The sequence below is a fragment of the Flavobacterium notoginsengisoli genome (assembly GCF_014207905.1).
GTDB lineage: Bacteria > Bacteroidota > Bacteroidia > Flavobacteriales > Flavobacteriaceae > Flavobacterium > Flavobacterium notoginsengisoli_A.
Map to the genome: position 1 here is coordinate 346,030 of NZ_JACHLB010000005.1, position 57,671 is coordinate 403,700.

Here is a 57,671-nt window from a genome sequence, read left to right on the forward strand (position 1 = left end):
AGGGTCAAATGCTGTTACATTTATTTCAACAGAAAATAATAAAGTACTAAAGACAATCTACGTTGGGCGTTCCCCACACGAACCAACATTTACACCCGATAGCAAATATGTTTGGGTATCGGTAAGGGGCGAAGGATACATTAGTGTGATTGACGTAGATAAAATGGAAGAAGTAAGAAAAGTACCCGTAGCCGATGGACCAGGTATGGTAGCCTTTTCGCCAGACGGAAAATTTGCTTATGTGTGTTCCAGCTTTACACCAGAGCTTGATGTAGTGAGTACTAGTAGTTATAAGGTTATTAAGCGAGTCAAAATTGCAAGTCCCTTTTCCCCTAATATTTTTACCAGCCCCGATGGAAAATGGGTAGCGCTTACATTAAAAGACATTGGTGCGGTAGTAGTAGTAAATACCAAAACACTAGAAGTTGTAAAACAGATGAACACAGGTGGTATTACCAATCACGTTACATTCAGCAATTTGGGCAATCTGCAAAGGATGTTTGTAACAGTAGGTGCAGAAAATAAAGTGAGAGTATTTGACGTAGCCAAAAATTTTATGGAAACAGATACGATAAATGTAGGAGCATTACCTCATGGACTTTGGCCTTCTGCCGATGGAAAAGTACTGTATGTAGGATTGGAGTACGGTGATGAAGTACAGGCAATTGATTTGGTAAATCTAAAAGTAATCAGCACCATAAAAATTGGGCAAAGTCCACAGGCGTTGGTATATGCAGATGACGCTGTTGTAGATTATACAAAAAGTTTGGAAAATTTAAGTCCTTTGAATGACAGTGTATCTACACAAATTATAAGCCTGAATAGTATCAAAGGAAATGCAGCTCATGGCAATCTTGCTGTTCGCCCTATTGGCGTTACAGACTTGATAGAACAAATTTATACCAATTTAATACCTGGTAAGACCTATACATTGGCATTTTCAAAATCAGCCGTAGCACCCTTTACAAATGACTATGAAGTAAATACTTTCATTGCTAACGCACAAGGAAAATATAGCGGACAATCTATTGGTTTAATAAAAAGTGTAAACAACACATCAGCAAAGGATTACAAACATTTAATATTGATTGACAATGATACAAAGGACGTTGTGTTATTAGATAATCTTTAATTCATAGTGAGACTCTACATTACATCAAAATAAACACTACCGCCAACAGTTAAGGTTTCGTTGGGCTCGTAGAGCCAACGATGAAACCTCAGTTGAACGGAACCGTTTACCAGCCACCTAATTATGGTTTTTTCGTTAAAAGTTTTGGAGATAATTTTGAGGATTTTAATCCTCTTTTTTGTTTTTGGCAATGCGAAGTCTTTTTTACCGCATTTACCTAATTTTTGGGCATAAAAACCCTTACCCATCTCGTTAATTAACCAGACAGGGGAACGTATTTTGGCTAGCACCTATGTACCATGCCGGCGGGCCACGGTTATCAAATACTACAATAGGATGCAGATTGCCTATTTTGCAACAAGTGCATTTAGGTAGAAATATTTTCTTGCCTGCCTTTTCAATTAATTTTACCCCTAGGTTCTTCTGCAGCAGCTTCAGCTTGGAGCACTTCCAAGTACTGCTCAAAAAACCAAAATGACGGATTTTCACAAAACCCTTTGGCAAAATATGCAAGGCAAACCTGCGGATAAACTCGCCATGGCTCAATTGCATCGTTTTCTTTTGGCCATCTTGGCGATAATCTTTGTAGCTGAATACCACATTTTGATCGTCAATACTTCTTATCCGATGATTGCTTATCGCTATTTTATGGCTATACCTACCTAAATACTCCACCACCGATTTTGAACTACCAAAGGGTCGTTTGGCAAATACAACCCAAGCTTGTTTCCATAATCCTGCACGTACCTTTTGGTATTCTATGGGCATTTTTTGCTTCAGCTTTTCGCAAAACTTAGCCCTAAAAACTTTAGACAGCGCCTTAACCGAAAACAGAAACTTACCATCTTTTCGGCTATTTTGCCATTTGCCAGCTTCGTTTATACCACCACCAGGAACTATGCAGTGCAAATGTGGGTGCAAACTCAGGTTTTGCCCCCAAGTATGCAACAAAGCTATCATACCTAATTGTAGAGCGTTGTTTTTACCAAAGGCACTAAGCGTTGCCCAGGCAGTTTCAAACAAAATACCGTAAACCATTTTCGGTTGGTGCATGCACTGCGTATTTATCGCCTCTGGCAGCGTAAAAACTACATGAAAATAAGGAACCGGCAAAAGTTCTTCTTCTCTTTTTGCGATCCAATCTTCGCGGTTTTTACCTTGGCATTTCGGGCAGTGCCGATTACGACAAGAGTTGTAGCTAATGCTGATGTTTCCGCAGTTATCACATGCATCAATATGGCCACCCAAGGCTGCCGTTCTACAGTTTTTAATCGCCGATAAAGTCCGTAATTGCCATGTGTTTAACTCAAGTTCATTAATGCTGGTACCAAGTCTCTCCAGTACGTCGGCTATTTCATGCCGACTTCGCTCAATGCAGGCTACACGGGTCTGCTGCAAGTGGCAAAAAGGGTATCCAACGGACTAAAAACTTTATGGTGTTGCAACTGAGCAATATGCAGATATTCCATCGTGGTCTCAATGTTCTGGTGCCCCAACAGTTCTTTTACGGATACAATATCAAGCCCATCTTCTAACAGATGCGTAGCAAAAGTATGCCTAAGCGTGTGCACATGAACTTCTTTGAGTATGCCAGCTTGTTTACTGCTCTGTTTGATGACCCACTGCACCCCTCGCTGTGAGTAACGGCTATCAAAATCACCACCAGCACGGCCAGATTGGGGCTGACCGTTAAAAATCCAGTCTTGGGGCTTTTCACTTTCGATGTACTTTTTTAAACCCCTAATCAAATGTTCAGATAGCGGGACATAGCGGTCTTTTTTGCCTTTGCCTTGTACTACCTTGAGTTGCTTGCGGTCGAAATCAAGATCCTGCAACCGTACATTGCGAGCCTCTAAACAGCGTAGCCCACAACCATAAAGCAAACCAATTAAAACTTTGTGCTTTAGTAGTTTGCATGCCTGCAACATGCTCCAAACTTCTTGCTTGCTTAATACAACAGGCAACTTCTTTTCGTGCCTAATTTCGGGCAGACGGAGATAATCATAAGCTAGGCCTTCGCCCTTGAGCAAAAAACGAAGCCCGTAAACGGTGTGCTTAAAGTAAGTCTGTGAGTGACTTTTGAACTTCTTTTGAAGATAAAATAGGTAATCGTGCACCTGTTCTGGATCCAGATCGGTAGGAACTTTACCATAATAAAGTGAAATACCAGCTACATGCCTAGCGTAGTTCTCAAAAGTACTTTGGCTTCGGCCTAGTATTGAAATTCTACGCTCGAAACGAGCCATTAATTCTGAAAAACCAGGTACATCCCGATTGGCCTGATTGATGAGCTTGTTTGCACGTAAATCTTCTAATTGCTTTTTTTTGTTGCCATAAGATATTTTTTATACCTTGTAAGGTAATAAAAAAGAAAGGTAAGGTCATTGACAGCTACCGAAGGTTTAGTTCAACAAGGGTTTTGCGTCAGGCGGGCTGAAGTGCAAAATTCAACAGCAGTTTTTCAATTGAACATTAGTAATAAATTCAGCTTTTGTGCTTCGAAATCCCGCCCGAACGCAAAGCCCCAAAACGATGTGAACGCAATCCCTTCGGTCTTGCGTTCACATCGAGCTCCTGCTGCGCAGGTGATGTTCACTGCCCTTCGGGACAGCGCACATCACCTGCTTGGACGCATTCCGAAAAGGAGTGAAAAACTCCTTTCGGAACGACGACCAAGCAGGAGCTCGTTACCTGCAAGCTGAAAAAAAAATCGAGATGTCAATAGAAAACATACCTGAAAGCTACTTTAAGAATAAAAAAGAGAACCCAGATTTATTTGTCTATGATTTTAAAATGACAAATGACGTTGTTAAAAGTAAAGTCAATTTAGGAATGAATATGTTCAGCTTTTTACAAGTTGGAAAAAAGCAAGTACATTTTGCTGGAACGACAGTTGCTGTAAACAAAGACCAATCTTTATTGCTAAAAAAAGGAAATTGGCTTTGGACGGAGTTATTAGATACAAAAACGATATATTATTGTAAACTATTCTTTTTTTCAGAAAAAAAGCTAAAAGAATTTTTAGAAAAACACACAGAAAACAATCAAACAGTAAAAGAAGAATCGCCTTATTTTATAATCAGAAACGACGACTATATTTCGTCATACATAAATTCATTATCAACAATTAGTCAAGCACCAATAGTTTTTGCGGAAAATTTACTTTCAGTAAAATTTGAGGAATTGATGCTCTATCTTTTACAGAAATATGGGAAAAACTTTGAAACACATCTCCATTCTTTAATAATTAAGGAAACTTCACCATTTAAAAAAATTGTAGAAAGTAAAATTCATTCTAACCTTAAATTGGAAGAAATCGCATTTTTATGCAATATGAGTTTATCTACTTTTAAACGTCATTTCATTAAAGAATACAAAGTGTCGCCTGGAAAATGGCTTCAAGACAAATGACTTCAAAAGGCAAAAGAAACTTTAGAACAAGGAAATTTAAAACCTTCAGATATTTATTTAGATTTTGGTTATAATAACCTTTCAAATTTTAGTGTAGCCTATAAAAATAAATTCGGTTTTAGCCCAAATCAGACTTCTAATTAAAATTTCATTTACAAGTTTGACCTTTTTTCATAAGTCATTAACCTGTTTTAGTAACTTAATAAGATGACTCTCGCAGTATATTTGCATCAAATAACAATACTAAAACAAAAAAAATGAATATTACATTAGCACAAGCTGAAAAAGCAATCGTAGCAGCAAAACAAAAATCTACAGCAATTGATACAAAAATGAACATTGCGGTTGTAGATGCAGGAGCAAATTTAGTGGCATTTGGTCGTATGGACGGTGCTTGGTTAGGCTCACTTGACATCTCTATCAAAAAAGCAAAAACAGCTCGTTACTTTGATATGAATACTGGAATAATTGGAGAGTTATCTCAACCAGGACAACCATTATTTAACATCGAACATTCAAATAATGGATTGATTACTTTTCCAGGTGGTGTACCAATTAAAAACGCATCAGGCGAAATTATTGGAGCTATAGGAGTAAGTGGAAGTTCAGTTGAAAATGACCACGCAGTAGCAGAAGCTGGAGCATCAGCAATTTAATAACCAGTTTATTAATGCAAAGAGGATAATTAAAACTAATTATCCTCTTTTTTTTATCAAATAATTATGAAAAAATATGTAGCCGAATTCATTGGAACGTTTGCTTTAGTTTTTTATGGAACAGGAGCAATTATTGTAAACGAGCAATCCAATGGAAGTTTAGGTTTAATCGGAATCGCTTTAACTTTTGGAATAATAGTTAGTGCTATGATTTATATTTTCGGAAATATTTCTGGAACGCACATAAATCCAGCTGTAACTATAGCATTGGTAGTAGGTAAATTAACATCACTAAAAGACGCTTCGTTTTATATTTTCGCTCAACTTTTGGGAGCTTTATTCGCAAGTATCTTATTAAAATTTACGTTCCCTGAAAACCTAACATTAGGTGCTACAATTCCTTCTAGCGAATTAATACAATCATTTATTTTAGAATTTGTGCTGACTTTCTTTTTAATGCTTACAATTTTGGGAGTAACATCAAAAAAAGAATTTTCCAATATAGCAGGACTTATAATTGGAATAGTAGTTACTGGAATTATCCTTTTTGCAGGGCCAATTTCTGGTGGTTCATTTAATCCTGCGAGAAGTTTAGCACCTGCAATTGTATCTGGAAACTTTACAGCACTTTGGATTTATATAACAGCACCAACATTAGGAGCGATAATAGCAATGTTTATTTGGAAAGGACTTAATAAAACAGAATAAAGCCTGCAGGTAACAGTTAAAGTTTCGTTGCGTGCGCAGCACGAACAATGAAACTCGTGTTGAACGGAACCGCTGGCATTCCGCAACTATGGGTTTTTCGAAAAGATTTTAAAGAGAATTTCAAGAGGCTACCAAGCCTCTTTTTTTTTGGAAGTAGTTTTTGCTTGATTTTATAGTGTTTTCCATCACTTTTGGGCATAAAATCCCTTACCCGTAAAGCTATATTTTACAGGTCTTGTGGTTTTGGCTGCCGCCAAGATACCAGGCAGGCGGACCACGCTGGTCAAAAAGGGCTATCCGGTGTAAATTTCCCGTTTTACAACACAGACATTTGGGTAAAAAAGGCCTTTTTTCTGCTTTATTTATTACTTTTTGTTGCAATTTTTGCTGTAAAAGTTTTAGTTTTTGCCGTTTCCAAGTACTGCTCAAAAAACCATAATGACGGATTTTCACAAAACGCTTTGGCAAAATATGCAATGAAAACCGACGTATAAACTCTTGATGGGTAAGGATCATCTGTTTTTTAATTCCATTTTGGCGGTAATCCTTGTAATCAAAAGTCACGTTTTGACTGTCAATGTTTTTGATTCTGCGGTTGCTGATGGCTATTTTATGGGTGTACCTGCCCAAATATTCCACCACCGATGCAGGACTTCCAAAAGGTTTTTTGGCAAATACTACCCACGGTTTTCGCCATAATTCTTGCCGAATTTGTTCGTATTTTATGGGTTCTTTGGCTTTGAGTTTCTCACAATATTTAGCCCTAAAAACTTTTGACAAGGCTTTTACAGGAAACAGAAATTTGCCGTCGCCTCGGCTGTTTTGCCATTGTCTCTCTTTAGCAATTCCACCGCCCGGAACAATGCAATGCAGGTGGGGATGCAGGCTCAATTGCTGTCCCCAAGTATGCAAGACAGCAATCATTCCAGATTGGATACCTTTGTTTTTGCCAAAGGTTTTCAAGGTTTCCCAAGCCGCTTCAAAAAGCAAACCATACACCAATCTTGGATCATGAATCGCCAACGAATTTAGACTATCCGGCAAGGTAAAAACCACATGGAAATAGGGTACTGGCAAAAGTTCCGTGCTTCTGGCAGCTATCCAGTCCTCCCGCTTGTTGCCCTGGCACTTGGGACAATGCCGGTTGCGGCAGGAGTTGTAACTGATAGTGAGACTGCCACAGCCATCGCAAGCATCAATATGGCCGCCCAATGCTGCCGTGCGGCATTTTTTGATGGCTGATAATGTGCGCAATTGCCAGGTGTTTAATCCTATATTTTCTACCTTTTTACCGAGTTTTTCTAGCACATGCGCTACTTCGAACTGCATTTTTCAAACAAAGTATCGAGCGGACTAAAGACTTTTTGGGTGTCGAGTTGAGCGATGTGCAAATACTCCATCGTGGTTTCGATATTCTGGTGTCCCAAAAGGTCTTTGAGGGTCATGATATCCATGCCGTCTTCGAGCAGATGGGTGGCATAACTGTGGCGAAGCGTGTGGGTGTGCACTTCCTTTTTTACGCCTGCTGCTTTAGCGACTTGCCGCACTGCCCATTGCACGCCCCGCTGGCTGTATTTGCTGTCAAAATCTCCTCCAGCGCGTTCAACAGGCTTTCCATTGAACAAATAATCCTGAGGTTTTTCCCCTTGCATGTATTTTTTGAGTCCTCGAATTAAATGAACCGACAGCGGGACATACCGGTCTTTTTTTCCTTTACCTTGAACTACCTTGAGCTGTTTGCGATCAAAATCCAAGTCTTGCAATCGTACGCTGCGGGCTTCCATACAGCGGAGCCCACAGCCATAAAGCAGTCCGATGAGGATTTTGTGCTTGAGCAATTTGGCACTCTGGAGCATCGCCCAGACTTCTTCTTTACTCAAGACAACGGGCAGTTTTTTCTCGTGTCTGATAGCAGGCAAACGAAGAAATTGATAAGGCAGGCCTTCTGATTTTAGCAAAAACCGAAGCCCGTAAACACAGTGTTTAAAATAAGTTTGGGAGGGAGTTTTGGACTTTTTCTGAAGGTAAAAAAGGTAGTCGTGGACTTGCTCAGGATCAAGCTCGGTAGGGATTTTGCCAAAATACAACGAAATCGAAGCCACATGGCGGGAGTAATTATGGAACGTACTTTGGCTTCTGCCCAAAACAGAAACCGTACGCTCAAAACGGACTAATAGTTCCGAAAATCCCGGAACTTCTCTTTTGGCCTGGTTGAGAATTTTATTTTCTCTTAATTGCTCAACATTCTTTTTTTTGCAGTCATATCTTACAGAATTTAATTATATTCGTAAGGTACAAAATATCGATAAGTGCTACCGAAGGTTTAGTTCAACAGCCGTTTTGCGCTATTGCGAGAAAAGTGCAAAATTGACGTTTATCTTTCGCAAGAAGTTGTATTTTAGCAGAAAATACGCAATTCCGAAGCTCGCAACAGACGCAAAGCGGCGAAACGTTACTAAATTTTTACCAACTTCAATCATTTTGGTATGTAATATATTCTTTTGTATATTTGTTTTGAGCGAACGGAAACACGTTGAAAAGCAAAGTAATAAGCACCGTTACCAAATCGTTACCTGACTTCTTTGATTATCCCTATAAAAGCTTAGTATTCAACCGATACGGCTTTTTCCTGAAAACTTTAAAATAAAAAAGTTCACAAAGCTATATGAATAAAACTTTGCGAACTTTGCGTAAATCTTAGCGTGCTTTGCGGTAAAACCTAAAACCTAAAACTTGAAACTTGAAACAAAAATCTATTTAACTCCTCCGTTAAATTCGTTGATAATATTTACAGCTTCATTAAGATATGGATTGGTTTTAAGATTGTCCATTTGATACTGATTAATCGTCTTATCTGTCGGATAAGCTCCTAATAAAAACTGATTAATACTAGAATTGTAAATATCTAATGGATTGTTTTCATCATTAAAAGTGTTGATTTCTGTCCAAAGAGCATCAAAAGTTTTTTTCTGTTTAAAAATAGCGTCCAGTGTCATCGGAAGTTCTGATTTTGGAGTATTTAGAAGCTGATCAATTTTAAGATTAATTTTCTTGATGTTGTTAAAGAAATAATTATCAGAAAGTCTTGCTGTACTGTTTTTAGCGATTTTGTCAATCAAATTACGTTTTACGTATGTTTTGTACTTCAAGAAAGGTTCGATGCTATCATTTTTCATGGCAGTTGGAAAATCTCCTTCTTTTTGATAAATATCTTCGTAAAATTCAGGCAAAACAACATCTGGTTTTACACCAACATATTGATGGCTTTTTCCGGTAATTCTATAAAATTTATTAATAGTGATTTTTAAGAAATCTGTATTTTTTTGTTCGTCAAGCGGAAGAATAGTTTGCATTGTAGCCTTTCCAAGCGTCGTACTTCCTAATAATAAAGCGCGGTTATAATCTTGCATAGTAGAAGCAAAAAATTCGCTTGCAGAAGCCGTATTGCTATTCACCAAAACAACAATCGGTCCTCGGTAAATAACACCTCTAATTGGATCGTTAATTACTGCCTTATCTTTTTTATTGTCAACTACAATAGAAATTGGCCCCGAATCTACAAACATTCCCGCCAATTTTATAGCTTCTTCCATTGAACCGCCACCGTTATCAATTAAATCGATAACAAGCCCTTTCATGTTGTCTCTTTCCAGCTTTATAACTTCTCGGGCAACATCATCTGCGCAACCTTTTTGGCTATTTCCATCCAAGTCTGCATAAAAACTTGGAATTTTGATGTATCCAATTTTACTTTCTTTTCCTATCATAAAACTGAAAACCGAATTTTCTTCGTCTTTCATTACTTGTTTTTCGATATAAACATCAAAGCTTTTTCCTGAATTACGTTTCAAAGTCAGTGTAATATGCTTATTTGTTTCTGATAAAATCATCGTTGAAATTGATTCTAACGAAGCACACGAAACCTGTAGAGTCTCTTTTTGATTAGAAATAGAAATAATCTGATCGCCTTTTTTTACCAGTCCAGTTTGATATGCCGGACCTTTCGGGTCAACTTCGTCAATGATAATTTCATTTTTTTCATTCAAATTAACCGTCATTCCCAGAGATAAATGTTCTTTAGACAAAGAAGCCATAAAACTGTTCTTAGAGTCGTCACTAAAATAGGCTGTATGCGGATCAAAATACGTGCAGAAGAAATTATACAATTTTTCCTCCTGCTTTGTATTGCTGTCTAGTAAAGTGGTAAAACGGCATATTTCATTGGTTAGAATCTTATTTTTAGAAATTTCTTCAATAGATTTAAAATTGGTTTTCAAAGAATCTAAATTGTCACTCATTTCGGCAATATCATCTAATATCTGATAACGTAATTTTTTGATCCAGACTTTTTCGATGTCTTCCTTTTTCAGATAAAAAGCAAAAGATTTTTTATAAAAACGAATGGTGTCTTTTTTAGCATAATCAATCGGTTGAGTCTGAATTTTTTCTAGAACTTTTTTAGTTCGTAAAAGTCCATTTACATAAGTTGTTTTAATGTCAGAAAGAAAGCTGCAGTCATTCTTTAGAATTAAATTATCTAAATTATAACGATATTTTTGTGCCATATCGTCGTATTCACTTTTTAGAAAAATGTTACGCGAAGGATCTAACTCGTTAATGAGATTATCAAAAACGAAAACAGATAAGCTGTCGTCAACAGGTTTTGGCCTAAAATGTTCCGTTTGGACAAGTGCATTTATTTTGTTCAATATTTCACAAGTTTCTGCACTGTTCTGACCAAAAATGAAAGTTGAAGTCAGCAAAAAAAGGAGTAGTGAAATCTTTTTCATAAACGGAAATTCAATGTTTACCATTAAAGTTACACTAATTTTTTTAGAAAATAACGTCTTTTTCTTTAAATATCGACAACCAAAAGTTTTTTCCGTTGAAATGACAAATATTTAAAATGGCTTACAAATAAAAAAGCATTACTTTTTACAGTAATGCTTTATTTGAAAATATATAAGTTGAAAAATTATTTTTTATAAAAAGGTAATTTTACCACTTTAGCAGCAACATCATTTTTTCTGATTCTGATGAAGATATCACTATCAACCGCGCTATTTGCAACAGTTACATATCCTAAACCAATACCTTTGTTCATAGAAGGCGACATAGTTCCAGAAGTTACAATTCCGATAACATTTCCGTCAGCATCAACAATTTCATAATCATGTCTTGGCACTGCGCGTTCCTGCATTTCAAAAGCAACTAATTTTCTGGTAACTCCAGCTTCTTTTTGTTTTTTAAGAGCTTCGGAATTCGTAAAATCTTTAGTAAATTTCGTAATCCATCCTAAACCAGCTTCAAGCGGAGAAGTAGTATCGTTAATGTCATTTCCGTACAAACAGAATCCCATTTCAAGACGTAAAGTATCGCGGGCAGCAAGACCAATTGGCTTAATTCCGAAAGCTGCTCCAGCTTCAAAAACTTTATTCCAAATTGCTTCAGCATCAGCATTTTTGCAGTAAATTTCAAAACCTCCAGAACCTGTATATCCAGTAGCAGAGATAATTACATCATTAAAACCAGCAAAATCGCCTACTTCAAAATGGTAATAAGTAATCGCAGACAAATCAACAGAAGTTAAAGACTGCATAGCTTCAACCGCTTTTGGTCCTTGAATTGCTAAAAGAGAATAATCCTCAGAAAGATTCTTCATTTCAACTCCCAAATCATTATGAGAAGAAATCCAGTTCCAGTCTTTATCAATATTAGAAGCATTTACAACTAGTAAATACTCTTCTTCTTTCATTTTATAAATAATCAAATCGTCAACAATTCCGCCTTCGTTATTTGGAAGACAAGAATATTGCGCTCTTCCAATAGTTAAAGTTGAAGCATCATTTGAAGTTACTTTCTGAATCAAAGCCAGCGCATTCGGACCTGTTAACAAAAATTCACCCATATGCGAAACGTCAAAAACGCCCACACCATTACGAACCGTTTCGTGTTCAGCATTAACTCCTTCATAAGTAATCGGCATGTTGTAACCTGCAAAAGGAAGGATTTTTGCTCCTAAACCTTCATGTATGTGCGTAAGCGCAGTATTTTTCATTGTGTTGTTTTATAAAATTGTTTTGCAAATCTATTCAAAAAATATCGATTTCGAATACCTTAAATTATAAATTTCGCAATAATTAGAAGCAATTCCAGCTTTCCGTTGCAAGTCCTCGCAAAAAAAGCAAAGTTTCTAATGTTCTAAAAAGAGCTTCCGTTGGTCGCTTTTTTAGAACAAGAAACTTTTGCTTTTTTTACTCCGGGCTTTCCACTACAATCTGGGCTAGAACTTTTGGGAAATAATAAAAAATCGTGATTTCAATTTTTTATGTAATTTTAGTATAAAATCATGCTTTTCAAGTTTAGCTATGTTTATTTAAATAAGTGAAACGCCTTTATGCGCAAAATAAAACTATCCCGAAGCGTCGGGACTATGTGTTTAAAAATTAACCGCAACAACTAAAAGAAGCTAAATGAAGTCTCCGTATTTAATCACAAAAGAAGAAGTTTTAAAAATATACAAACCGATAAATCCGCATGCACACAAAGGAACACAAGGCCACGCAGTAATTATCGCAGGAAGCTACGGAAAAGTGGGTGCAGCAGTTTTAGCTTCAAAATCCTGTCTAAAATCAGGTTGCGGACTCGTAACGACTTTTATTCCAAAATGCGGTTATCAAATTCTTCAGATTTCGATTCCAGAAGTAATGACGGTTACCGATGAAAATACCAATTTCATTACAAACATTCATTTACCTTTAATTCCGCAAGCAATTGGAGTAGGTCCGGGATTAGGAAAAGAACTCGGAACGCAAAAAGCTTTATTTGAATTTTTAAGAATCAATAAAGCGCCATTAGTTCTCGATGCCGATGCTTTGAATATAATTTCAGAAAATTTATCTTGGTTAGAATTAGTTCCTGAAGACACCATTTTAACACCTCATCCAAAAGAATTAGAACGACTAATTGGCAAATGGAATTCTGAATCTGAGAAATTTCAAAAGACAATCGCTTTTTCAGAGAAATATAAAGTGATTGTAGTTATGAAAGGCGCTCCAACATTTATCATCAATAGAAATTCAGTTTACGAAAACACCACAGGAAATGCCGCTCTTGCAACCGCAGGAAGTGGCGACACTTTAACTGGAATTCTAACGAGTCTTCTCGCGCAAGGTTACGAACCCAAATATGCCTCAAAATTCGGAGTGTATCTTCATGGATTAACAGCAGATCTTGCTTTGCCAAAAACAGGTTATGAATCTTTTACGGCTTCTACAATTATTAAGTATTTAGGGAAAGCATTTTTGAGTTTGGTTTAACCGCAAAGATCGCAAAGGTTTTTCGCAAAGAATATTTCCATTTTTTGTCATCCTGAGCGAAGTCGAAGGAACGCAAAGATATTACTCAAAGTTTAGTTTCTTCGTCGAGCTACTGGCGTCCCTTCGACTTCGCTCAGGGTGACAAGCTTAATGCATTACTTTATAATTAAATCTTTGTGAACTTAACAAGTAAAGCAAACTCAAAAAAACTTCGTGAACTTTGCGAAAAATCTTTGTGCTCTCAGCGTTAAAAATTTCACTCAATAAAAAAATCAAAAATTGTAAGTTTGTAATATCAAAGATTAGAAACTTAGCAACTCAGTTTCTTAGCATCTTTGAATCTTTAAAAAAATGAAAAATTTCGACTTAAGAACAGTAAACGTCATGCGTTACATAACGCCACTGCGCGAAGGCGGATCTTTGCCTGCTTTAGCAGAAGCCGATGACGACTTTAAATACGTATTAAAATTCAGAGGTGCCGGACACGGCGTAAAAGCCTTAATTGCCGAATTGGTTGGCGGACAAATCGCAAAAGCTTTAAAATTGCAATTGCCAGAATTAGTTTTTGCCAATCTCGACGAAGCTTTCGGAAGAACCGAAGCCGATGAAGAAATCCAAGATTTATTACAAGGAAGCCAAGGATTAAATCTAGCGCTTCATTTCTTGTCAGGAGCTATTACTTTTGATCCCGCTGTAACAACTGTTGATGCCAAATTAGCGTCTCAGATTGTTTGGTTAGATGCATATATTACAAACGTAGACAGAACTTTCAAAAACACCAATATGCTAATCTGGCATAAAGAATTATGGCTGATTGATCACGGAGCTTGTTTGTATTTCCACCATTCATGGAATAATTGGGAACAGCATGCTAAAAGTCAGTTTGCATTGATAAAAGATCACGTTTTATTGCCACAAGCTTCACTTTTAAAAGAAGTTGATGCTGAATTTAAAGCCATTTTAACTCCTGAAATTTTAGAAGAAATTGTGAATACCATTCCGTTGGATTGGTTGCAATGGGAAGATGCAGAAGAAACGCCAGAGAATTTGCGAAACGTTTATTTGCAGTTTTTAAAGACAAGATTAGAGAATTCAGAAATATTTGTAAATCAGGCTCAAAATGCAAGATAACCATTTATACGAATATGCTGTGATTCGTGTTGTGCCAAGGGTAGAACGCGAAGAATTCCTGAATATCGGAATCATTTTGTTTTGCAAAAGAGCTAAATTTATAAAAGTACTTTTTCATTTGAATAAAGACCGAATCCAAGCCCTTTCTTCTGATTTCGACATAGAACAATTAGAATGCAATTTAACTTCATTACAAAAAATAGCAAACGGAGCCAAAGACGGTGGTCCAATAGCTGAATTTGAGATTCCGGAGCGTTTTCGTTGGCTAACGGCAATTAGAAGTTCTGCGATTCAAACTTCGAGACCTCATCCAGGATTGTGTCAGGATTTGGAGAAAACGATTCAGCGTTTGTTTGAAGAGTTGGTTCTTTAAAAAGAGGTTCTAAGGTTCTGAGATACTGAGATTCTAAGGTTTTCTTTCATGCATTTATGCGCAATATTGTCATTTCGACGAAGGAGAAATCTTCGCGAGAAGCTCTACAAAGATTGGACTCTCGTTACGGAGTTACTTGCGAAGATTTCTCGTTCCTCGAAATGACAAACTATATAGAAATGTTATAGTTTAGACTTGAAACCTGAAACCTGAAACCTGAAACCTGAAACCTGAAACCTGAAACAAATAAAACTAAACAACCTTCTCCAAATAAATAAACTCCAAAGGTTCTTCAGAAACCGTAACATGAATTTCGCTTTCAGGAAAAGCTTCTCTTTCGCCAGTATCAACATAACCATGACGTTTATACCAAGCGATAAGTTCTTCACGAACTGAAATAACCGTCATAATAATGCTGGACAATCCTAAAGATTTAGCATGATTTTCGGCTTCAGCCAAAAGCTTTTTCCCGATACCGCTATTTTGAAGTTCCGGCGAAACTGTTAGCATTCCCAAATACAATTGATGCCCTTTTTCAACCAATAAAACAGAACCGATAATTTTATCATTTTCTGTAAACTTCAGAATAGTGTTTTTCGGATTTTCGAAAATTTCTGTCATTTCTTGTTCGTCAGTTCTTTTTCCTTCTAGTAAATGTGCTTCGGTTGTCCAGCCTTTTTTAGAAGTTTCGCCTCTGTAAGCTGAGTTTATTAAGGTGGTTAATGCAGGAATGTCTTGTAATGTTGCTTTTGTAATCATTATAATGCTGATCTAATTGTATATTCTAAATAATGAATTTTCTCCAGATTTAGCTGGGGAGACAAAATTACATTAGAAAATGGCTTTAGCCTAATCTTTAACTTTTTTGGCTAAAGCCGAGTTTGATTTAAAAATAAACCTCCAGCTAAAACTGGAGGCAATTGATTTTGTATTTGTAAGAAACAAAAGAAGTTAGCTTTAATATTTTGCAGGTTCATTAGATTTTGGCAACGATTTTTTTATAAATGCTCTAATGTCTTCGTTTGCAGTTTCTAAGTCGGCTTTTCTCAAATACATCATATGACCGCTTCTGTAACCTTTCCATGACATTCTATCGTTAAGTTTTCCACTCGGATCCATTTGCCATAAGTCATATTTCGCATTAAAGTAATCGCAAGCACCATCATAATATCCAGATTGCACCATTACATGTAAATATGGATTTTGTGCCATAGCTTGTCTTAGATTTTCGCCTGTTTTATCATTAGATCTGTCCCACGGATGTACAGAACCAAACATATTGTATTTAAAATCAGTTTTGTAATTCAAATTATTACGCAGATACATATTGATAGAAGGTGTAAACGAATGTAGCCAAGAAGTAAGTTCGGCATTAAAATCTGGACTGTCACCAGAATCCTTGCGATCAATACCTTTGTATCTTGAATCTAATCTTCCTACTGTATAGCTTTTATCTCTCAATAATTCTTTCCAAAAATAATCATAAGGAACGTCTAGATTGTTCTGTAAAATAACTTTTTCCGAAATACCAGAATAGCGTGCCATTTTAGCCGCAATTTCTTTTCTCGGTTGTTCTTCCAAAGATCCTCCTTTACTCAAGGCAGGTAGAAGTTCGTTTATGGTAAAATTCTCAACTTCAGGCAACATATCGGTTAAATCTTTGTTTTGAAGTTCAGGAGTAAGCATTTTATGATACCAAGCAGTAGCAGCAAAATAAGGCAGTTTAAGCGCAGCATTAGAAGCTACTCCACGAGTTATTCCTAAATCGGTAGGAGATACTAAAATTACTCCGTTAAGATACATCCACTGATTGTTTTGAAGTTGAAGCGCCAATCCTGAAACTCTAGTTGTACCGTAACTTTCTCCAATTAGATATTTAGGTGAAGCCCAACGATTAGATCTAGTTACAAAACCATTAATCCAATCGGCTAAATATTTAATGTCGGCATTTACGCCGAAAAATTTTGAAGCAGGTATATCTTTGTTTGTAGCTCTCGAGTAAGCGGTATTAACAGGATTTACAAAAACAATATCGGCAATATCTAAAATAGAATAAGGATTTTCTTTTATTCCGTAAGGCTGCAAAGGATAACCTTCCTCATCGATATTTAATAAACTCGGACCCGTATAAGCAATCTCCATCCAAACTGAAGCAGAACCAGGACCACCATTAAATGAAATAACTAACGGACGTGAATCTCTATCTTTTACATCAGAACGCTCGTAGTAGGTATAGAATAATCCAGCAATTGCTTTTCCGTCTTCATCCCAAACTGGCATAGTGCCGGCAGTTGCTTTATACGAAACCTTTTGACCTTTTATTGTCGTTGTATGATTGGTTACGACTTGTGAATCTGGATTAAAAGTAAGATTAGAAGGTGAGTTTTCTTCTTTAGCAGGAGGTGTTTTCGGTTTTGAATCTGGTTTTGATTCTTGAGCGTAGGCATTTAAAATTCCGACTAAAAGAAATGAAAGTACTGATTTTTTCATAAAATTTTGGGGTATTATTATTTTGATTTTCTGAATTTGGGATTGGTAATTAAAGTTTTTAAAGATATAAAAAAATAAGAAGAGATGATTTTTTAGTCTTTTATTGTGAATTAGGATAAAGATTTGTTTTTCTAAGAAAAAGAAAATATTTAAAGAAAATTCTTGAAATTTGTATAAATCAGAAAATCAATAAAGTATGAGCAGAATACATTTGTTTGAGTTTGAAGATCAGCAATGGCTTCCAGAATTTATTAGAAATTACATGACCGATTTTTTGCAGTTTCTTTCTAATAAAACTGCTATGTACAGAGGAATTGTTCCTGTAATTGAAAAAGCTTTAAAAGAAAGCCAAACCAATCAAATTATAGATTTGGCTTCGGGCGGAGGAGGCGGATTGATTTGGCTCAACGCCGAATTACGAAAAAACAACCCCGATTTAAAAATCCTATTGACGGATTATTATCCTAACATTCCCGCATTTGAACATACGCAAAAACAAGCTGACAATTTCGATTTTGTAAAAACTTCAGTCGATGCCAGAAACGTTCCTGAAAACTTAAAAGGACTTCGAACGCAGTTTTTATCTTTTCATCATTTTAAACCAAAAGACGCACAGCAGATTTTGCAGAATGCAATTGACACAAACAGTTCGATTGCGATTTTTGAAGGGCAGGAGAGAAGCGTTCCAAGTATTGTGGCGATGCTACTTTCGCCAATTTCTGTTTTACTGACAACGCCTTTTATTCGTCCATTTAAAATTGGCAGAATTATTTTTACTTATCTAATTCCAATTGTACCGATTTTGGTTTTGTGGGATGGCGTGGTTTCGTCTTTAAGAACGTATTCTGTCGAAGAAATGAACGAATTGATTTCTAAATTAGAGAATAAAGAAAGTTATAATTGGGAAGTTGGAAAAGTAAAATCTGGACCGGCTAAGATTTTGTATTTGCTGGGGATAAAGAAGAATTAATTATTTTTCTGTGATTCAATCAAATCTAAACGATTTTGTATTCGTTCAAGAATGTCTAAATCATTGTCACCATGAATATCTCTTATATTGTAATTTGGATTTCTGGGATCAGCAGTTTTCTGAAATTCATTAATGCTTAGATTAAAAAGTGCCTGACCAAATCTCTGACTTGGATTTTCTTCTAAATATGATGCTAAAAGCTCGAGGATAATTTTATGTTCTTGTTTCATCTGAATTATTTTTACTTAAATCTTCAAAAAATTGTATAGGATCAATTAAAAAATTTGTTGCATTCGAAGCTTTAATACTTTTGAAAATATCTTCTAAATTTGGTTTGAAAATTTCTCCTTTTAAGTCGATTAATACAAAATTATGCTTTTTGCAAAGATTTAAAATGGCTTGTAAAACTTCTGTAATATTCGAAGATTTTCTCAAATCAATTCGAAATTGAAATTCTTTAATTGAAGTTTTATCATCATTTAAAACAATAGTCGCATCATTATCTTCATCATCTTTCATATTTCCTTTCCAACTTAGGAAAGTATCATCATCCCATTTGGAATTTGGAATAATTTGATCTAGTTCGGCAATAATAGAAGGAATATCACCATTAAAGCTTTTCCAAAACGAATCTGTCTTTGGTAAATATTTTGTTTTGTTATTTTTAAAAATACATTGATAATTATCGTCAATTGAATCTTCAGGAACTACGATTAAAAGATATTGCCAAACTGCCATTTAGTAATGATATTGAAATTAAATAAGTAATCAAAAATATTCGTCGTGTATTAATACTCGTTATGAGAAAATAATTATTTATAAAATTCGTAAAAATTTTTTAGACTATAACTCGTATCAATTTCTCGGGTATTCTTGATTATTTTCACTGGAATTTCAAATTTATCTAATAAATAATCTTCGACCCCGTAATAAGAACTGTCTGCTCCTTGATACTTGTATTTTATAAGGGTGTTATTTAAAAATTCTTTCCTTGAAATTTCAATTTTATTTTCTTTTTTAATTATGATCTTATTTGAATTTTTATAGAAGTATTCAGTGCTCCTTGAAGTATCTTTATCTTTGTTTAAGCAGTATGTTTTCTTTAAGTTGTTAAAATTGTTGTACACAAAATATTTAGTATTTGTGTCCCATTTTTTATTTTTTGCATAATATTCTATTTTTTGAATTTTATTCTTTTCATTTAAAATGTACAATATATATGATCCATCATCCTGAATATTATTTGGATTAAAATATTCTTTAATTTCATTTTTAGAAAACTCCCTTTTAATCGTATAGTTTGGTCTTTTTTTACTTTCGCTTTCTATTTTTTTTATGAATTTAATGCAGGCTTGATAACTCTTAATTTCTTTTATGAGCAAATGAGGATTATTATTATAACCTTTTAAATATCCAAGTAAAAAAGATTTTAGCTCCCTAATATTATCGCCACTGTAAGCGTATTCGAAAACTTCATATTCAGTATTTGAATGTAAATAATAAGTTTTTACAAGTTTACCTTCATTATAGACATTTGCTTCTATCATATAAATAAATTTGCCATTCCAATTCTCATCTACAAATTGTTTGTAGTACTTGAAGATTAGATTTTTGTTTTTATCAAATTCAAGAATATTTAGAGTGTCTCGATTTTGAATTTGATAGAATTTTTTGATTTTGTCGGGGAATTTATTTTCTGAAAGCATTAGATTAAATGGCATTTCGGAAGAAGAAGGTAAAGTGTTTTCTAAAAGTGGTGGTAAGTCGATTTTTTCTTTATTGCAAGAAAAGAATAAGCCAAAAATAAAAAGAAAAATTATTTTTTTCATTTGGATTGAAAATTATTAGAAACTCGATAGCGCGGATTTGTAATACCTGCCCACAAAGATCGGATAGCTGTCTATATAAAACATTAATTTGTGTAATTTTCGTTTAATGATTTGTTTTGTGTCTCACTGTTGCGTGCACGGATTGCAAATCCGCGCTATCGGGTGTCATTCTTTAGTTATACATTTAGAAATATTATTAAATATATGCCTAAAATTTTCCCAGCTATCCTCACATATTTTTATTTGCTCATTAAATACTGCCTGCGCAAAACCTTCTTTTGAAAGTGCTATGTTTTCTCCATTATTGTTATAAACTCCTGATTCAATAATAACTCTTTTTCCTGCTTTGTTTATATTGGAATTATCTCCTCCAATATTTAAAGCTGAATCTAAAATGTGTCTTTTGGTTTTATCATTAAATTCCTCTCCAATAAACAATCGTCTACCACTTATGTAAGTTTTAATTTCCTCATTGTTGAATAAAAATTCTGTAGAAATACCATCAGGTTCAATCTTAAATGAATACACATTTTTTTGTTCAACATTTACTAATTGTGTATTTGTATCAGAATCAAAAATTCCTATTCTAATTTGCAAATTATAACTTCCTAAATTTCTAACTTCAACTAAAGAACTTAAATGATTTTTAAGTTTTGAATCACTTAATTCGTTTATTTCTGACGTTCCACAAATTTTTTCATTGAAATCGTTCTCTGAGCCAAAACGATAAAAATATTTTTCGATTATTTCTGTGAATTCACTTTTGCTATGAAAGTATTGTAAAGCTTTTAAAATATATTTCCAATCAGTTTTGCCTTCTGTAATTATGAGAATATCTTCATTAGATTCAATTTTTGTTTCTAATTCTTTAATACGTTCTGCTTGATTGTCAATCTTATCATAAAATAGTTTATTAACTTTTCTTAATTCAGAATAATCTTCTTTATTAGATTGTAAAATTCTGGGTGAATTACCATCAGTTCTAAAAACCTCATAAAAAGAGGCGTATTCTGGTGCTAAAGATATTGTGGCAGGAGAATGTGTCGTTAAAATCACAGGAATTCCTTTAGAAATATAATATTTTTCAATTACTGTAAAAAAACTTTCAATTAAAGAAGGATTTAAAACAGCATCAAATTCGTCTAGAAGTAATAATTTGTTCGGTTCAATGTCATTTTTTTGTAAAGAAGTAAAGCATAACGATATTATAGTTTTTTCTCCATCTGATAAATCTTTCAAGGGACGACCTTCTGTTTCAATAATTTTTCCATTTGAATCAATTTGAAAAAGTAGAGGAGTTTCTATGAGTTCAGCAAATTGTACTTCATAATTATCTTTAAAACGATAATTCAGCTTTAATGTCTCAAATAATTGATTTAATTCTGTCCATGGTGCTAGGCCTATTGATGATGGATCAAAAGCAGGTCCATCTACTTTTCCAGCATTTTGTTGACCGTCAGCTATTTCTGTAGCATGGATATAAAATAGATTTCCAATAAAATCAGTAAATTGATCATCAGTTTTCCAAATAAATTTATTATCTCTAATTGTTTTTTTGAATACATCTTCAGTAATGTCTTTATTATGAGGGCTGTATAATGCGCCAAGTAATTTGATAACCTGATCGCAAGAATCTTTATACTGCGGGTTAAAAGTAGAAGAGGAAGCTAATCCATAATTTTTATAATAATTATATGCTTGATCCACTGAAGAATTAATAAGGGCAGAGGATGATTTTATAACTTCAGGAAGGTTAATATTATCTTTAAATGATTTAAACTCGATATTTTGATAATTTATGGAAACTCCATCAACAGTAACTTTATGTGAAATTTCATTTTTGCGACCAGTATTGGGATCGATATTTCCTTTTCCATAAATTATATTCATGATTTGAGATTTCCCAGAACCATTTATTCCTGATAAAATTATTAAATCTCCTTCTAGCTCAGTTTCAAAGTCTTTGTCAAAAGATTTAAATTTTTCATTTAGTTTAAAGTAGATTTTTTTCATTAAATAAGTTTTGGTAATTATTATTTGTTTCAATCAAACTTAAGGTTTTTGATTAACTAGAATAAAAAAGCCCGAAATTACATTTATTTGTTATTGTAATTTCGGGCTTGTAAATCTTTACCCCAAGAAACTCTTCAACTCCTCATAAGTCCCAATCTTCACACTAACTTTCTCCTCATTAATAACACTCTCAATTTGAGCAGGAATAGGAAGTGTAATTCCTAGCGCCGGTTCAACAACATCTAAGAATTTAATAGGATGTGCTGTTTCTAAGAAAATACCAATGGCGTTAGGGTGTTTTTCTAGTTCTTTTTTCAAGCCTAAATAACCAACAGCGCCGTGCGGTTCTGCGATATAACCGTCTGTGTTATAAATGTTTTTTAGAGCAACTAAAGTTTCTTCGTCTGTATAGCTATAAGAAGAAAAGTCTTTTTCGAAAGCTTTTAAATCGTTGTTGTACAATTCCTGAATTCTAATAAAGTTGCTTGGGTTTCCAACGTCCATGGCGTTAGAGATTGTGGCTTTAGAAGGTTTTGGGTCGTATTTTCCGTTTTCTAAGAATCTTGGTACCGTGTCGTTTACGTTTGTAGAAGCAACGAAATGCTCAATTGGCAAACCTAATTTCTTTGCCATAATTCCCGCGCAGATATTTCCGAAGTTTCCGCTTGGACAAGAGAAAACTAAAGGTTTGTTTTGGCTTTTCAATGCTTTGTAAGCAAAGAAGAAATAAAACATTTGCGGTAACCAACGCGCAATATTAATAGAGTTGGCAGAAGTCAGGTTTTTGTGCGCCAGAGTTTCATCCAAAAATGCTTTTTTCACCATATCCTGACAATCGTCAAAAACGCCGTCAACTTCCAATGCTTTTATGTTTTGCCCTAAAGTTGTCAATTGTTTTTCCTGAATATCGCTTACTTTTCCAGACGGATATAAAATGACAACATCAACGCCGTCAACGCCAAGAAATCCGCTGGCAACAGCTCCGCCTGTATCTCCCGAAGTTGCTACTAAAACGGTGTTTTTAGCGTCTTTTTTGTCTTTATTGAAATATCCCAGACAACGCGACATAAAACGCGCTCCAACGTCTTTAAACGCCATTGTTGGGCCGTGGAATAATTCTAACGAATAGATTCCGTTTTCGACTTTCACAACCGGAAAATCAAAAACTAAAGTTTCGGCAATGATTTCTTTTAGTTTTTCTGATGGGATTTCGTCCCCAACAAATTGTTTAATCGCTTCAAAAGCGATTTCTTCGTGGCTCAAACTTTCGATTTTATCAAAAAAAGAAGGATCAAGTGGTGTAATACTTTCTGGGAAATATAATCCTTTGTCAGTTGCTAATCCTTGTATAACTGCTTCCTGAAAAGAAACTTTTGGGGCATTATGGTTTAAACTGTAGTATTTCATTTTTTTTTAGTTCTTAGTGATTAGTCCTTAGTCCTTAGTTACTGGTCTCAGTCTTTTTCGACTAATTACTAAGGACTAGGGACTAAGTACTCTTTTTAAATAATTCTTACGCCATCAGGGTTTATCTTCGAAACGTGAATTTCATACGGTAAATTCATTTTTTCGTACACGTCGCTCATGGCTTTTGCGATTTTTTCTGCGGTTTCTTTTCCTTTGCTTAAAGCGAAAATCGACGGGCCAGAACCTGAAATTCCAGAACCTAAAGCGCCATTTTGATAAGCTGTTTGCTTGATTTGATCAAAACCTGGAATTAAAACGCTTCTTACTGGTTCAACGATTTCGTCGTGAAGAGATCTTCCAATTAAATCGTAATCTTTAGTGTAAAGACCAGCAACCAATCCGCCTACGTTACCCCATTGCGTGATAGCGCTTTTTAGAGAAACGTTTTGTTTTAAAACCGAACGGGCATCAGACGTTTTCAATTCAATTTGCGGATGAACAACCGTTGCGTATAATTCTTCTGGACTGTCAATTCTGATAATATCCAAAGGCGAATAACTTCTTACCAAAGTAAAAGCGCCTAAAAGGGCAGGAGCAACGTTGTCGGCATGCGCGTTTCCGCTGGCCAATTTCTCACCCTGCATCGCAAACTGAACTAAATCTTTACGAGAATATGGTCTTCCCAACAATTCATTAATTCCGAAAACCGCTCCGGCAGAACTAGCTGCACTGCTTCCTATGCCGCTTCCCGCTTTGATGTTTTTATAAATTTCGATTTCGAATCCGAAGTCCAATTCGTCTAAAGTTTCCAACATCGCCAAAGCCGCAACTCCAGAAACGTTTTTCTCGGTTTCCAAAGGCAAATCAGCACCGACAATTTTAGTGATTCGAACTCCTTTTTGATCGACTTTTCGAACAATCATTTCATCGCCCGCATTGTCTAAGCAAAGTCCAAGTACGTCAAATCCGCATGAGAGATTGGCGATAGTTGCTGGGCAAAATAGTTTAATTTCCATTTTTAAGGTTCTGAGGTTCTAAGATGCTAAGATTCTAAGGTTTCTTATGCAGCTTTTTTATTTTTAAGGGTCTAAGGTTCTGAGGGTCTAAGAGGCTAAGATTAGTTGAGAAAAACTCAGAACCTTAGCATCTTAGAACCTTAGCACCTTTTTACACGTTTCCAATGCGTATCACGTCAGCAAAAATTCCAGACGCAGTCACCGCAGCTCCGGCTCCGGCTCCTTTGATCAATAAAGGCTGATCTACGTAACGATCTGTGTAGAAAAGCACGATATTGTCTTTTCCTTCTAAATTATAGAAAGGATGATCTTTTGGAATGAACTGCAATCCAACGCTTGCTTTTCCGTTTTCGAATTGCGCAACGTATTTCAATCTTGAATCTTTGGCTAAAGCTTCTTTGTAAATGTTCTCAAAATGCGAAGCGTGTTTGATTAACGAAGCAAAGAAATCGTCGTTGTTTGTTGTTGCTAAACATTCTGCAGGTAAAAACGATTCGTTTGCGATGGCGTCAATGTCCATTTCATAACCGCTTTCGCGAATTAGGATTAAGATTTTACGAGCAACGTCGATTCCACTTAAGTCGATTTTTGGATCTGGTTCTGTGAAACCTTGAACTCCAGCTTCTTTTACCACATCGTGGAAAGAATTATTTTCGTCAAAATTGTTGAAAATAAAGTTCAAACTTCCCGATAAAACCGCTTGAATTTTATGCACTTTATCTCCAGACGCAATTAAGTTTTTTACCGTATCGATAATTGGCAATCCTGCACCAACATTCGTTTCAAACAAGAAAGGAGCGTTGTATTGACGAGATAAGCTTTTTAATTTTTTATAATTGTCGTACGCAGATGAACAAGCAATTTTGTTGCAAGTTACAACCGCAATACTTTCTTTTAAGAATTTCTCGTAGGCTTCAGAAACTGTTGCATTTGCAGTGATGTCTACAAAAATGCTGTTACGTAAATTTAGTTCTTTAGCTTTTTTAATGAATTCTTCGATGCTTGCTGGTTCACCTTCGCTTAAAGCGGCATCCCAATTTTTTAAAGAAATTCCGTCTTCATCAAAAATCATTTTTCTTGAATTAGATAAAGCGATAACACGAACATTAATTTTTAAAACATCTTTTAAGAATTTCTTTTGGCTGTGAATCTGTTCGATGAATTTTTCTCCAACATTTCCAACTCCCATTACAAATAAGTTCAGCTGTTTTGTATTTTCTTCGAAGAAATTCTCGTGCAAAGTATTCAGCGCTTTTTTAACATCTCTTTCGTTAATTACAGTCGAAATATTTCTTTCAGAAGCACCTTGAGCAATCGCACGAATATTTACATTGTTTTTTCCTAAAGTGCTGAACATTCTTCCGCTCAAACCTTGGTGGTTTTTCATGTTTTCACCAACTAAAGCAATAATGCAAAGGTCTTTTTCTACATAACAAGGATCGATTTTGTTTTGCGAAATTTCGATTTCAAACGCTCTATTTATGGCAGCTTCAGCATTTTCAGCATCTGAATTTAAAATTCCGATACAAATTGAGTGCTCAGAAGATGCCTGCGTAATAAAAATAACGTTGATTTTTTCCTGAGACAATACTTCAAATAATCTTCTAGAAGAACCCGCAACACCAATCATTCCTGGACCTTCAAGAGTTAAAAGCGAAATATTATCAATATGACTGATTCCTTTTACAACGGTATCTTTTGAAAGAACAGTGTCAGAAATTAAAGTTCCAACAGCTTCTGGCTCAAAAGTATTTTTGATTAAAATTGGAATGTTTTTTCTTAAAACCGGCTGAATAGTTGGCGGATACAAAACTTTGGCACCAAAATGCGATAATTCCATTGCTTCTTGGTACGAAATGTTTGCAATTGGCTGTGCTTGTTTTACAATTTTAGGATTTGCAGTAAACATTCCGTTTACGTCAGTCCAGATTTCTAATTGTTCTGCATCGATTGCTCCAGCGATAATTGCTGCAGTATAATCAGAACCTCCGCGTCCTAAAGTTGAAGTAATTCCGTCTAAAGTCTGCGCAATAAATCCAGGAAGAACATTGATTCTTGATTTATTCTCAGCAAAATATTCTTTAATTAATTGATTTGAAACTTCGAAATTAACAGCAGCTTTTCCGAAATCAGCATTTGTTTTAATTAATTCTCGGCTGTCTTTATAAACAGCATCACTATTAATTTGCTGATATGCTTTTGCGATAATAAATGAAGAAAGTAATTCACCAAAACTTAAAATAGTGTCTGCAGTTCTTGGAGATAATTCTCCTAAAAGGAAACAACCATCTAATAAAGTTTCTAGGTGATTGATAATTCTTTTTACGTGACTTAGTAAACTGCTTTGCTCACTAACGGGAATTAGTTCTTTTAAAGTGTCAAGGTGTTTTTTCTCGATTTCTGCAACAACATCTCTAAAGCTTTCGTCGTTTGCTGCGGCTTTTGCTGCTGCTGACTGTAATAAGTCTGTTACTTTGCTTAATGCAGAAACTACTACAACTAATTGATCCTTTTCTGCTTTTTGTTTGACAATTTCAAGAACGAGTTTTATATTTTGGGCATTGGCTACCGAAGTTCCGCCAAATTTTAATACTTTCATTTTAGTGATATTTTTTAATAAGGTGCAAAGATTTTTAGTGACAAATGCTCAAAGGTTAACTGTGAACTGAAACTGAAAACTGCGACTATTTTTTTCTTTGTAAATGTTTTTTATGTATCCAATAACTCTCTTCTTTTAAGAAAAAAGTATAGATAACCTGAATTATATGTAAAAATGTATACCCCTAAGGGGTAGTAATTGTTGTAGTAGAAATAATGGTAACAGCAATTGCAACTCGAGTTGGAGTTGTCATTGTAGACGTGTATTTTGTGCTGTTATTTTTCATTTTTGATTTTTCAAAAGTACAGTTTTTAAGTAGTATTAAAAACTGTTATTGCCTTTTTGCGAATATTTTAATAATTCAAATCTCAAAAAATCAATATTGAGTATTTGTTAAAATTAAATAAGCTAAATTGAGGTTTTGACATATTTAAGGATCGTTTTTTTAGATTCAGAACCCATATAATGAATTGATTTTTAAAGAAAAACTTGCCATAAAAGAGGTGTAAAGGCAGAATTTAGTTTTATGAAATAAATAAAAGCAGTCAATCTCGTAAATATGAATTTTAATTATTGTGATAAATTGTTGCTTTTTAATATTGATTTGTTGAATTTTGATGCCTTAATTTAAAATAATCATGAGAGAGATTCATTATATAAGTACTGAAACCATAACTTTAGAAACATTACACGAGATTTTATCCAATAACAAAATGTTGGAATTATCTGAAGAAGCTAAAGTAAATGTACAGAAATGCCGTGATTATTTAGATAAAAAAATGGCCACACATACGGCGCCAATTTACGGAATCAATACTGGTTTTGGGTCTTTGTATAGTGTGAAAATTTCTAATGAAAACTTATCTAAACTTCAAGAAAATCTAGTAAAATCTCATGCATGTGGAACGGGCGAAGAAGTTCCATCTGAAATTGTAAAAATGATGCTCTTGCTTAAAATTCAATCTTTAAGTTACGGGCATTCTGGCGTTCAGTTGATTACATTACAGCGTTTGGTTGATTTTTATAATAATGACATTCTTCCTGTTATCTATACACAAGGTTCACTTGGCGCTTCTGGAGATTTGGCTCCTTTGGCACATTTATCTTTGCCATTAATTGGAGAGGGAGTTGTGTTTTTTGAAGGAAAGAAAACAGATTCGAAAGAAGTTTTAAAGCATTTTAACTGGGAACCAATCGTTTTACAATCCAAAGAAGGTTTGGCTTTATTGAACGGAACACAATTTATGAGTGCGTACGGAGCTCATATTTTGATTAAAGCCTATAAATATTCTTATTTGGCAGACTTGATCGGAACTATTTCTTTGGAAGGTTTTGATGGAAGAATTGAGCCATTTAATGAATTGATACATTATATACGTCCGCACAAAGGGCAGATCGTGACAGCAGAACGTATTGCAGGATTTTTAGATGGAAGTGAAATTATCGCTCAAGAAAAGAAACACGTTCAAGATCCTTATTCTTTCCGTTGTATGCCGCAGGTTCATGGCGCTTCAAAAGATGCAATTGATTATGTTCGAAAAGTATTCAAAACAGAAATCAATTCGGTAACCGATAATCCAAACATATTTATAGAAGCCGATCAGATTATTTCTGGAGGAAATTTCCACGGTCAGCCTTTAGCTTTGGCTTTAGATTTTATGGCAATTGCTTTGGCCGAATTAGGAAGCATTTCAGAAAGAAGAACCTATCAGTTAATTTCAGGATTGCGTAATCTTCCAGCTTTCTTAGTAGATAATCCAGGATTAAATTCAGGATTTATGATTCCACAATATACCGCAGCAAGTATTGCGAGCCAAAACAAACAATTGGCAACTCCCGCAAGTATCGATAGTATTGTTTCTAGTAACGGACAAGAAGATCATGTGAGCATGGGAGCCAATGGAGCGACAAAAGCCTTACGAATTTTAGACAATTTAGAACGTATTTTAGCTATTGAATTGTTGAATGCTTCTCAGGCAATTGCGTATAGAGAGCCACTAAAATCAAGTGATTTCATCGAAATGTTCTTGAGCAGCTATAGAGAAGTTGTGCCTTTGGTAAAAGAAGATAGAATCTTACATAATGACATAGAAAACACGGTGTTATTCCTTGAGAGTTTCCAAATAGAAAACGATTTGTTAACAATGGCTTAACATTGCAAAATATTATTGAAGTAATTTTGCACTATCAAAAATAAAACAATGTCAATAAACAGTATTTTCCAATTTTTAGTGCCGAAAGACAAAAAATTCTTTCCACTTTTTGAAGAGGCTTCAAGCAATTTAATTGAATTAGCTTCTAACTTACACGAAGCTGTAAATTTACCATTAAAAGAAAGAGAAATTCTTTTTCAAAAGATTGACGAATTAGAGCAAAAAGGAGAAGACATTACTCGTCAGACTAACTTGGAGTTAAGCAGAAACTTCATTACTCCATTTGACAGAGAAGATATTCACACGTTAATTACTTCAATTGACAACGTTGCAGATTACCTTCACGGTGCATCTAGCCGTATGAGATTGTATCAAGTTGATAAGATTACAAAATCTATCAGAAAGATGACAGAAATCAACCTTGAAGCTTGTCAAAATATAGACAGTGCTGTAAAAGAGTTGAGAAACTTACAGAATTTTAAAGTTATTAAGGATGCTTGTTCTAGAATTAATAAACTAGAAAATAAATCTGATAACGTATATAACAAAGCAGTTTTTGAAATTTTTGAAAACGAAACAGACGCTAAAAATATTATTAAATATAAAGAGGTGTTATCTGTTTTAGAATCAGCAACAGACAAATGTAAGAGTGTTGCGAACATACTAGAATCTATTTCTGTAAAACATTCTTAATTCAATTTTTCATTCTGAAGTTATAATTTTATGACGCTACTTATATTAATTATAGTACTAGCCTTAATTTTTGATTACATCAATGGTTTTCATGATGCGGCAAATGCTATAGCGACTGTTGTTGCAACAAAGGTTTTGACACCTTTTCAGGCGGTAGTCTGGGCAGCATTTTTTAACTTTCTGGCTTATTGGGTTTTTGGATTTGGTGTTGCGGATACTGTTGCTAAAACAGCGCACACAATGGAAATTAACCTAGTGGTTATTTTAGCCGGAGTTATTGCAGCAATATGCTGGAATTTATTGACTTGGTGGTTAGGAATTCCTTCAAGTTCTTCGCATACATTAATTGGAGGTTTTGCTGGAGCAGCTGTAGCGCACGCAATCGCTGTTCACGGATTTTCTGGTTATGTTGGAGAAGACGGAGCAACTCACTACTGGTACGAAATTGTAAGCTGGTATAAGGCCGGGAAAGATGGCGGAATGCCTTCTGGGGTTATTATCATTATTGCCTTTATTGTTTTAGCACCGCTTTTAGGAGCTTTAGCGTCCTATTTAATCTCAATTTGGTTATTAAATGCATCTCGTAAAAGTATCGGTCCTAAGATTTTTACCTTAGCTTTAATGATTGCTACTGTTTGGTTTGTTTACGCGCAAATGGTTCCTTACTCTGAAATTGATAAACCAAGATTTGATTCTCATTTCTGGAGTGTAGCTTTTGATGCTCATAATATTAAATGGTTTTTAGTTGCTTTTATTATCTTAACAGTTAGTGCATTTTGTTTGATATTCAGTAGTTTGAATTTACATCAAGCCGATGCAGCTTTGAAAAAAATGCAATTATTATCTTCTGCAGCATTTAGTTTAGGTCACGGAGGTAACGATTCTCAAAAAGTAATGGGTATTATTGCGGCTGCTGTTGCTGTATATATCAATACAAATCCAGGAGTTCATATGGATGCTTGGTTAGATGTAGTATTGCCAAACGATGATGCAGGTATTAAAGGTGTAATGCCAAGTTGGATTCCATTAGCTTGTTATTCTGCAATTGCAGCAGGAACTTTAAGCGGAGGATGGAAAATTGTGAAAACAATGGGGTCTAAAATCACAAAAGTAAGCTCGTTTGAAGGTGTTGCAGCTGAAACAGCTGGAGCTTTAACGCTTTACTTTACTGAACACTTAAAAATTCCAGTAAGTACAACGCATACTATTACAGGATCTATCATCGGTGTTGGATTAACAAAACGTGTTTCTGCAGTTCGCTGGGGAGTTACAGTAAGCTTAATCTGGGCTTGGATCTTAACTATTCCAATTTCAGCTCTTTTAGCTGGATTAGTATACTTTGTTTTAAGTGTATTTATTTAATGAAAAAATATTGTAAAATGTGAAATGTAAATCACGTTTTCTTTAAAATAAAAAAAAGCCGATTTCAATCTGAAATCGGCTTTTTTTATTAAAATTTTTGAAGATTTTTACGATTGTGTTTTCTTTTATAATGCGTTTGTTTTAAGTTTTTCTGATCTTCAGAAATAATACTGATAGTTCCATCAATTTCAAGCATGGCTAATTTTACATTTTTAAAGAATTCAATTCCGTGCTCACGCATAGCTTCTTTTAATTCTTCATCAGAAATGTCTAATTTGCTTAGAGCTTTAAAGTCTAATTTTCCGTCATGAATTAATACTTCTGGTTTATCAAGAAGCAAATTCCCTAAGGATTTATATCTGTGTGTAAGCTTTTTTATGATAAAGTTAATTATAAATAAAACTAAAGCGGCAATCAGACCCCCCAGAAGGCTTGTGTCAGGGCCAACCATCGCATTTTGAACCGAATTGCTAATTAATAAAATAAGAATTACATCTGCAGTGTTTAATTGCGAAAGTTCTTTTTTTCCGAAAATGCGTAATGCTATTGTCATGAAAAAATATACTGCAACGCTTCGTATGATTATATCTAAATAAGGAAAAGTCATGTTTTTTATTTTAAAGTTAAATAAAAAAGCTTTGCCAAAGTTTAAACTTCGACAAAGCTGCTAAAATATTTATAAGGTATTAAGTTTAAATGAACTTAATTACAGTTTAAAATTCTTTTCAATTGCTCTAATCATTTCTCCGGCAACATCTTTATTAGTTGCACCTTCAATTCCTTCAAGACCTGGTGAAGAATTTACTTCCAGCAATAGCGGGCCTTTGGAAGAGCGGATAATATCAACACCAGCCACTTTTAGATCCATTGCCTTTGCGGCTTTAATAGCAATTTTTTTCTCTTCAGGGGTCACTTTTATAACAGATGCAGTTCCGCCTAAATGGATGTTAGCTCTAAATTCGCCTGGCATTGCCTCACGTTGAATAGCGGCAACCACTTTTCCGTCAATTACAAAACAGCGAATATCTTTTCCGTTGGCTTCTTTAATGAATTCTTGAACTAAGATATTGGCATTTAAACTTTTGAATGCGTTGATAACACTTTCAGCCGCTTTTTTAGTTTCGGCCAAAACTACACCTTTTCCTTGTGTTCCTTCTAATAATTTTACAATTAAAGGTGAACCGCCCACCATTTTGATCAAATTGTCTGTATCAAGTGGAGAATTGGCAAAACCGGTTGTCGGAATATCAATTCCGCTATTTAATAATAATTGCAATGAATATAATTTATCACGAGATTGTGTAATCGCAGTAGCGGAATTTAAAACAAATACCTTCAAAGCCTCAAACTGACGTGTTAAGGCGCAGCCGTAAAACGTAATGCTCGGTCTAATTCTAGGAATAATCGCGTCGAATTCGTTTAGGATTTTTCCGCCTCTGTAATGAATTTCAGGTTTTTTAGCGTCCAGTTTCATGTAGCATTCCTTGATGTTCAAGAAATGCATTTCGTGTCCGCGCATTTCACCAGCTTCCATGATTCTTTTGTTGCTGTACAATTCAGGATTACTGGCTAAAAGACCAATTCGTAAACCTGTTTTTACTTTTTCTGAATTTTGATATAATTCTTTAAGAGATTCAGCTGTCGGCTGTCCTAGAAGATATTTTTGTTCAGGATCAACTAAAACCCTTCCGCTCATCGCTTCGCGTCCTAAAAGCATTCTAAATCCCATAGAATCACGATTAGTCAAAGTCATTTCGATTGGCCATTTTGCATCGCCAATTTTTAAGCTAGTTTGAATAACGTAACGATGTTCTCTAAAACCGCTAGAGCTTTTAACAATTCTTTTGTCTACAAGCGGTGCTTCACAATGAATAATAGTTTTGATATTATTCTGAATTGGATTGATATCGAATTTAACCCAATTAGCATCATTTTTTATAAAAGGCGCTATATTTAGAGCGTGCATTGCCGAAGTTTTGGCACCAGAATCAACACGAGCCTTGATTGTTGGAATTCCTAGTTCAGGAAATGAGCACCATTCTTCGCTGCCTAAAATGACTTTGTTTTGAAGCATATTTTGTTTTTTTATTTTATAGAATTAAATTCAAAAATAGCTATTTGCTTTTACTAAAGATAATAAATTATTTAAAAAAAATGCCCGTTATGTTATGAAAACGTAACGGGCATGTTATTTATGTTATAAATTTTGACTAATTTATTGATTAGTCGGCTCTTCAGCTTTGTGAATTTCTACAGACAATTCTTGTGAGTCATCTTTTAAATCCATCATGATTTCATCGCCAGAATGAATTTTTGAAGTGATGATTTCTTCAGCTAATAAATCTTCAACATATTTTTGGATTGCTCTTTTCAGAGGTCTTGCACCAAACTGTTTGTCGAAACCTTTTTCAGCAATAAAAGCTTTTGCTTTTTCAGTCAAGCTTAATTTGTAACCTAATTCAGCAATACGAGAATAAAGTTTTTTCAATTCGATTTCGATAATCAAATCAATATCAGCTTTTTCTAGTGCGTTAAACACGATTACATCATCAATTCTGTTTAAGAATTCAGGAGCAAAAGTTTTCTTCAAAGCATTTTCGATAATGCTTTTTGAGTTTTCATCAGCTTGAGCAGTTCTTGCTGCTGTACCGAATCCAACGCCTTGTCCAAAATCTTTTAATTGACGCGCTCCAACATTAGAAGTCATAATGATGATAGTATTTTTAAAGTCAATTTTACGACCTAAACTATCAGTCAAATATCCGTCATCTAAAACTTGAAGCATCATGTTGAATACATCTGGATGCGCTTTTTCAATCTCATCTAAAAGAACCACACAGTATGGTTTTCTACGAACTTTTTCAGTCAATTGACCACCTTCTTCGTAACCAACATATCCTGGAGGCGCTCCAACTAGACGAGAGATCGCAAATTTCTCCATGTATTCGCTCATATCGATACGAACTAAAGCATCTTCAGAATCAAATAATTCTTTTGCTAATACTTTTGCTAATTGCGTTTTACCAACACCAGTCTGACCTAAGAAAATGAACGAACCAATTGGTTTATTCGGATCTTTAAGTCCAGCTCTGTTACGTTGAATAGAACGAGCGATTTTTAAAACAGCTTCATTTTGACCAATTACTTTGTTTTGAATTAATTCTGGTAATTGAGCCAATTTGTTGCTTTCTGTTTGCGCAATTCTATTTACAGGAATTCCAGTCATCATTGAAACAACATCTGCAACATTGTCTTCAGTAACTAAAATTCTATTGTTTTTAGAATCTTCTTCCCATTGTTCTTGAGCAACAGCTAAATCTTTTTCGATGCGTTTTTCGTCATCGCGAAGTTTGGCAGCTTCTTCATATTTTTGTTTTTTAACAACCATATTTTTAAGCTCGCGAACTTCTTCCAATTGACGCTCTAAATCTAAAATTTGTTTAGGAACATCAATATTGGTAATGTGTACTCGAGATCCAGCTTCGTCAAGAGCATCAATAGCCTTGTCTGGTAAGAAACGCTCAGACATATAACGATCTGTAAGTTTAACACAAGCTTCAATCGCCTCAGGTGTATAAGTTACATTGTGGTGATCCTCGTATTTGTCTTTTACATTATTCAAGATTGCAATTGTTTCTTCAACAGAAGTTGGTTCAACAATTACTTTTTGAAAACGTCTTTCTAATGCGCCATCTTTCTCAATATATTGTCTGTATTCGTCAAGAGTTGTAGCACCGATACATTGGATTTCGCCTCTTGCTAAAGCAGGTTTGAACATATTTGAAGCGTCAAGAGATCCTGTAGCGCCACCAGCGCCAACAATCGTATGGATTTCATCAATGAAAAGAATGATATCGTCGTTTTTCTCTAGCTCGTTCATCACGGCTTTCATTCTTTCTTCAAATTGTCCTCTGTATTTTGTTCCAGCAACTAAACTTGCTAAATCAAGAGTTACAACACGTTTGTTGAAAAGAATACGAGATACTTTCTTTTGAATGATGCGTAAAGCTAGTCCTTCTGCAATAGCAGATTTACCAACTCCAGGTTCTCCAATAAGAAGCGGATTGTTCTTTTTTCTTCTACTTAAAATTTGAGAAACACGTTCAATTTCTTTTTCGCGTCCTACAACAGGGTCAAGTTTTCCCTCTTCCGCCATTTCTGTTAAATCTCTCCCAAAATTATCTAAAACTGGAGTTTTAGATTTTTTGTTTGACTTATTGGCGGGATTATTAAAACTGCTTTCTTTTAGACTGTCATCTTGTCCTGAATCATCATTGTATGATTCGTTTCTTGGCAAGTTTTCTAAGAATTCTTCTTCGTTCGGAGTCATATTTAAATACTGTTCTTTAGCTATGTCATAATCTATTTTAAGTTTATTCAATAGCTTGGTTGTTGGATCGTTTTCGTTTCGTAAGATGCATAATAGCAAGTGAGCGGTGCTAATTGATGAGCTTTGAAATACTTTAGCTTCTAGAAAAGTGGTCTTCAGGGCTCTTTCGGCCTGTCGGGTAAGGTGAAGATTTTTCTTTTCTGCATTTACTTCAACGCTTAGATTAGCTGGACTCAGTATTTCTACTTTCCTGCGTAAATGATCTAAATCGACTGCTAGGTTATTAAGTATATGAATAGCTTTTCCGTTACCATCTCTTAAAATGCCCAGCATAAGATGTTCGGTACCAATAAAGTCGTGGCCCAAACGAAGAGCCTCTTCTTTACTGTACGTAATAACATCTTTTACTCTTGGTGAAAAATTATCATCCATAATATATAATTGGTATTGTAAATTTAGTGAATTACTGATTTAAAAACAAAAACCGTACCTTTCGAGAATGCCTGTCAGCTAATAGACGAAAAAAAAGGCAATAAAAGCGTTAAAAAACGCTTAATTTATTAACTAAAAGCCAAAATAAAGTTGTTAATAAATCATTGAAATTAGTGTAGGTAAATAGCTGAAAAAATTTCAAAAAAACGTATCTTGGCACGCTTTGAAACTATTATAATTATTTAATATAACAACTTATGTCTGAAGGAGAAAAGTTAATTCCTATTAACATAGAAGAAGAAATGAAGTCAGCTTACATCGATTATTCGATGTCGGTAATTGTATCAAGAGCGCTTCCTGATGTTAGAGATGGCTTGAAACCAGTGCATCGAAGAGTTCTTTATGGAATGTATGATTTAGGTGTAACTTCAAGATCTGCCCATAAAAAATCTGCGAGAATTGTAGGGGAGGTTCTGGGTAAGTACCACCCGCATGGAGATACTTCTGTGTATGACGCAATGGTACGTATGGCTCAGGAATGGAGTATGCGATATTTATTGGTTGACGGTCAGGGTAACTTTGGTTCTGTTGATGGTGACAGTCCTGCAGCAATGCGTTATACTGAGGCTAGAATGCGCAAAATTTCTGAGGAAATTATGGCAGATATCGAAAAAGAAACGGTTGATTTTCAATTGAACTTTGACGATACATTATATGAACCAAAAGTAATGCCTACAAAAGTTCCTACTTTGTTAGTAAACGGAGCGACTGGTATTGCAGTTGGTATGGCAACCAATATGCCACCACACAATTTAACTGAAGTTATCAATGGTACATTAGCGTACTTAGATAATAATGATATTGAAGTAGATGAATTAATGACTCATATTAAAGCGCCAGATTTTCCAACTGGTGGTGTAATATATGGGTACGAAGGAGTTCGTGAAGCTTTTAAAACTGGTAGAGGACGTATTGTAATGCGTGCAAAAGTTGGTTTTGAAGAAGTTGACGGAAGAGAATGCATCATTGTTACTGAAATTCCATATCAGGTTAACAAGGCCGAAATGATCAAACGTACGGCTGACTTAGTTAACGAGAAAAAAATCGAAGGTATCGCGAACATTCGTGACGAGTCGGATAGAAGCGGTATGCGTATCGTGTATATCTTGAAACGTGATGCTACGCCAAACGTAGTTTTAAATACCTTATATAAGTATACTCAATTACAATCTTCTTTTAGTGTAAATAATATTGTATTAGTAAAAGGACGCCCTCAATTATTGAATCTGAAAGATATGATTCACTATTTCATTGAGCACCGTCATGATGTTGTAGTTAGAAGAACACAATTCGAATTGCGTAAAGCGGAAGAAAGAGCGCATATTTTAGAAGGATTAATCATTGCTTCTGACAATATCGATGAAGTAATTGCGTTAATTAGAGGTTCTAAAAACACAGATGAAGCAAGAGAAAAATTAATCGAAAGATTTAAACTTTCTGATATTCAAGCTCGTGCAATTGTTGAGATGCGTTTACGTCAGTTAACAGGTCTGGAACAAGATAAATTAAGAGCTGAGTTTGACGAATTAATGAAATTAATCGAGCATTTAAAAGCTTTATTAGCAGATGTTAATTTAAGAATCGATTTGATTAAAGAAGAGCTTACAGAAATTCGTGATAAATATGGTGACGAACGTCGTTCTCAAATCGAATATTCTGGTGGTGATGTAAGTATTGAAGATTTAATTGCTGATGAAAGCGTAGTAATTACAATTTCTCACGCAGGTTACATCAAGCGTACAAACTTATCTGAATATAAAACTCAAAATAGAGGTGGAGTTGGACAGAAGAGTGCAGGAACAAGAGATCAGGATTTCTTAGAGCATATGTTCGTTGCAACGAATCACCAATATATGATGTTCTTTACGCAAAAAGGGAAATGTTTCTGGATGCGTGTTTACGAAATTCCGGAAGGAAGTAAAACTGCAAAAGGTAGAGCAATTCAGAATCTGGTAAACATTGAAAGCGATGATAAAGTAAAAGCTTTCATTTGTACACAAGACTTAAAAGATAAAGATTATATCAATACACATAACCTTGTAATGGTAACAAAACAAGGTCAGGTTAAGAAAACTTCTTTAGAGAAATATTCTAAACCTAGAGCAAATGGTGTGGCTGCTATTACTATTAAGGAAGGTGATGAATTAATCGGAGCGCAATTAACTAACGGAGAAAGCCAAATTATTATGGCGGTTAAATCTGGAAAATTAGTTCGTTTTGAGGAGACTAAAACACGTCCGATGGGAAGAACGGCTTCTGGAGTTCGTGGAATTACTTTAAAAGATGAAACGGATGAAGTAATCGGAATGGTAACTGTTGATAAAAATGATATTGCTGAATCTCAAATTCTAGTAGTAACCGAAAATGGGTACGGAAAACGTACCAAATTGGTTGACGAAGATGGAGAAGATGTATATAGAATTACAAACCGTGGAGGTAAAGGTGTTAAAACACTTAATATTACTGAAAAAACAGGTAAGTTGATCTCTATTAATGCGGTAACTGATGCAGATGATTTAATGATTATTAATAAATCTGGATTAACAATCCGTATGGCGATTGAAGATTTACGTGTTATGGGGCGTGCAACTCAAGGTGTTAGATTGATTAACCTTAAAGGAAAAGATTCTATCGCTGCTGTTACGACAGTAATGAAAGAAGATGAGCCAGAACAAGTTGTTGATGAAGATGGTAATGTAATCGAATCTACAATTGAAAGAGTTAAACCAGATATGGAAGTTCTTGAAGATGATGGAACTGTTGAAGAGGAAGATGACTCAGACGATGAAGAAGTAGAAGAGGAAGATGATGCCGAAGGTGACGACGAAGAATCTGAAGAATAAAACTAAATTAGAATAAAAATTAAATACAAATAAATATCATTATGAAAAGTAAATATGTAATACTTGCTTCTGCATTATTGATCTCTGTTGCTTCTTTTGCACAAAAAGATCAAATTAAAAGTGCTGAAAAAGCTTTAAAAAGTGGAGATGCTCAAGGAGCAATCACAATTTTGACGGGAGCAGAAAGCGTTGTTGCTAATGCTAAAGATACTGAGCAGGCACAATTCTATTTTGTAAAAGGAAATGCTTATTTAGATCTTGCAAACAAAAAGGTAGATGAAAGTAAAAATTTATCTTTGGCAGCTGAAAGTTACAAGAAGTTAATCGAAGTTGAAAAAGCATCAGGAAAACAAAAATATTCTACAGATGCAGCTACTTCTATTACTAACATTAAAGGATTGTTGATTAATTCTGCAATTGCTGATACACAAGCTAACAAGCATAAAGAAGGTGCAAAAAAATTGTACGATGCTTATGAATTAGACAAAAAGGATACAATCAACTTGTATTATGCTGCTTCTACAGCTGTAAATTCTCAAGATTTTGATCTTGCTTTACCAATGTATGAGGAGTTGAAAAAGTTAAATTATTCTGGAAAAGGTACTTTGTTTCTTGCTACTAATAAAGCAAGCGGAAATGAAGATAACTTTAGCAGTGCAAAAGATAGAGATTTAGCGGTTAAGTTAGGTACTCACGAAAAACCTAAAACAGAAGCTATTCCTTCTAAAAGAGGTGAAATCTACAAAAATTTAGCTTTGATTTTAGTACAAAAAGGACGTACAGAAGAAGCTAAAAAAGCTATTGCTGACGCTAGAAAGACAAATCCAGAAGATACTTCATTAATCTTAACTGAAGCTAACTTATACTTAGAATCTAAAGATTATGACACTTACAAAAAATTAGTAGGTGAGGCTTTAGAAAAAGATCCAAACAATGCAGATTTAGTATTTAATTTAGGTGTAATCAGTGCTGGTGCAAAAAACAATGCTGATGCTGAGAAATATTACTTAAAAGCAATTGAGATCAATCCTAATTATGCAAATGCTTATCTAAACCTTGCAGCCTTAAAATTAGAAGCAGAGAAACCAATTATCGATGAAATGAATAAATTGGGTACTTCTACAAAAGATATGAAACGTTACGATGTTTTAAAAGCGCAAAGAGAAGGTGTTTTTAGAGGTGTAATTCCTTATCTTAAAAAAGCGAACGAATTAGATCCTAAAAACGAAGATGTTGCTAAAACATTACTAGGAGTTTACAAAGCTTTAGAAATGACTGCTGAAGCAAAAGCTTTAAAAGCTACAATGAACTAATCTTTAGTAAATAAATTATAAAAAAACCATCCCGTTTTTACGGGATGGTTTTTTTATGCTTGTATCAGAAATTTAAAGTAAGGTTGCTGATAAAGTAATAGTCGTATTTAATAATTTGGAAATCGGACAGATTTCTTTTGCTTTTGCAGCTGTTTTTTCAAATTCTTCTGCTGAAATCGAAGGTACTTTTCCTTTTAAGTCCAAATGGATTAAAGTGATAGTTCCGTCTTCAAAAGTTACTGTCGCTTCTGTGGTTAAATCATCTGCTGTAAAACCTCCTTCATTCAATAAGAAACTTAATTGCATTGTAAAACAGCCTGAATGAGCTGCAGCAACCAATTCTTCTGGATTTGTCCCAACTCCATCAGCAAATCTTGTTTTAAAAGATAGTTGTGCATTATCTAGAGTTGTACTTTGTGTGCTTATTGTTCCGGTTCCTTCCATACCGGTTCCTTTCCAGTTGGCGTGTGCTTTTCTTGTAAATTTCATGTTCTTTTTATTTAAAAATTAATAGTAAATGTTATTTGTTTGATTGCCAAATAATAGTGGTAACTCAAATATAATCAATATTTTGCAGAATAGTTTTACGAAATTTAATGAGAATGTTAAGTTTTAGATTTATCGTGTTGATTTAAACGAAAAGATACAAAGGTTTTAAGTAAAGCTTTGTGAACTTATGTTTTTAAACAATCCATAAATGAAAATAAACCTTTGCGGACTTTGCGTTAAAAAATAAGCACAAAAAAAGGTGCAATGAAACTCATTACACCTTTTTATTTTTTATAAAACTCTTAAGTCTATTCCTGACCTAAGTTTCTTAATTGTTTCAATTTGTCTTTCCAAACTTCAAGACTTTCTTTATGAATAGCGATGTTTTTACGAACCTCAGTCACAATAGAATTCTCTTTTTTGGCATTTTTAGTATTGGTAAAGAATTGAATGTTGTTTTCTAATTGGAAAATTTCATTTTGAACTTCTTCAATTTTACGCATAATAAAGATTTTTTCATTGTCTAATTTACGCGTGTCATTACTGTCAGATAGAGAATCAATACGATTTGCAAAACGCATCATTTCAGATTCTTTTTTACTTAAGCTTAGTTTTTCAAAAAGGGCATCCAAAATTTTATTGAATTTGCCTTCAATATGTCTTCTTGAAAAAGGAACTTTTCCGAATCCTTTCCAAGTTTCAATATGGGCTTTTATAGCATCTAAATCTGTTTTGTGATCTCCTGTTAACTGGAAAGCTCTAAGAGTATCTAGATATGCTTTTTTATTGTCAAAAGCGGCAACTTCTTCACCGTTTTCTTCCGATTTGTGCTCTTTTAGTTTATCAAAATAATGGTTGCAAGCATCTTTAAATTCTTTCCAGATTTTGTCTGAATATTTTTTTGGAACATGACCAATTTGCTTCCATTCTTCCTGAATTTGTTTCATTATAGGAGTTGTGGCAGTAAAATCAGTGCTTTCTTGCAGCTCTTTTGCTTTTACAACAAGAGCCATTTTTTTATTTAAATTGTCGTTTTGATCTTTTTTGATGTCTTTATAAAAAGAATTCTTGAAAGCATTAAAATTTCTAACAGCTGTTTTGAAAGCTGCCCAGGTTTCTTCATTTACTTCTGATGGAACTTTTCCAGCTGCAAAAAACTCATTTCGAAGCGCTTCTACTTTTTCAATTTGTACAAGCCATTGTGAATGAGAATTTACCTTTTCTGTTCCGAGTGCTTCAATTTTAGAAATAATTTCTTTTTTTGCTTCTAGATTTTGTTGCTCGTTTGCTCTTTGGTTTTCAAATAAAACTTCTCTTTTATCGTGAATTTTTTTAGTTAGCTCGCTAAATTTATTCCAGATAACATCACGATGTTCTTTAGAAACTGGTCCGATTTCTTCTTTCCAAATTCTGTGAAGATCCTGTAATTCGCGGAAAGATTTATTTACATCCGCATCGTTTACTAATTCTTCAACACGAGCGATGATTTTTTGTTTTAATTCAAGGTTGTGTTTAAAATCTAAATCTCTAGCTTCACGATCTAAGTGTAGATAATCATAGAAATTTTCAACATGAAAATGATAGTTGTTCCAAACGTGATTGTATTTGTCTTTTGGAATCGCACCAGCATTTTTCCATCTTTCTCTTAATTCATTAAAATGCTTAAGTGTATCTTTTATGTTTTCTTGCGGATTGATTAACTCTTTTAATTCTTCAACAATTGCTAAACGATTTTCTAAGTTTGATTTTAGATTGGTTTGAAGGTGTTTAAAATGAGCGTTTCTCTTATCTCTGAAAATATTATAATATTCATCAAACTTTAATTTCAAAGGTAAATGATATTCAAACTCTTCGTTTGGATCAGGGTTAGAAGCAAGAAATTCTTCTTTTTTCTCCTCTAGAAGATGGTGATATTGTAATAAAAATGCCTTTTTGATTTCTTCAATATGATCTTTTACAGACATTACTTTGTCTATATTAACCAACTTTTTAAGTTCATCAACAAGCGCATCTAAAGAAAAAGTGTTATAATCTTGCATAGGAATATCATGACGTTCTTTTAGAGATTCGTCTTCGCTTTCCGCTGCATTTGAATTTGTGATTACATCTAAAGCTTCCTGATGATTGTTTGCATCATTTTCTACTTCATTTTCAATTTCTGGAACTGATTTCTCAATTGGAGCCTCAGCCTCAGATATTTTTATTGCATCATTTGATATAGAATCGTTTAACTCGATTCCAGATTTTCCGTCTGCTTCTTGCAGGTTATCATTCTTTTCTTCTAACATCTTAAAAATGTATAAGGTTTTTATTTTAAACAATGCGAAAGATAGTAAAGGTGTTTCTAACTACAAAATAAATCGCTTGTTTATGCGCTATTTTGCCATGAAATTCCTATTCTTTGCGCTAATTATATAATGTGTTGAAATAGTTTTGTTATAATGTTTAAAGTATCTGTAAATTCATAATAGCTGGATTTTTTTAGAATTTACTTCTATAAATTCAATTTAGTAAAGAACTATTTATTTTCAGAAAAGAATTAAGACACCCATTTCAATTCCGAAATTGTAAGTTCTATTTGTTCCAAATCCAGCACTTGGATGTATGTAGATTAAGTTATTTGGGGTAATTTTTCGTCCAAATTCAACAAACGCGTTATTTTGAAATCCCTCTATAATTCCGTTATAACGAAAGGCTACATCTCCGGCAACCCAATTTTTTCCAAAAAAATAGAGCATAACATTTTCAAAAAGAGTTACACTGATGTTGTTTCTATCATTTTCCCCTGCAAAACTACCTTGATATTCTAAAGTCGAGAGCCAGAGAATTCTTTTTTCATATAAATATTTTCCATAAACAACTGCTGGCATCACGACCCATTTTCCGGTGCCAAAATTTGGATCCGCAGCTGTATTAGCATAAACCCTTGTTCGTAAAGCTATACCATTATTATTTTTCATGTACGGAATATAGCTAACACCCATGCCAACATCTCCAATAGCGGTTTTATTAATAGAATTTGTATTGGCAGAAATTAGAGGAAGATCAAAACGTAAATTCCAGGCTTTATTTCCTATAGGCAGTAGAACTCGTACTTGTGTAGTATTGAATGACCCGTTATCGGTATCTAAATATTCATCAAAGAAAATAATTGTCTTTAGGAAATAGTGATAACGAGGCTCAGAAAAAGGACTTTTTAAGGTGTCGCTCTCTTGAGCCAAAAGTAGATGGTGAAACAAAAAAAATAAAATGCTAAGTAATTGTATTTTCTTCATAACCACTTGTTTATAAGTGATTTAAAAATACAAAAAATACGTTAACATTTTATTTTTTTACTTCTGTTTTTATTTATTCCAGATTTTCCAGGCTTTTTCTGCTTGAAAAATCAGCATTTCGTGACCATTTTTGATTACTGCACCTTTTTCTTTAGCTTTTTTAAGAAAAGTAGTCTCGGCAGGGTTATAAATTAAGTCATATGCAATGTGTTTTTCTGTGAAAAACTCATAAGGCAGATTTGGACAAGCGTCTATATTCGGGCTTGTTCCTACAGGTGTGCAGTTAATTATAATTTGAAAATTATCAAAAGTAGTGGCATTAATCAAATCATAATCTATAATGTTTTCTTTTGCTTCTCTAGAAACAAAAGTATACGGAATGTTTAGTTCATCTAAAGCAAAAGCAACACCTTTAGAAGCTCCTCCTGTTCCTAGAATTAATGCTTTTTTGTGATGTGGCTCTAACAACGGTTCTAATGATTTTTTAAAACCATAATAATCAGTGTTATAGCCTTTTAATTTACCATTTTTAGTAAACTTAATAGTATTTACAGCTCCAATTAAAGCAGCTTTTTTTGATAGTTTATCTAAGAAGGGAATAACTTGTTCTTTGTAAGGAATAGTGACATTTAATCCTTTTAAATCAGGATTATTTTTAATTAATTCCGTAAAATAGTTAATTTCAGAAATATCAAAATTTTCGTAGCTATTGCCAGCAAAAACTTCATTGTCAAATTTTTCTGTAAAGTAACCTTTTGAAAAAGAGTAGCTAATGTTGCGTCCTAGTAATCCAAAACGTCTTCTTAGTAAAATATCAACCATTATTATTTTCTATGTTTTTCTATATAATTTTTTACCATTTTTTTTGACCAAACTACCGGAAATAAATCTTCTATTAAAATATAGTTATCGAAGTTTAATCGTAAGCCGTTGCTTAAATGAAATTTAGCTTTTGTATTATCTTGAATCATAAAATACAATCCAGCTAAACGATATTCGATTTCATTTTCTTCAGGAAAATATTCTGTAGCTTGTAATAAAGTTTGAATTGCACTTTCAAATTCTCCTAAAAATTGAAGAATATCAACCCAGAATAACCAAGTATCAAGTGCATAATCTCCAAATTCTACTGCTTTTCTATAGCCAAATTCAGCTTCTTCAAAGAAATTCATTTGTTTATTGATATTGGCATATCTTTTCCAATACAAACGATTTTGATTGTCAATTGCCAAAGCTTTATTTACAAAAAACAATGCTTTTTGATAGTTTTTTTGGCGAAGGTGAAAATCAGTAATGGCAATCCAGCCCTTATCTAAAAGCGGATCTTCGTGCACCGTTTGGTTATAATATTGAATTGCTTTTGCTAAGTTTCCAAGTTTTTCATAGCATTTACCAATTCGAAGTAGCGCATATGAAGTTGCATCGTCTAATTCGATGGTTCTGTTATAGCTTTCAATCGCTTCATTATATTTTTTAAGGCGCTCATAAGCTTTGGCCTTTTCCATAAAAGCACCTAGAAATTCGTCATCAATAAGTGTTGCGTAGTCAAAAGCTCGAATTGCATTTTCATATTCTTTTACGCCATAATGTAGACGTCCAAGCTGATGCCATGCGATTTCGCTATAAGGGTTTCTGTTTATGTATTCGTTCAAATAAACAATAGCTTCTTGATTTTGATCTAAAAATTCAAAACAGTAAACTACATTGTAAAGAGCCGACTGATCTTCTAAATCTTCTTCAAGACATTTGATGAAACTCTCTTTTGCCAATTCAAGATTATCCATAAAAAGATATTCCATTCCAATCAAGTTGTATACATCGGCATAATCATCAGTATACTGCAAAGCAATTTTTAATAATTCGACTGCCTTTTCGTGTTGATCTCTTTTGGAACAGATATTAGCTTTTTGGATATAAATTTCTTCGTTGTTTGGTTCAATTGCATATAACTCATTCAAAAGCTTTTCAGCTAAATCGAGTTTATCATCGTAAACCAGCATTTCTACTTGTACTAATTTTAAGCCCGTAGATTTTGGGTGCTGGTCTAACGCAAGTTTTAAGGCCTTTTTTGCTAAATTAGCCTTACCTATGTCTAAATAATGAAGAATTATTTCTTCGAATTCTTCAGAATCAAAAAAGAGTACTTTGTTAGTCTTTAACATCGACTCAAATTTGGATAGGGATAGGTTATAATCTTCTTCTTCGTTGCTTAATTGCATACTTCGTTATTTTGAAATTAGCCTACTATAAATTTAGGCAACCATATAATTGTTGTAAGGATAGGAAATTAATTGTTTTGAACAATTTAATTAACAATATATAGCGTTTTTTATTCTATTTTGGGAAGAAATCTCTCTTATTATTAAGGGATTAGCTTCTGTTTTATGATTTTTATATTGCCGAGCAAAAAATGTAAATCAAATTTTTAAGCGTTGTTTTTTTTCAAAATTTCATCCATAACTTCCAAAATTATTGCACAACCTTCTCTAATTTCATTTTCTGAAATAGTCAATGGTGGAGTAATTCTAATTGCACAACCTTCAAATAAAAGCCAAAATAAAATCAGTCCTTTGTCTTGGGAATTTAGAATGACTTCATTGGTAATTTCCGCCGATTCTGTCATAGCCGCCAGCATTAATCCTTTTCCTCTAACTTCTGTAATCAAAGGATGTACCAAAAGCGATCTGAAGAGTTTTTCTTTTTCTAGCGTTTCCGCCATTAAATTTGTTTCAGTTAATTCTTGCAAAGTTGCCAAACAAGCTGACGCAATGACAGGATGTCCACCAAAAGTAGTAATATGACCTAATTTTGGATTTTCTGTTAAAAGATCCATTTTTTCGGCAGAAGCGGTAAAAGCGCCAACAGGCATTCCGCCACCCATTCCTTTGCCCATTACTACAATATCTGGAACCACGTTATAATTCTGAAAACCAAATAGTTTTCCTGTTCTTCCAAATCCTGGCTGAATTTCATCAACAATCATCAAAGCTCCAACTTCATCGCAACGTTTACGAACTTTTTCAAGAAAATTGTTTTCTGGCTGAATAAATCCTGCGCCACCTTGAATGGTTTCTAAAAGAATTGCAGCCGTCCTAGTGGTTATTTTTTGAAGATCTTCTTCATTATTAAAAGTAATAAAATCTACATCTGGAAGTAAAGGTCTAAAGGCTTGTTTGCGTTCTTCAAATCCCATAACGCTCATAGAACCCATCGTGTTTCCGTGATACGCATTATGGCAAGAAATTAATTGACTACGGCCCGTAGTTCTTTTGGCTAATTTTAAAGCGCCTTCAATAGCTTCTGTTCCAGAATTGACTAAATAAGTTTTATTTAAAGATTCAGGAAGGAGGGAAGCCATTAATTTACAATATTGAACGGCTGGACTTTGAGAATATTCGCCATAAACCATTACATGCGAATACTTGTCAAGCTGATCTTTTATAGCTTGATTTACTCTAGGATGCTGATGCCCCAATGTACAGGCAGAAACTCCAGCAACAAAATCTAAATATTTTTTATCGTTTGTATCGTATATGTAAGAACCAATAGCGTGTGAAACTTCCATTCCGAGAGGATAAGGAGAAGTTTGTGCTTGGTATTTTATAAAGTCTGGATTCATTTTTTTAAGGTTCAAATTGGCAAAGTTACTAAGGTTTTAAGGTTTTAAAGTTAATTCTATATAATCTTTAAAAACTTTTGCCAGTTCTTATTTTTTTTCAAGTGATTCAATATCGAGCACGTCAGTTAATCGATTTAAACTGTTTTTAGAGAATCTTTTAAAAGCAACTCCGATAAACAAAAAGCGGATTATTAAGATTTGGCCTAAAGCTACAATTAGAAACAATAGAAATAAATGAATATCTTGACTAAATAGCTGAAAAATAAAACCAGCGATAGGCAAACACAATAATATTGCTGATAAAATTTGAAATGGTTTATTGATTTCTATCTTAACAATTCCATTTTTGCTGATGATTTCTCCAGTTAAAACGCAAAAAGCGCCTCTTCCGATTTCTGAGGAAATTATACTGAAATTGTTATCGCCAATAATTCCAATAAAAGATTTGTCAGTTATTTTAGAACTCAAGCTTTCAGAAATTAATGTTCTTCTTTTTAGACGTTCTAGAGATTCTATTGGTTCTCCTACCAATTTGAAACTGTAATTGTTTGTTGGAAATATTTTCATTCTTTGTTGGATCTCTAGAGTTTGAAAAAATACTACTTGCTGTTTTTTTGAGTTTCTTTAGAAGCAGGTTTTGCAGCAGGCTTTTTCTTGTCGTAATTCAAGGTTTCTTTCCTGACTTTCATTGGAACGTTTTTACCTTTTTCTTCTTCCTCTTTGCCTTGTTTAATTAGTTTTTCATTCATTTCATTGTCTTCCGCAGTAAAAATATCATCTTTCGATTTTATTCTTTCGTCGGCTCTCCAAACCATTCCCCTAAGTTTTCGGGCATTTTCTGGAAGCTCATCTTCGGGGTAAATATCTCCGTCTACTTTGTTGAAAAATGTAATTGTTTCTATAGCATTATTCTCCAATATCATGTTGATTTTACTACTGACATTTTTATTGATTCCAATCAATTCATTGTCATCATTTCTCATAAAATAAACTACTTCAGTATTTTTAATAACATCGACATCATGAAGTTTTCCATCCCGGAATTTTCCAAATAAATTGAGCCCTTTTACCTGATTAAAACCAGTTCCGAGCGTATCCCGCGAAATAACGAAAGTATTGTTAAGTACTTTTAAGGAATCAATTTTTCTGGTTTTATTATCGCCAATCAAATGCATTACATCGCCCGTAATTTGGCTTTCTCCGTTCCAAAGAATTGGTTTTCCTATTAATTTTGTTAAGGCAGTTTTAGAGTTAGAATGTATAGAATCGCATTTACCGCTCATATCGATTTTATAAAAACGAACATTATTAAAAGCTCGTAAAATTCGTTCGCCTTCTTTACCAGTTACTAATAATTTTTTTCCGTGAATGTAAACCGAATCATTTTCAACTAAATTGATTGCAACAGCTCTTTTGGTTACAAACATCGAATCTTTAAGCTTGTAAAGTTCTGCATAATGCCCTTTTACAATCCCTTTATTGATCGAATCGGTAATTTTTACATTTCGCGTTGCCGATGCAAATTCGGTATTTCGATTATAAAATAAACTGTCGCCTTCTATAAGTCGATCATCATATTTAATGTATGATTTCCTGAGAAAATGTGCTAGGTTTTTCTTTGTGTCGTAAAATCCTTTTTCGGTATAAATGTAATTTTCTTTACTTGTAATTGTCGAAGGGCCAAGTAAATAAGTGTGTCCAGAATTACTATAATAATCCAAATGATTCGATTTGATTACGTATTTTGGATTTGTAATAACAACTTCGGTTAAAAACTGAAACTTTTTTTCTGTAGCATAATACCTTCCAGATTTGCTTACCAGAGTGTTGTCTTTATTGACGATTGTACCTTTTGTATTGTAAAAAGCTTCTTGGACATTTCTGTCAAAATTGATAGTGTCGGTTTGTAATGTTGCATCTGGAGAAGTCATAACGGCATTTCCCGTTGCAAAAGCTTTTCTTAAATTTCCGTTATACTCGGCATATTTACTGTTTAAAAACAAAGTATCGCCTTGATTTAGTTGAACATCTCCAAATGCCTTTAGATAATTTTCTCTCTTAAAAAGATAAGCTTTATTACAAGTCATTGTAACGCCGTCATGAATCAATTTTACGTTACCGCTTAATAATAAACCTCCTGGAACCAAATCTTCATTAACTTGGACATTGTCAGAGTTATCTATAACTATTTCTTTAGTTTTCTGTGCTTGTGTTTTTGCTTTAGGTTTTACTTGCGCGAAAGTAAATTGAACGCTTAAAAAAAGCAGACTATAAAATATGTAAAAGAGTGATTTCTTCAACTGATTAAATTTTTGTCAAATTTATAAAAAAGGTTAGAACCTTATCTTGTTATTAGGATTAATTTATGTGTTTATTTTTTTAAGGTTCGAAGGTGCAGAACAATAAAGGTTGAAAGTTTTTTATCTATAATCCTTCAAATTTCTCAAGCAATTTAAAGCCATTTTTACTTTGAAACTTTACTGTTAAAATCTCAATCAATTTTATCAACAAAATTGAGAACTCTCACGTTGTAGTTGATGTTTTTAGAAACTACAAAAAACAAATGAAGCTAAGTTTCTTTTAAGTTTTAAAAAATAGTCTAAATTTAATAATTGGTTTCAGAATTCTATTCCAATTTCTGACTCCTAAAAAGAGAAGTTTAGATTAAAAATATATGACAAAAAGTAAGTTTATTGCTGTTGGAATTGTTGCTGCCGTGCTATTTTCAGGATGCAAAACAAAAGATTTAAAAATGAGTGAAGTAAAAGAAAATCATTCTAATGATAAGAAAATTGTAGTATATCAAGTTTTTACACGCCTATTCGGAAATAAAAATACCAATAACAAACCTTGGGGAACAATTGAGGAAAATGGCGTTGGAAAGTTTAATGATTTTACTGATAAAGCACTTCATGAAATAAAAGATTTAGGCGTTAATTATGTTTGGTATACTGGCGTACCGCATCACGCTTTGGTTAATGATTATACAGCTTACGGAATTTCAAATGATGATCCAGAAGTGGTAAAAGGACGTGCGGGTTCTCCTTATGCCGTAAAAGATTATTATAACGTAAATCCAGATTTAGCTGTAAATCCTGCCAAACGCTTGGAAGAGTTTGAAGCTTTGATTAAACGCACGCACAATGCTGGTTTAAAAGTGATTATTGATATTGTTCCGAATCATATTGCTCGAAAATATGAAGGAAAATCTAATCCTGCAGGTGTACGTGATTTTGGCGCTGACGATGATGTAACGGTCGAATACAAGAGAGATAACAATTTCTACTACATTCCGAATGAACATTTTGAAATTCCAGATGGAGATGTTCCGCTAAACGGAGAAAAAAATGCTTTAATTGATGGAAAATTTGATGAAAATCCAGCAAAATGGACAGGAAATGGTTCAAGAAAATTCAAACCAGATCAAAATGACTGGTACGAAACGGTAAAAGTGAATTATGGCGTTCGCCCTGATGGAACTAAAGATTTTCCTGAACTTCCTACAGGTTTTGATCAAAAATCATATCAAGAGCATTTTGCTTTTTGGCAGGATAAAGATGTTCCGAATTCTTGGAAAAAGTTTAAAGATATTGCCTTATACTGGACAGCAAAAGGTGTTGACGGATTCCGTTATGATATGGCAGAAATGGTTCCTTATGAATTTTGGAGCTATATGAATTCTTCCATTAAAATGAAAAATCCTAATGCATTTCTATTGGCAGAAGTATATAATCCGAATGAATATCGAAATTACATTCGTTTAGGAAAAATGGATTATTTGTATGACAAAGTAGAAACATATGATAAATTGAAAGATGTTATTCGTGGAAATTCTTCCCCAGATGAATTAACAAACATTCAAAAAGGAATGTCTGATATTGAACATCATATGTTACATTTTCTGGATAATCATGACGAGCAACGTTTAGCAAGTCCAGAATTTGCAGGAACTCCAGAAAGAGGAAAACCTTTAATGGTGGTTTCGGCAACGATTAGTACTTCTCCAACCATGATTTATTTTGGACAAGAAGTAGGTGAGGCAGGAAATGAAGATGCTGGTTTTGGAAAACGTTCAAGAACTTCAATCTTTGATTATATCGGGGTTCCAAATCATCAGCGTTGGATGAATGATGGAAAATTTGATGGAGGAAAATTATCCGAAAGCGAAAAACAGCTTCGTGATTTTTACAAACGACTACTCAATTTTACCATAAGCAGTAGTGCTTTAATGGGAAGTTTTGAAGAAATGCAGTCTGTAAATCGTCAAAATAATGAAGCATATGATGCTTTATTATATTCTTATGCACGTTGGTCTGAAAGTCAAAAACTGATTATAATTGCTAATTTTTCATCAGAAAAAGAAAGTGAATTTGATTTGAAAGTTCCATCAACACTAATTTCTAAGTGGAATTTAAAAGATGGTTCTTATGTGTTGGTAGATAAGTTATATTCTAATAGTAAAACCTATCTAGTAGTTAAAAATGGAGAAGGTTCTGCAAGAATTAAGATTAAACCTTCTGAATCATTTATTTACGAAATAAACTAAAATTAAATAAATTAGAGAAAAACTTGCTTAGAACTGTGATCAGGATTAAGCAAGTTTTTTTATTTTAAACTTCTTTTAGAAGTGAAAGGATTTCTTTTACAGAAAATGTTGCGCCACATACAAATTCGTCTGATGCACCATAATAAACCCTCAGAGTATCACCGTTTGGTTCTAGAATATGGCCATTTGTAAAGACCACATTTCCAAAAAATCCACTCAATTCGTATTCAGCTTTAGGAAACATTATTGGCTCTTCAGTTCTTGCAATAACTTTCGATGGATTTTGTAAATCCATTAAAAAAGCGCCCAAACAATATTGATGAGCCTCATTTGCGCCATGATAAATTTCAAGCCAGCCTTTTTCGGTTTTTATCGGTGCGGCACCAGCACCAACTCTTTTACTATCCCAGTTTCCTTTTCTAGTTTTAATAATACATTGATGATTTCCCCAATGAATGCCATCTGGAGAAGAAGCGATCCATATGTAATTTCCTCCAATATCAACACTGCTAGGACGATGTAAAGCGTAGAATAAACCGTTTATTTTCTCTTCAAAAATAGCACAGTCTTTGTTATGGGCTGGAAAAATCATTCCGTGTTTTTCAAAGCTTTTCCAGTCTTTAGTGGTTCTTAAGCCAACACCAACACCATTATCTGAGACAGAAGTAAATGTGAGGTAATATTTTTCTTCAATGAAAGTTACTCGGCAATCTTCTATTCCAAAAGTTTCTAAAATTCCTTCACCAACCAATTGAGGATAATCTTTTGGTTCATAAAAGTTTTTGCCATCTTCACTGCACAATAATCTAATGTGCGATAAAGTGGTCAAATAATCTTTACCCTGATAATTAATAACACGAGCATCTGTCGCTATAAGTTCGGGGTGATCTTTTGAAATTTCAATAATTTGAACAGATCCTGTATGAGTAAGAATTGGAAACGAGATTGTATTTTCTTTTTGTTTAGGTCTTTCAGCAACTCGAACTGCAAGCCATATTTTATTCTGAAATTGAAACACGCCTGGATTTAGTAAACAGCTAATTTCTAAGCCTTCTCTACTTGGTGGTAAATCAGATGGTAATAATAATGGATTTTCTGAAAAGCGATGGGCTATATCTCTCATATTCGTTACGTCTTATTACCAGTAAGTTATAAAAAAAAGCTGATACTTAATTTGTATCAGCTTTTTTTCTATACTTTTTTAACCTTTTTGAGGGCCTCAATGTAATATTCGTTTACTTTTTCCCAATTGATATGTTGGTAGAAGGCATCAATATAGGTTCCTTTTCTATTTTGGTAATCTAGATAGTATGCGTGTTCCCAAAGATCGATTCCCATAATTGGAGTTCCTGGAATTAAAGCATTTCGCATTAAAGGATTATCTTGATTATCTGTAGTAGTGATTTGTAATTTACCATATCGATCTACAACTAGCCAAACCCATCCAGACCCAAATTGTTTTTCAGATTGTGCCTTAAATTGATTAGTTAGATTGTTAAAAGAACCAAATTCCTTATTTATCGAGCCAGCTAAAGTGTCTTTTGGAGTTTGTTCCTTAGGAGTCAAGATATTGAAATAAAGCGTATGATTATAATAGCCACCAGCATTCTGACGAAGTTTGGCATTATTTAAATCCATTTTTTTTAGAATATCTTCAATAGGCATATTTTCAAACTCAGTAGAAACGATTTCCTTATTAAAATTATTTGTGTAAGATAAATAATGTTTGGAATAATGTGTTTCTAAAGTCAAAGTTCGAATGTCTGGTGCAAGTCCGTCGTAATTGAAAGGCAATTTTGTCATTTCAAAAGAACCTGGATCAGCTTTAACGTCATTTGGTGAGCCAATTGATATTTTTTCTTCTTTAGTTGGAAGTGGAACTTCAACAACTTCGACCAGCTTATCTTCTTTACAGGAAAACAATAGTAAAAATGAAGCTAAAGTGCTAAAAAGAACAACGTTTTTCTTCATAATATATTTATTTTGATGTTAATGAATTGATAATCTCAATATAATTTTCTTTGGCTTCATCAGTAGAAATGTGGCTTATTTGCATCCAAGCATTTGTTTTGAAAGCATCTCTCAAATCAAAATTTTCAGATTGATTGTAAACCGCTGTTCCAAAAGTCGCTTGTTTATAATATGCATATAATCTCAACTGCACATCTTGCGGCAGTGAGGCCTGAGTCATTGTCATGGCAATTTCTACGGCTTTAGCAAATCGAATATCTAAGTCTTTATCAGCCATTTAAGCTTTTGTAGCAATAATTGTTTTTCCGCCAATAGCTTTTTGATTTAACTCAACATTAATCGGCGTACCTAAAGGTAAAAATAAATCTACTCTCGAACCAAATTTAATAAAACCAGCATCAGTACCTTGAACAACTTGCATTCCTTCTTTAGCATAGTTTACAATTCTACGAGCCAATGCACCAGCAATTTGTCGGTACAAAATTGCTCCAAAAGTTTCATTTTCGATAACAACCGTAGTTCTTTCATTTTCTTCACTAGCTTTTGGGTGCCATGCAACAAGAAATTTCCCAGGATGATATTTACTAAATTTAATGATTCCATCCATTGCATAACGCGTTACGTGAACATTGATTGGAGACATAAAAATAGAAACCTGTAAGCGTTTGTCTTTGAAATATTCGCCTTCATAAACCTCTTCAATAACGACTACTTTTCCATCAACTGGAGCAAGGATATGATCGCTGTTTCTAATTGCAATTCTTTTCGGATTTCTAAAGAATTGTAAAATAATAATCAAGATTAAAACAGCTGCAAATTGAACAAGCATTCTCAGCCATGAAATATCAATGAATTTATCAGCAATTAAAAGTACAGCTACTGTAAAAACAGTACCTAATAAAATAGACGGGCCACCTTCTTTATGAAACATAATATAAAATTTGATAAAATAAAAATATAATTGGTGCTACAAATATAACACTATCTAATCGATCTAGAATACCGCCATGTCCAGGCATAATCGAACCGCTGTCTTTTACGCCAGCAATTCTTTTAAATTTAGATTCTATCAAATCTCCAATAGTTCCAAATATGCTTACGATTAAAGCTATTATGGTCCAGATTAAAATTGATTTACTGCTAAATTCAGGATTTGGCTGAATGTATAATTTAGAAATTAAAAAACCTGCAAAAGCGGCAAAAACAACGCCTCCAAGAAAACCTTCTATCGTTTTTTTAGGAGAAACGCGCTCAAATAATTTATGTTTTCCCATTGATTTTCCGACTAAATACGCAAAAGTATCGTTGGTCCAAATTAGAACAAACAATCCGATAATAATTTTAGGATTGTAATCATTCGTCCCAAAAGAAATTTTAACTATGAAAATAAACGGAAGCGTAATATATCCTAATAAATACAGGTATTTTGAAGATGTGCTTATTTTTTGCACAGAATCATAAAACAAGAATATGATACATTTTATTGAAACTACGATTGTAATTGCAAGAAGAACCAAATCTAATTGTTTGATATTGGTTTCTAAGCTAATATTTGAGTTAAAAGTATCATTTAAAAACTTGCTTGTCTGTTTGTTGTAATGACTTACAAGAATTGTTGTAGAGTAGACTAAAGTCCCAAAAATAATAGAAAACACTTTATTTAAGTTCACGATATTAGAAAACTCATATATCGTAATAATTAAGAAAACACCAAAAAGAGTGATGAAGCTTTCTGTAGAAAACAATATAGAAGCTAATAATAAAGCGATATAAACAGCACCAGAAATGGTTCTCTTCAGTGTTTCGTTCATCTTAAAGATCTTCTAAAAGCAATAAATAAAGGTTTTTAGCAACACTTCCGTATTGTGTAAAATCTTCTTCTTTAGCTTTTTCGAAATATTTTATGGTAGTAATGTTAGTAGGATAATCCCTTTCGTATTTGCGTTTTATAGCACTTAATCCATCGCTTTTCATTGGAAGAATTTGACTTGTTGTGGCTATAATTACAATATTTGCCGGTAATTCGTTTGGCTTATTTTGTCTAATCTGTTTAGATGAAAACAAGATAGAGCCTTCGTCGGCAATAAGGTTTTCGCAACTCGCTAATAAAAATTTTGGATTAGAGGGTGCAATATAAAAAAGTTTGTTTTCTTCTAATAAACTAAAAAGTGCTGGTTCATAACATAAAACTTCCTTTTCAAACCAGTCGTTCTCTTCTAAAATGTTTTCAAACTGTTCTGTAACTTCTTCTGTATTTTCACAGTACAAGAATTTACCTCCATTTTTTTTAAAATTGAAAATAAATTGCTCGTCTAAAGATAAATGACTGTTCTGTGCAGATGTACCTGCATATTCGCTTTCGTGCTCTTCGTCAGAAGCGGCTTCACTTGAGCCAAATATTTTTTTGAAAAAATTCATTTTTTATATGAAATGCTTTACATGTTAATTGAAAACGTTCAAAGATAAAAAAATCTTAATTCAAAAGGGTATTTTGAATTAAGATTTTAAAAATTTATTACGTTTTTCGTAATTATTTATGAAACTACTTCCTCTAAATTTTTATCAAAAGTACGTTTTCCGAAGATGTTTTCTAAATCGTCTTTGAAGATAACTTCTTTTTCAATCAGAATATCAGCAAGTTGATTCAATTTATCTTTGTTTTCTTCTAAAATTTGAATAGCTCTCTGATATTGGCCTTCAATTAATTCTGAAATTTCAGCGTCGATAATTTTTGCAGTTTCATCAGAATATGGTTTAGAGAAGCTATATTCGCTTTGTCCGCTTGAATCGTAATAAGTAACGTTTCCGATTTTATCGTTCAATCCGTAAATTGTTACCATTGCACGAGCTTGACGAGTTACTTTTTCTAGGTCGCTCAAAGCACCAGTCGAAATTCTGTCGAAAGTTACTTTTTCCGCAGCTCTACCACCCATAGTAGCACACATTTCGTCTAACATTTGATCTGTTCTTACGATTTGCCTTTCTTCTGGTAAATACCATGCAGCTCCTAAACTTTGTCCACGAGGAACAATAGTTACTTTAATAAGTGGTGCGGCATGTTCTAACATCCAGCTTACAGTTGCGTGACCAGCTTCGTGAATTGCGATAGCTCTTTTTTCTTCTGGAGTAATGATTTTGTTTTTCTTTTCTAAACCACCAATGATTCTGTCTACAGCATCTAGGAAATCTTGTCTATCAACAGCCGCTTTGTTATTACGTGCAGCGATAAGTGCAGCTTCGTTACAAACATTTGCAATATCAGCACCTGAAAAACCTGGAGTTTGTTTTGCTAAGAAATCTAAATCAAGACCTTCAACTTTTTTGATAGGAGCCAAGTGTACTTTGAAGATTTCAGCTCTCTCACGAATGTCTGGTAAGTCAACAAAAATTTGTCTGTCAAAACGTCCTGCACGCATTAAAGCTTTGTCTAAAACATCAGCTCTATTTGTTGCAGCCAAAACGATTACGTTAGAATTTGTGCCAAAACCGTCCATTTCTGTCAGTAATTGGTTTAATGTGTTTTCTCTTTCG

The 57,671-nt window shown here is 33.9% G+C and carries 46 protein-coding genes and 1 pseudogene (2 of these 47 only partly in view); 14 read left to right on the forward strand and 33 right to left on the reverse strand.

Annotated elements, in window-relative coordinates; translation table 11 throughout:
- Nucleotides 1–1,132: the 3' portion of a YncE family protein gene (locus tag HNP35_RS16685; RefSeq protein ID WP_184164630.1), read on the forward strand. Its footprint begins 272 nt before the window's first position; the window shows 1,132 of its 1,404 coding nt (coding positions 273–1,404); its start codon lies beyond the left edge, outside the window; its stop codon occupies nt 1,130–1,132.
- A 252-nt stretch (nt 1,133–1,384) separates the two neighbouring features.
- Here HNP35_RS16685 and HNP35_RS16690 read toward each other — a convergent pair whose 3' ends face one another.
- Together HNP35_RS16690 and HNP35_RS16695 are read right to left on the reverse strand one after the other, a co-directional pair.
- The gene (locus tag HNP35_RS16690; RefSeq protein ID WP_184164633.1) at nt 1,385–2,530 is read right to left on the reverse strand and encodes an IS91 family transposase; all 1,146 of its coding nucleotides are present in this window, start codon (nt 2,528–2,530) and stop codon (nt 1,385–1,387) included.
- Nucleotides 2,512–3,378: a tyrosine-type recombinase/integrase gene (locus HNP35_RS16695; protein ID WP_184164636.1), complete on the reverse strand. Its 867-nt coding sequence runs from the start codon at nt 3,376–3,378 to the stop codon at nt 2,512–2,514. The genes HNP35_RS16690 and HNP35_RS16695 overlap by 19 nt, the downstream gene beginning before the upstream one ends.
- A 469-nt stretch (nt 3,379–3,847) precedes the next feature.
- On the opposite strand from HNP35_RS16695, the pseudogene HNP35_RS16700 reads away from it, so the two are divergent.
- From HNP35_RS16700 to HNP35_RS16710, 3 genes and pseudogenes are all read left to right on the forward strand, one after another.
- Nucleotides 3,848–4,687 (forward strand): annotated as a pseudogene (locus HNP35_RS16700) (helix-turn-helix domain-containing protein).
- A 113-nt stretch (nt 4,688–4,800) separates the two neighbouring features.
- Nucleotides 4,801–5,199, forward strand: a complete 399-nt coding sequence (locus HNP35_RS16705) for a GlcG/HbpS family heme-binding protein (RefSeq protein WP_184164639.1) — start codon at nt 4,801–4,803, stop codon at nt 5,197–5,199.
- A 66-nt stretch (nt 5,200–5,265) separates the two neighbouring features.
- Nucleotides 5,266–5,907: an MIP/aquaporin family protein gene (locus tag HNP35_RS16710; protein ID WP_184164642.1), complete on the forward strand. Its 642-nt coding sequence runs from the start codon at nt 5,266–5,268 to the stop codon at nt 5,905–5,907.
- Between the two features lie 219 nt (nt 5,908–6,126).
- Here HNP35_RS16710 and HNP35_RS16715 read toward each other — a convergent pair whose 3' ends face one another.
- The 4 genes from HNP35_RS16715 to gcvT form a co-directional block, all read right to left on the reverse strand.
- Nucleotides 6,127–7,236, reverse strand: coding sequence for an IS91 family transposase (locus HNP35_RS16715; protein WP_184164645.1), 1,110 nt, complete (start codon nt 7,234–7,236; stop codon nt 6,127–6,129).
- Nucleotides 7,221–8,009: a tyrosine-type recombinase/integrase gene (locus HNP35_RS16720; RefSeq protein WP_184164648.1), complete on the reverse strand. Its 789-nt coding sequence runs from the start codon at nt 8,007–8,009 to the stop codon at nt 7,221–7,223. The genes HNP35_RS16715 and HNP35_RS16720 overlap by 16 nt, the downstream gene beginning before the upstream one ends.
- A 651-nt stretch (nt 8,010–8,660) precedes the next feature.
- Complete coding sequence (locus HNP35_RS16725) at nt 8,661–10,697, reverse strand: S41 family peptidase (protein ID WP_184164651.1); 2,037 nt, start codon at nt 10,695–10,697, stop codon at nt 8,661–8,663.
- Nucleotides 10,698–10,882: 185 nt separating this feature from the next.
- Nucleotides 10,883–11,965, reverse strand: a complete 1,083-nt coding sequence (gcvT, locus tag HNP35_RS16730) for a glycine cleavage system aminomethyltransferase GcvT (RefSeq protein WP_184164654.1) — start codon at nt 11,963–11,965, stop codon at nt 10,883–10,885.
- A 415-nt stretch (nt 11,966–12,380) separates the two neighbouring features.
- Here gcvT and HNP35_RS16735 point away from each other — a divergent pair, with 415 nt between their 5' ends.
- The 3 genes from HNP35_RS16735 to HNP35_RS16745 all read left to right on the forward strand — a co-directional run bounded on the left by HNP35_RS16735 (nt 12,381) and on the right by HNP35_RS16745 (nt 14,730).
- Nucleotides 12,381–13,226: an NAD(P)H-hydrate dehydratase gene (locus tag HNP35_RS16735; RefSeq protein WP_184164657.1), complete on the forward strand. Its 846-nt coding sequence runs from the start codon at nt 12,381–12,383 to the stop codon at nt 13,224–13,226.
- A 351-nt stretch (nt 13,227–13,577) separates the two neighbouring features.
- Entirely contained in the window at nt 13,578–14,357 is a 780-nt protein-coding gene (locus HNP35_RS16740) for a HipA family kinase (protein ID WP_184164660.1), read from the forward strand.
- Nucleotides 14,347–14,730: a DUF3037 domain-containing protein gene (locus HNP35_RS16745; RefSeq protein WP_184164663.1), complete on the forward strand. Its 384-nt coding sequence runs from the start codon at nt 14,347–14,349 to the stop codon at nt 14,728–14,730. The genes HNP35_RS16740 and HNP35_RS16745 overlap by 11 nt, the downstream gene beginning before the upstream one ends.
- Before the next feature lie 252 nt (nt 14,731–14,982).
- Here HNP35_RS16745 and HNP35_RS16750 read toward each other — a convergent pair whose 3' ends face one another.
- Nucleotides 14,983–15,489: a GNAT family N-acetyltransferase gene (locus HNP35_RS16750; protein WP_184164666.1), complete on the reverse strand. Its 507-nt coding sequence runs from the start codon at nt 15,487–15,489 to the stop codon at nt 14,983–14,985.
- 198 nt (nt 15,490–15,687) lie between these two features.
- A complete protein-coding gene (locus tag HNP35_RS16755; protein WP_184164669.1) occupies nt 15,688–17,220 on the reverse strand; it encodes a S10 family peptidase in 1,533 nt (510 codons plus the stop codon).
- 196 nt (nt 17,221–17,416) lie between these two features.
- On the opposite strand from HNP35_RS16755, the gene HNP35_RS16760 reads away from it, so the two are divergent.
- A complete protein-coding gene (locus HNP35_RS16760; RefSeq protein WP_184164672.1) occupies nt 17,417–18,190 on the forward strand; it encodes a hypothetical protein in 774 nt (257 codons plus the stop codon).
- Here HNP35_RS16760 and HNP35_RS16765 read toward each other — a convergent pair.
- The 7 genes from HNP35_RS16765 to thrA all read right to left on the reverse strand — a co-directional run bounded on the left by HNP35_RS16765 (nt 18,187) and on the right by thrA (nt 27,054).
- Entirely contained in the window at nt 18,187–18,420 is a 234-nt protein-coding gene (locus tag HNP35_RS16765; RefSeq protein WP_184164675.1) for a hypothetical protein, read from the reverse strand. The genes HNP35_RS16760 and HNP35_RS16765 overlap by 4 nt on opposite strands.
- On the reverse strand, nt 18,404–18,928 hold the full coding sequence (locus HNP35_RS16770) for a hypothetical protein (RefSeq protein ID WP_184164677.1): 525 nt from the start codon (nt 18,926–18,928) through the stop codon (nt 18,404–18,406). Before HNP35_RS16770 ends, HNP35_RS16765 begins: the two co-directional genes overlap by 17 nt.
- A gap of 74 nt (nt 18,929–19,002) precedes the next feature.
- Entirely contained in the window at nt 19,003–20,019 is a 1,017-nt protein-coding gene (locus HNP35_RS16775) for a hypothetical protein (RefSeq protein ID WP_184164680.1), read from the reverse strand.
- Between the two features lie 165 nt (nt 20,020–20,184).
- Entirely contained in the window at nt 20,185–22,032 is a 1,848-nt protein-coding gene (locus HNP35_RS16780) for an AAA family ATPase (RefSeq protein WP_184164683.1), read from the reverse strand.
- Nucleotides 22,033–22,149: 117 nt separating this feature from the next.
- Nucleotides 22,150–23,439, reverse strand: coding sequence for a threonine synthase (gene thrC, locus HNP35_RS16785; protein WP_184164686.1), 1,290 nt, complete (start codon nt 23,437–23,439; stop codon nt 22,150–22,152).
- A gap of 95 nt (nt 23,440–23,534) precedes the next feature.
- Nucleotides 23,535–24,455, reverse strand: coding sequence for a homoserine kinase (locus tag HNP35_RS16790; protein ID WP_184164688.1), 921 nt, complete (start codon nt 24,453–24,455; stop codon nt 23,535–23,537).
- Between the two features lie 151 nt (nt 24,456–24,606).
- On the reverse strand, nt 24,607–27,054 hold the full coding sequence (gene thrA / locus HNP35_RS16795; protein ID WP_184164691.1) for a bifunctional aspartate kinase/homoserine dehydrogenase I: 2,448 nt from the start codon (nt 27,052–27,054) through the stop codon (nt 24,607–24,609).
- Between the two features lie 638 nt (nt 27,055–27,692).
- Between thrA and hutH the strand changes: the two genes are divergently transcribed.
- From hutH to HNP35_RS16810, 3 genes are read left to right on the forward strand one after another with little or no spacing between them, the layout of a single operon-like run.
- Entirely contained in the window at nt 27,693–29,207 is a 1,515-nt protein-coding gene (gene hutH, locus HNP35_RS16800; protein WP_184164694.1) for a histidine ammonia-lyase, read from the forward strand.
- Nucleotides 29,208–29,255: 48 nt separating this feature from the next.
- Nucleotides 29,256–29,900 (forward strand): DUF47 domain-containing protein, encoded by a 645-nt coding sequence (locus HNP35_RS16805; protein ID WP_184164697.1) that lies wholly within the window; start codon nt 29,256–29,258, stop codon nt 29,898–29,900.
- A 30-nt stretch (nt 29,901–29,930) separates the two neighbouring features.
- Nucleotides 29,931–31,262, forward strand: coding sequence for an inorganic phosphate transporter (locus HNP35_RS16810; RefSeq protein ID WP_184164700.1), 1,332 nt, complete (start codon nt 29,931–29,933; stop codon nt 31,260–31,262).
- 88 nt (nt 31,263–31,350) lie between these two features.
- On the opposite strand, the gene HNP35_RS16815 is transcribed toward HNP35_RS16810, so the two are convergent.
- From HNP35_RS16815 to HNP35_RS16825, 3 genes are all read right to left on the reverse strand, one after another.
- A complete protein-coding gene (locus HNP35_RS16815) occupies nt 31,351–31,869 on the reverse strand; it encodes a DUF421 domain-containing protein (protein WP_184164703.1) in 519 nt (172 codons plus the stop codon).
- Between the two features lie 99 nt (nt 31,870–31,968).
- The gene (gene rimK / locus HNP35_RS16820) at nt 31,969–33,336 is read right to left on the reverse strand and encodes a 30S ribosomal protein S6--L-glutamate ligase (RefSeq protein WP_184164706.1); all 1,368 of its coding nucleotides are present in this window, start codon (nt 33,334–33,336) and stop codon (nt 31,969–31,971) included.
- Nucleotides 33,337–33,477: 141 nt separating this feature from the next.
- Nucleotides 33,478–36,024 (reverse strand): ATP-dependent Clp protease ATP-binding subunit, encoded by a 2,547-nt coding sequence (locus tag HNP35_RS16825; RefSeq protein ID WP_184164709.1) that lies wholly within the window; start codon nt 36,022–36,024, stop codon nt 33,478–33,480.
- A 257-nt stretch (nt 36,025–36,281) separates the two neighbouring features.
- Here HNP35_RS16825 and gyrA point away from each other — a divergent pair, with 257 nt between their 5' ends.
- A complete protein-coding gene (gyrA, locus tag HNP35_RS16830) occupies nt 36,282–38,927 on the forward strand; it encodes a DNA gyrase subunit A (protein WP_184164712.1) in 2,646 nt (881 codons plus the stop codon).
- 41 nt (nt 38,928–38,968) lie between these two features.
- Entirely contained in the window at nt 38,969–40,240 is a 1,272-nt protein-coding gene (locus HNP35_RS16835) for a tetratricopeptide repeat protein (RefSeq protein WP_184164715.1), read from the forward strand.
- A 72-nt stretch (nt 40,241–40,312) separates the two neighbouring features.
- Here the strand turns inward: HNP35_RS16835 and HNP35_RS16840 are convergent, their stop codons facing one another.
- The 8 genes from HNP35_RS16840 to HNP35_RS16875 all read right to left on the reverse strand — a co-directional run bounded on the left by HNP35_RS16840 (nt 40,313) and on the right by HNP35_RS16875 (nt 49,923).
- The gene (locus HNP35_RS16840; RefSeq protein ID WP_184164718.1) at nt 40,313–40,729 is read right to left on the reverse strand and encodes an OsmC family protein; all 417 of its coding nucleotides are present in this window, start codon (nt 40,727–40,729) and stop codon (nt 40,313–40,315) included.
- Between the two features lie 308 nt (nt 40,730–41,037).
- Nucleotides 41,038–43,017: a DUF349 domain-containing protein gene (locus HNP35_RS16845; protein ID WP_184164721.1), complete on the reverse strand. Its 1,980-nt coding sequence runs from the start codon at nt 43,015–43,017 to the stop codon at nt 41,038–41,040.
- 240 nt (nt 43,018–43,257) lie between these two features.
- Nucleotides 43,258–44,004 (reverse strand): lipid A phosphoethanolamine transferase, encoded by a 747-nt coding sequence (locus tag HNP35_RS16850; RefSeq protein WP_184164724.1) that lies wholly within the window; start codon nt 44,002–44,004, stop codon nt 43,258–43,260.
- A gap of 69 nt (nt 44,005–44,073) precedes the next feature.
- Entirely contained in the window at nt 44,074–44,826 is a 753-nt protein-coding gene (locus HNP35_RS16855; RefSeq protein WP_184164727.1) for a shikimate dehydrogenase family protein, read from the reverse strand.
- Nucleotides 44,827–44,828: 2 nt separating this feature from the next.
- Nucleotides 44,829–46,223, reverse strand: coding sequence for a tetratricopeptide repeat protein (locus tag HNP35_RS16860; protein ID WP_184164731.1), 1,395 nt, complete (start codon nt 46,221–46,223; stop codon nt 44,829–44,831).
- A gap of 206 nt (nt 46,224–46,429) precedes the next feature.
- Nucleotides 46,430–47,623 carry an aspartate aminotransferase family protein gene (locus HNP35_RS16865; protein ID WP_184164734.1) on the reverse strand — a complete coding sequence of 398 codons (1,194 nt, stop codon included), beginning with the start codon at nt 47,621–47,623 and terminating at the stop codon, nt 46,430–46,432.
- Nucleotides 47,624–47,710: 87 nt separating this feature from the next.
- Entirely contained in the window at nt 47,711–48,190 is a 480-nt protein-coding gene (locus HNP35_RS16870; RefSeq protein ID WP_184164737.1) for a hypothetical protein, read from the reverse strand.
- Nucleotides 48,191–48,222: 32 nt separating this feature from the next.
- Entirely contained in the window at nt 48,223–49,923 is a 1,701-nt protein-coding gene (locus HNP35_RS16875) for an OstA-like protein (RefSeq protein ID WP_184164740.1), read from the reverse strand.
- Between the two features lie 374 nt (nt 49,924–50,297).
- On the opposite strand from HNP35_RS16875, the gene HNP35_RS16880 reads away from it, so the two are divergent.
- Nucleotides 50,298–52,169 (forward strand): alpha-amylase family protein, encoded by a 1,872-nt coding sequence (locus HNP35_RS16880; RefSeq protein ID WP_184164743.1) that lies wholly within the window; start codon nt 50,298–50,300, stop codon nt 52,167–52,169.
- Between the two features lie 64 nt (nt 52,170–52,233).
- Here the strand turns inward: HNP35_RS16880 and HNP35_RS16885 are convergent, their stop codons facing one another.
- The 7 genes from HNP35_RS16885 to ftsH all read right to left on the reverse strand — a co-directional run.
- A complete protein-coding gene (locus tag HNP35_RS16885; RefSeq protein ID WP_184164746.1) occupies nt 52,234–53,292 on the reverse strand; it encodes a glycoside hydrolase family 130 protein in 1,059 nt (352 codons plus the stop codon).
- Between the two features lie 68 nt (nt 53,293–53,360).
- Entirely contained in the window at nt 53,361–54,140 is a 780-nt protein-coding gene (locus HNP35_RS16890; protein WP_184164749.1) for a superoxide dismutase, read from the reverse strand.
- A 7-nt stretch (nt 54,141–54,147) separates the two neighbouring features.
- Nucleotides 54,148–54,417: an acyl-CoA-binding protein gene (locus HNP35_RS16895; protein ID WP_184164752.1), complete on the reverse strand. Its 270-nt coding sequence runs from the start codon at nt 54,415–54,417 to the stop codon at nt 54,148–54,150.
- Nucleotides 54,418–55,071, reverse strand: coding sequence for a phosphatidylserine decarboxylase family protein (locus HNP35_RS16900; RefSeq protein WP_184164755.1), 654 nt, complete (start codon nt 55,069–55,071; stop codon nt 54,418–54,420).
- The gene (locus HNP35_RS16905; protein WP_184164758.1) at nt 55,061–55,951 is read right to left on the reverse strand and encodes a phosphatidate cytidylyltransferase; all 891 of its coding nucleotides are present in this window, start codon (nt 55,949–55,951) and stop codon (nt 55,061–55,063) included. Before HNP35_RS16905 ends, HNP35_RS16900 begins: the two co-directional genes overlap by 11 nt.
- Before the next feature lies 1 nt (nt 55,952).
- Nucleotides 55,953–56,558: a lactate utilization protein B/C gene (locus HNP35_RS16910; RefSeq protein ID WP_184164761.1), complete on the reverse strand. Its 606-nt coding sequence runs from the start codon at nt 56,556–56,558 to the stop codon at nt 55,953–55,955.
- A gap of 116 nt (nt 56,559–56,674) precedes the next feature.
- Nucleotides 56,675–57,671 carry the 3' portion of an ATP-dependent zinc metalloprotease FtsH gene (ftsH, locus tag HNP35_RS16915; RefSeq protein WP_184164764.1) on the reverse strand. 929 nt of this gene lie beyond the right edge of the window, so the window shows 997 of its 1,926 coding nt (coding positions 930–1,926); the start codon falls outside the window, past its right edge; its stop codon occupies nt 56,675–56,677.

Coding starts and splice junctions, on each gene's coding strand:
- HNP35_RS16695 (WP_184164636.1), bottom strand. CDS start 3,378: ATGGCTCGTTTCGAGCGTAGAATTTCAATACTAGGCCGAAGCCAAAGT.
- HNP35_RS16900 (WP_184164755.1), bottom strand. CDS start 55,071: ATGTTTCATAAAGAAGGTGGCCCGTCTATTTTATTAGGTACTGTTTTT.
- HNP35_RS16760 (WP_184164672.1), top strand. CDS start 17,417: ATGAGCAGAATACATTTGTTTGAGTTTGAAGATCAGCAATGGCTTCCA.
- HNP35_RS16775 (WP_184164680.1), bottom strand. CDS start 20,019: ATGAAAAAAATAATTTTTCTTTTTATTTTTGGCTTATTCTTTTCTTGC.
- HNP35_RS16895 (WP_184164752.1), bottom strand. CDS start 54,417: ATGGCTGATAAAGACTTAGATATTCGATTTGCTAAAGCCGTAGAAATT.
- HNP35_RS16790 (WP_184164688.1), bottom strand. CDS start 24,455: ATGGAAATTAAACTATTTTGCCCAGCAACTATCGCCAATCTCTCATGC.
- hutH (WP_184164694.1), top strand. CDS start 27,693: ATGAGAGAGATTCATTATATAAGTACTGAAACCATAACTTTAGAAACA.
- HNP35_RS16725 (WP_184164651.1), bottom strand. CDS start 10,697: ATGAAAAAGATTTCACTACTCCTTTTTTTGCTGACTTCAACTTTCATT.
- HNP35_RS16850 (WP_184164724.1), bottom strand. CDS start 44,004: ATGAAGAAAATACAATTACTTAGCATTTTATTTTTTTTGTTTCACCAT.
- HNP35_RS16755 (WP_184164669.1), bottom strand. CDS start 17,220: ATGAAAAAATCAGTACTTTCATTTCTTTTAGTCGGAATTTTAAATGCC.
- HNP35_RS16770 (WP_184164677.1), bottom strand. CDS start 18,928: ATGGCAGTTTGGCAATATCTTTTAATCGTAGTTCCTGAAGATTCAATT.
- HNP35_RS16885 (WP_184164746.1), bottom strand. CDS start 53,292: ATGAGAGATATAGCCCATCGCTTTTCAGAAAATCCATTATTATTACCA.
- HNP35_RS16810 (WP_184164700.1), top strand. CDS start 29,931: ATGACGCTACTTATATTAATTATAGTACTAGCCTTAATTTTTGATTAC.
- thrA (WP_184164691.1), bottom strand. CDS start 27,054: ATGAAAGTATTAAAATTTGGCGGAACTTCGGTAGCCAATGCCCAAAAT.
- HNP35_RS16845 (WP_184164721.1), bottom strand. CDS start 43,017: ATGTTAGAAGAAAAGAATGATAACCTGCAAGAAGCAGACGGAAAATCT.
- HNP35_RS16735 (WP_184164657.1), top strand. CDS start 12,381: ATGAAGTCTCCGTATTTAATCACAAAAGAAGAAGTTTTAAAAATATAC.
- HNP35_RS16825 (WP_184164709.1), bottom strand. CDS start 36,024: ATGGATGATAATTTTTCACCAAGAGTAAAAGATGTTATTACGTACAGT.
- HNP35_RS16805 (WP_184164697.1), top strand. CDS start 29,256: ATGTCAATAAACAGTATTTTCCAATTTTTAGTGCCGAAAGACAAAAAA.
- gcvT (WP_184164654.1), bottom strand. CDS start 11,965: ATGAAAAATACTGCGCTTACGCACATACATGAAGGTTTAGGAGCAAAA.
- HNP35_RS16745 (WP_184164663.1), top strand. CDS start 14,347: ATGCAAGATAACCATTTATACGAATATGCTGTGATTCGTGTTGTGCCA.
- HNP35_RS16710 (WP_184164642.1), top strand. CDS start 5,266: ATGAAAAAATATGTAGCCGAATTCATTGGAACGTTTGCTTTAGTTTTT.
- HNP35_RS16715 (WP_184164645.1), bottom strand. CDS start 7,236: ATGCAGTTCGAAGTAGCGCATGTGCTAGAAAAACTCGGTAAAAAGGTA.
- HNP35_RS16840 (WP_184164718.1), bottom strand. CDS start 40,729: ATGAAATTTACAAGAAAAGCACACGCCAACTGGAAAGGAACCGGTATG.
- HNP35_RS16865 (WP_184164734.1), bottom strand. CDS start 47,623: ATGAATCCAGACTTTATAAAATACCAAGCACAAACTTCTCCTTATCCT.
- rimK (WP_184164706.1), bottom strand. CDS start 33,336: ATGCTTCAAAACAAAGTCATTTTAGGCAGCGAAGAATGGTGCTCATTT.
- HNP35_RS16880 (WP_184164743.1), top strand. CDS start 50,298: ATGACAAAAAGTAAGTTTATTGCTGTTGGAATTGTTGCTGCCGTGCTA.
- HNP35_RS16910 (WP_184164761.1), bottom strand. CDS start 56,558: ATGAATTTTTTCAAAAAAATATTTGGCTCAAGTGAAGCCGCTTCTGAC.
- HNP35_RS16835 (WP_184164715.1), top strand. CDS start 38,969: ATGAAAAGTAAATATGTAATACTTGCTTCTGCATTATTGATCTCTGTT.
- HNP35_RS16815 (WP_184164703.1), bottom strand. CDS start 31,869: ATGACTTTTCCTTATTTAGATATAATCATACGAAGCGTTGCAGTATAT.
- HNP35_RS16890 (WP_184164749.1), bottom strand. CDS start 54,140: ATGAAGAAAAACGTTGTTCTTTTTAGCACTTTAGCTTCATTTTTACTA.
- HNP35_RS16860 (WP_184164731.1), bottom strand. CDS start 46,223: ATGCAATTAAGCAACGAAGAAGAAGATTATAACCTATCCCTATCCAAA.
- HNP35_RS16870 (WP_184164737.1), bottom strand. CDS start 48,190: ATGAAAATATTTCCAACAAACAATTACAGTTTCAAATTGGTAGGAGAA.
- HNP35_RS16765 (WP_184164675.1), bottom strand. CDS start 18,420: ATGAAACAAGAACATAAAATTATCCTCGAGCTTTTAGCATCATATTTA.
- HNP35_RS16740 (WP_184164660.1), top strand. CDS start 13,578: ATGAAAAATTTCGACTTAAGAACAGTAAACGTCATGCGTTACATAACG.
- HNP35_RS16905 (WP_184164758.1), bottom strand. CDS start 55,951: ATGAACGAAACACTGAAGAGAACCATTTCTGGTGCTGTTTATATCGCT.
- HNP35_RS16855 (WP_184164727.1), bottom strand. CDS start 44,826: ATGGTTGATATTTTACTAAGAAGACGTTTTGGATTACTAGGACGCAAC.
- HNP35_RS16750 (WP_184164666.1), bottom strand. CDS start 15,489: ATGATTACAAAAGCAACATTACAAGACATTCCTGCATTAACCACCTTA.
- HNP35_RS16780 (WP_184164683.1), bottom strand. CDS start 22,032: ATGAAAAAAATCTACTTTAAACTAAATGAAAAATTTAAATCTTTTGAC.
- thrC (WP_184164686.1), bottom strand. CDS start 23,439: ATGAAATACTACAGTTTAAACCATAATGCCCCAAAAGTTTCTTTTCAG.
- gyrA (WP_184164712.1), top strand. CDS start 36,282: ATGTCTGAAGGAGAAAAGTTAATTCCTATTAACATAGAAGAAGAAATG.
- HNP35_RS16705 (WP_184164639.1), top strand. CDS start 4,801: ATGAATATTACATTAGCACAAGCTGAAAAAGCAATCGTAGCAGCAAAA.